This is a genomic window from Microbacterium sp. MYb64 (assembly GCF_002979495.1).
Taxonomy (GTDB): Bacteria; Actinomycetota; Actinomycetes; order Actinomycetales; family Microbacteriaceae; genus Microbacterium; species Microbacterium azadirachtae_A.
Genome location: NZ_PCOW01000029.1, coordinates 1 through 44,968 on the forward strand (window position 1 = coordinate 1; position 44,968 = coordinate 44,968).

Annotated in this window: 40 protein-coding genes and 1 tRNA gene; 25 read left to right on the forward strand and 16 right to left on the reverse strand. The window is 70.5% G+C overall.

Features of this window, described 5'->3' with window-relative positions:
* Positions 1-704, forward strand: a 704-nt coding sequence (locus tag CQ044_RS18010; RefSeq protein WP_146116828.1) for a polysaccharide deacetylase family protein, incomplete at its 5' end; no start/stop codon positions are given.
* 32 nt (positions 705-736) lie between these two features.
* Here CQ044_RS18010 and CQ044_RS18015 read toward each other — a convergent pair.
* On the reverse strand, positions 737-1,174 hold the full coding sequence (locus CQ044_RS18015; protein WP_105689747.1) for a hypothetical protein: 438 nt from the start codon (positions 1,172-1,174) through the stop codon (positions 737-739).
* 180 nt (positions 1,175-1,354) lie between these two features.
* Here CQ044_RS18015 and CQ044_RS18020 point away from each other — a divergent pair, with 180 nt between their 5' ends.
* Entirely contained in the window at positions 1,355-2,911 is a 1,557-nt protein-coding gene (locus tag CQ044_RS18020; RefSeq protein WP_105689748.1) for a Re/Si-specific NAD(P)(+) transhydrogenase subunit alpha, read from the forward strand.
* Complete coding sequence (gene pntB, locus CQ044_RS18025; protein WP_105689749.1) at positions 2,908-4,305, forward strand: Re/Si-specific NAD(P)(+) transhydrogenase subunit beta; 1,398 nt, start codon at positions 2,908-2,910, stop codon at positions 4,303-4,305. Before CQ044_RS18020 ends, pntB begins: the two co-directional genes overlap by 4 nt.
* 175 nt (positions 4,306-4,480) lie before the next feature.
* Here the strand turns inward: pntB and CQ044_RS18030 are convergent, their stop codons facing one another.
* The 4 genes from CQ044_RS18030 to CQ044_RS18045 all read right to left on the reverse strand — a co-directional run bounded on the left by CQ044_RS18030 (position 4,481) and on the right by CQ044_RS18045 (position 8,907).
* A complete protein-coding gene (locus tag CQ044_RS18030; protein WP_105689750.1) occupies positions 4,481-5,371 on the reverse strand; it encodes a hypothetical protein in 891 nt (296 codons plus the stop codon).
* Between the two features lie 156 nt (positions 5,372-5,527).
* Positions 5,528-6,352 (reverse strand): AraC family transcriptional regulator, encoded by an 825-nt coding sequence (locus CQ044_RS18035; RefSeq protein ID WP_105689751.1) that lies wholly within the window; start codon positions 6,350-6,352, stop codon positions 5,528-5,530.
* Positions 6,353-6,668: 316 nt separating this feature from the next.
* Positions 6,669-8,324 carry an acyl-CoA dehydrogenase family protein gene (locus tag CQ044_RS18040; RefSeq protein ID WP_105689752.1) on the reverse strand — a complete coding sequence of 552 codons (1,656 nt, stop codon included), beginning with the start codon at positions 8,322-8,324 and terminating at the stop codon, positions 6,669-6,671.
* A gap of 46 nt (positions 8,325-8,370) precedes the next feature.
* On the reverse strand, positions 8,371-8,907 hold the full coding sequence (locus CQ044_RS18045) for a GNAT family N-acetyltransferase (protein WP_181158381.1): 537 nt from the start codon (positions 8,905-8,907) through the stop codon (positions 8,371-8,373).
* Positions 8,908-9,095: 188 nt separating this feature from the next.
* Between CQ044_RS18045 and CQ044_RS19680 the strand changes: the two genes are divergently transcribed.
* Positions 9,096-9,266: a hypothetical protein gene (locus CQ044_RS19680; protein ID WP_181158382.1), complete on the forward strand. Its 171-nt coding sequence runs from the start codon at positions 9,096-9,098 to the stop codon at positions 9,264-9,266.
* Between the two features lie 54 nt (positions 9,267-9,320).
* On the opposite strand, the gene CQ044_RS18055 is transcribed toward CQ044_RS19680, so the two are convergent.
* Together CQ044_RS18055 and CQ044_RS18060 are read right to left on the reverse strand one after the other, a co-directional pair.
* The gene (locus CQ044_RS18055; RefSeq protein ID WP_105689755.1) at positions 9,321-10,238 is read right to left on the reverse strand and encodes a cyclase family protein; all 918 of its coding nucleotides are present in this window, start codon (positions 10,236-10,238) and stop codon (positions 9,321-9,323) included.
* Between the two features lie 150 nt (positions 10,239-10,388).
* Positions 10,389-10,706, reverse strand: coding sequence for a DUF2853 family protein (locus CQ044_RS18060; RefSeq protein ID WP_105689756.1), 318 nt, complete (start codon positions 10,704-10,706; stop codon positions 10,389-10,391).
* Positions 10,707-10,874: 168 nt separating this feature from the next.
* Here CQ044_RS18060 and CQ044_RS18065 point away from each other — a divergent pair, with 168 nt between their 5' ends.
* Both CQ044_RS18065 and CQ044_RS18070 read left to right on the forward strand, forming a co-directional pair.
* Positions 10,875-11,297, forward strand: a complete 423-nt coding sequence (locus CQ044_RS18065) for a MarR family winged helix-turn-helix transcriptional regulator (protein ID WP_105689757.1) — start codon at positions 10,875-10,877, stop codon at positions 11,295-11,297.
* 43 nt (positions 11,298-11,340) lie between these two features.
* Positions 11,341-11,985 carry a DUF998 domain-containing protein gene (locus tag CQ044_RS18070; RefSeq protein WP_105689758.1) on the forward strand — a complete coding sequence of 215 codons (645 nt, stop codon included), beginning with the start codon at positions 11,341-11,343 and terminating at the stop codon, positions 11,983-11,985.
* A gap of 21 nt (positions 11,986-12,006) precedes the next feature.
* On the opposite strand, the gene CQ044_RS18075 is transcribed toward CQ044_RS18070, so the two are convergent.
* Positions 12,007-12,600, reverse strand: a complete 594-nt coding sequence (locus tag CQ044_RS18075) for a TetR/AcrR family transcriptional regulator (RefSeq protein WP_105689759.1) — start codon at positions 12,598-12,600, stop codon at positions 12,007-12,009.
* A 69-nt stretch (positions 12,601-12,669) separates the two neighbouring features.
* Between CQ044_RS18075 and CQ044_RS18080 the strand changes: the two genes are divergently transcribed.
* Together CQ044_RS18080 and CQ044_RS18085 are read left to right on the forward strand one after the other, a co-directional pair.
* Entirely contained in the window at positions 12,670-13,773 is a 1,104-nt protein-coding gene (locus CQ044_RS18080; protein ID WP_146116830.1) for a hypothetical protein, read from the forward strand.
* A 110-nt stretch (positions 13,774-13,883) separates the two neighbouring features.
* Positions 13,884-14,432, forward strand: coding sequence for a hypothetical protein (locus tag CQ044_RS18085; protein WP_105689760.1), 549 nt, complete (start codon positions 13,884-13,886; stop codon positions 14,430-14,432).
* 45 nt (positions 14,433-14,477) lie between these two features.
* Here the strand turns inward: CQ044_RS18085 and CQ044_RS18090 are convergent.
* Positions 14,478-14,548: transfer RNA gene (locus CQ044_RS18090), tRNA-Gly, on the reverse strand.
* A 201-nt stretch (positions 14,549-14,749) separates the two neighbouring features.
* Complete coding sequence (locus CQ044_RS18095) at positions 14,750-16,165, reverse strand: FAD-binding oxidoreductase (RefSeq protein WP_105689761.1); 1,416 nt, start codon at positions 16,163-16,165, stop codon at positions 14,750-14,752.
* Positions 16,166-16,336: 171 nt separating this feature from the next.
* Between CQ044_RS18095 and CQ044_RS18100 the strand changes: the two genes are divergently transcribed.
* The 7 genes from CQ044_RS18100 to CQ044_RS18130 all read left to right on the forward strand — a co-directional run bounded on the left by CQ044_RS18100 (position 16,337) and on the right by CQ044_RS18130 (position 28,203).
* Positions 16,337-17,779, forward strand: a complete 1,443-nt coding sequence (locus tag CQ044_RS18100) for an APC family permease (protein WP_105689762.1) — start codon at positions 16,337-16,339, stop codon at positions 17,777-17,779.
* Between the two features lie 42 nt (positions 17,780-17,821).
* The gene (locus tag CQ044_RS18105; RefSeq protein ID WP_105689763.1) at positions 17,822-19,297 is read left to right on the forward strand and encodes an aldehyde dehydrogenase; all 1,476 of its coding nucleotides are present in this window, start codon (positions 17,822-17,824) and stop codon (positions 19,295-19,297) included.
* Positions 19,298-19,337: 40 nt separating this feature from the next.
* A complete protein-coding gene (locus CQ044_RS18110) occupies positions 19,338-19,817 on the forward strand; it encodes an Lrp/AsnC family transcriptional regulator (protein ID WP_052680128.1) in 480 nt (159 codons plus the stop codon).
* A gap of 242 nt (positions 19,818-20,059) precedes the next feature.
* Positions 20,060-21,577 (forward strand): NAD(P)/FAD-dependent oxidoreductase, encoded by a 1,518-nt coding sequence (locus CQ044_RS19685; protein WP_181158383.1) that lies wholly within the window; start codon positions 20,060-20,062, stop codon positions 21,575-21,577.
* A 253-nt stretch (positions 21,578-21,830) separates the two neighbouring features.
* A complete protein-coding gene (locus CQ044_RS18120; RefSeq protein ID WP_105689764.1) occupies positions 21,831-22,331 on the forward strand; it encodes a hypothetical protein in 501 nt (166 codons plus the stop codon).
* Between the two features lie 307 nt (positions 22,332-22,638).
* A complete protein-coding gene (locus CQ044_RS18125; protein WP_146116831.1) occupies positions 22,639-26,073 on the forward strand; it encodes an immune inhibitor A domain-containing protein in 3,435 nt (1,144 codons plus the stop codon).
* A gap of 192 nt (positions 26,074-26,265) precedes the next feature.
* Positions 26,266-28,203 (forward strand): potassium transporter Kup, encoded by a 1,938-nt coding sequence (locus CQ044_RS18130; protein ID WP_105689765.1) that lies wholly within the window; start codon positions 26,266-26,268, stop codon positions 28,201-28,203.
* A 67-nt stretch (positions 28,204-28,270) separates the two neighbouring features.
* Here the strand turns inward: CQ044_RS18130 and CQ044_RS18135 are convergent, their stop codons facing one another.
* On the reverse strand, positions 28,271-28,681 hold the full coding sequence (locus CQ044_RS18135; protein ID WP_105689766.1) for a RidA family protein: 411 nt from the start codon (positions 28,679-28,681) through the stop codon (positions 28,271-28,273).
* A complete protein-coding gene (locus tag CQ044_RS18140) occupies positions 28,678-29,451 on the reverse strand; it encodes an IclR family transcriptional regulator (RefSeq protein WP_105689767.1) in 774 nt (257 codons plus the stop codon). The genes CQ044_RS18135 and CQ044_RS18140 overlap by 4 nt, the downstream gene beginning before the upstream one ends.
* 120 nt (positions 29,452-29,571) lie before the next feature.
* Here CQ044_RS18140 and CQ044_RS18145 point away from each other — a divergent pair, with 120 nt between their 5' ends.
* The 3 genes from CQ044_RS18145 to CQ044_RS18155 are packed head-to-tail and all read left to right on the forward strand — an operon-like array spanning position 29,572 to position 33,154.
* Positions 29,572-30,876, forward strand: coding sequence for an amino acid deaminase (locus tag CQ044_RS18145; RefSeq protein WP_258133367.1), 1,305 nt, complete (start codon positions 29,572-29,574; stop codon positions 30,874-30,876).
* 2 nt (positions 30,877-30,878) lie between these two features.
* Positions 30,879-32,501 (forward strand): amidohydrolase family protein, encoded by a 1,623-nt coding sequence (locus tag CQ044_RS18150; RefSeq protein WP_105689769.1) that lies wholly within the window; start codon positions 30,879-30,881, stop codon positions 32,499-32,501.
* On the forward strand, positions 32,498-33,154 hold the full coding sequence (locus CQ044_RS18155; RefSeq protein ID WP_105689770.1) for a bifunctional 4-hydroxy-2-oxoglutarate aldolase/2-dehydro-3-deoxy-phosphogluconate aldolase: 657 nt from the start codon (positions 32,498-32,500) through the stop codon (positions 33,152-33,154). The genes CQ044_RS18150 and CQ044_RS18155 overlap by 4 nt, the downstream gene beginning before the upstream one ends.
* Positions 33,155-33,269: 115 nt before the next feature.
* Here the strand turns inward: CQ044_RS18155 and CQ044_RS18160 are convergent, their stop codons facing one another.
* On the reverse strand, positions 33,270-34,901 hold the full coding sequence (locus CQ044_RS18160; protein ID WP_219844994.1) for a beta-N-acetylhexosaminidase: 1,632 nt from the start codon (positions 34,899-34,901) through the stop codon (positions 33,270-33,272).
* 149 nt (positions 34,902-35,050) lie between these two features.
* Between CQ044_RS18160 and CQ044_RS18165 the strand changes: the two genes are divergently transcribed.
* From CQ044_RS18165 to CQ044_RS18185, 5 genes are all read left to right on the forward strand, one after another.
* Entirely contained in the window at positions 35,051-35,686 is a 636-nt protein-coding gene (locus tag CQ044_RS18165) for a LysE family translocator (RefSeq protein ID WP_105689772.1), read from the forward strand.
* 255 nt (positions 35,687-35,941) lie between these two features.
* Entirely contained in the window at positions 35,942-37,408 is a 1,467-nt protein-coding gene (locus CQ044_RS18170) for an APC family permease (RefSeq protein WP_258133368.1), read from the forward strand.
* Positions 37,409-37,681: 273 nt separating this feature from the next.
* Positions 37,682-38,518, forward strand: a complete 837-nt coding sequence (locus CQ044_RS18175; RefSeq protein WP_105689774.1) for a hypothetical protein — start codon at positions 37,682-37,684, stop codon at positions 38,516-38,518.
* A gap of 127 nt (positions 38,519-38,645) precedes the next feature.
* A complete protein-coding gene (locus CQ044_RS18180; RefSeq protein ID WP_105689775.1) occupies positions 38,646-38,867 on the forward strand; it encodes a hypothetical protein in 222 nt (73 codons plus the stop codon).
* A 49-nt stretch (positions 38,868-38,916) separates the two neighbouring features.
* A complete protein-coding gene (locus CQ044_RS18185; RefSeq protein WP_105689776.1) occupies positions 38,917-39,981 on the forward strand; it encodes a hypothetical protein in 1,065 nt (354 codons plus the stop codon).
* Between the two features lie 112 nt (positions 39,982-40,093).
* Here CQ044_RS18185 and CQ044_RS18190 read toward each other — a convergent pair whose 3' ends face one another.
* The 3 genes from CQ044_RS18190 to CQ044_RS18200 form a co-directional block, all read right to left on the reverse strand.
* Complete coding sequence (locus tag CQ044_RS18190) at positions 40,094-40,666, reverse strand: copper resistance CopC family protein (RefSeq protein WP_105689777.1); 573 nt, start codon at positions 40,664-40,666, stop codon at positions 40,094-40,096.
* Positions 40,663-41,385 carry a YcnI family protein gene (locus CQ044_RS18195; protein ID WP_105689778.1) on the reverse strand — a complete coding sequence of 241 codons (723 nt, stop codon included), beginning with the start codon at positions 41,383-41,385 and terminating at the stop codon, positions 40,663-40,665. The genes CQ044_RS18190 and CQ044_RS18195 overlap by 4 nt, the downstream gene beginning before the upstream one ends.
* A gap of 81 nt (positions 41,386-41,466) precedes the next feature.
* On the reverse strand, positions 41,467-42,066 hold the full coding sequence (locus CQ044_RS18200) for a hypothetical protein (protein WP_105689779.1): 600 nt from the start codon (positions 42,064-42,066) through the stop codon (positions 41,467-41,469).
* 133 nt (positions 42,067-42,199) lie between these two features.
* Between CQ044_RS18200 and tyrS the strand changes: the two genes are divergently transcribed.
* Together tyrS and CQ044_RS18210 are read left to right on the forward strand one after the other, a co-directional pair.
* Complete coding sequence (gene tyrS, locus CQ044_RS18205; RefSeq protein ID WP_045271517.1) at positions 42,200-43,501, forward strand: tyrosine--tRNA ligase; 1,302 nt, start codon at positions 42,200-42,202, stop codon at positions 43,499-43,501.
* A gap of 188 nt (positions 43,502-43,689) precedes the next feature.
* A complete protein-coding gene (locus CQ044_RS18210; RefSeq protein ID WP_105689780.1) occupies positions 43,690-44,478 on the forward strand; it encodes a DUF4184 family protein in 789 nt (262 codons plus the stop codon).
* Positions 44,479-44,968 lie beyond the last annotated feature (490 nt).

Consider the following 44,968-nt stretch of genomic DNA (forward strand, 5'->3'; position numbering starts at 1 on the left):
CCCCGAGCCCGACGCCGACTCCGACTCCTACGCCGACGCCCACACCGCCCCCGGCACCGGCCCTGGCGAAGCTCCCGGCGCCGCACGAGGCGTTCACCGGCCTGCCCGGCGAGGGGAACCTGCTCGCCTGGACCGTCGACGACGGCACCGACTCGTCCGTCGTGCGCGCGTATGCGCAGTTCGCGCACGAGACCGGAACGCGGCTGACGCTGTTCGCCACCGCCTCCTACCCCGCGTGGGCGGAGAACGTGGACGTGCTGGCGCCGCTCGTCGCCTCGGGCCAGGTGCAGATCGGCAACCACACCTGGTCGCACCCCGATCTCACGTCGCTGTCCGACCGGGGCATCGTGGATGAGCTGCAGCGCACGCACGATCGGATCGGCGAGCTGTTCGGCATCGATGCTCGCCCGTTCTACCGCCCGCCGTTCGGATTCCATGACCGCCGGGTGCGCGCCGCCGCGGCGTCGATCGGCTACACCGCGCCGGCCCTCTGGTACGGCTCGCTCGCGGATTCCGGTCTCATCCCCGCGGAGGAGATCGTCCGTCTCGGGCACGAGTGGCTGCTCCCGCAGCACGTCGTGATCGGGCACCTCAACCACCCGCCGGTGACGACCGTCTTCCCGCAGCTCACCCGGATCATCGCGGAGCGCGGGCTCGTCACCGTCACGCTCAACGACGTGTTCACGAGCGAACACCACCCCTGAGTGCACGCACGTCGGGACGGGGCCCGCGGCGCTCAGCCCTCTGCGGGCTGCCGGGTGTAGACGCCGCGCACCAGCGGCGCCGGCTCCGCGTCGGCCGGTACGGCGGTGTCCAGCTCGAGCGAGAGCCGGTCGCCGTCGGCGCGCAGCCGGGTCACGGTGCGGCCGCGATCCGAGCGGCGGTCGAGCACGAGGGCATCGCCCTCCCAGGTCGCGGTGCCTGGTGCCTCGGGCGTGAAGCCGTAGGTGTCGAACCACCAGAATCCCGCCCCGGCGACCACGGCATGCGCCACGAGCGGTGCGCCGTCGGCGCCGTCGCGCGACTCGACGTAGTCCAGGAGGATGCCGTCGGGGCCGGGCTCGACGCTTAGGGCGCCGCGGGCGGATCCCGCCGCGGTCCACGCCGTCGGGAAGAGCTCCTCCGTCCCCGTCCAGTCGCCGAGCAGTCCCCTGAGCCGTGGATCCGGTGCCATGCCTGCGAGCCTACGCGGTGCCCGTCCGGCGTTGCCAGGGTGCAAAGATCCGCGATTCTTTGCGCGTAAGATCGCGAAATGCCGACGGATCCCCGCCGCCCGGCTCAGTACTCTGAGCAGGTTGTCCGGGCGAGGTCGCCCGGAGTCCCGTCGCCGCAGACGGGCACAGAGGAGGTAGCTATGGCAGTCATCGGCATCGTACGAGAGCCGGGGGGCGAGTCGCGCGTGGCCGCGACCCCGGCGACGATCGCGTCTCTGCGGAAGCTCGGTCACGAAGTGGTCGTGGAGCGCGGAGCAGGATCCGACGCGTCGTACCCCGACGAGGCCTACGCGGCCGCGGAGGCGACGCTGGTCGAGCGCGAACAGGCGTGGGGGAGCGAGATCGTCCTGGCGATCACGCCGCCCGATCCGGAGCGGATCGCCCTGCTCGCGGACGGGGCGACGTTCATCGCGCTGCTCTCGCCGGCGCTGCGCCCCGACCTCGTGGAGTCGCTCGCACAGCGCGGTATCACCGCGCTCGCCCTCGACGCCGTGCCGCGCATCTCGCGCGCGCAGTCGATGGACGTGCTGAGCTCGATGGCGAACATCGCCGGCTATCGCGCCGTGGTCGAGGCCGCGCACGAGTTCGGCCGGTTCTTCACCGGTCAGGTGACCGCCGCCGGCAAGGTGCCCCCGGCCAAGGTCCTCGTCGCGGGCGCCGGCGTCGCCGGCCTCGCGGCGATCGGCGCCGCATCGAGCCTGGGCGCGATCGTGCGCGCCACGGATCCGCGCCCGGAGGTGGCCGACCAGGTCACCTCGATCGGCGGCGAGTACCTGCCCGTCGACGTGGCGGTGGAGAAGTCCGCCGACGGCTACGCCAAGGCCACGAGCGAGGCGTACGACCGCCGCGCCGCCGAGATCTACACCGAGCAGGCCGCCGACGTCGACATCATCATCACCACGGCCCTCATCCCGGGACGCGCCGCGCCCCGGCTCATCACGGCATCGGACGTCGCCGCGATGAAACCAGGCAGCGTGATCGTCGACATGGCGGCGGGCCAGGGCGGAAACGTGGAGGGATCCGTCGCGGGGGAGCGCACCGTCACCGCCAACGGCGTCATCATCCTCGGCTACACCGATCTCGCCTCCCGCCTGGCCGCCCAGGCCTCGCAGCTGTACGGCACGAACGTCGCCAACCTCGTCGCCCTGCTCACCCCCGGCAAGGACGGCGTGCTCGCGATCGACTTCGACGACGTGGTGCAGCGCTCGGTCACGGTCGTGCGCGACGGCGCCGTGACGTGGCCGCCTCCGCCGGTGCAGGTCGCCGCCGCTCCCGCCAAGGCGACCCCCGCCCTTCGACAGGCTCAGGGACCGGATGGTGCGGCACCCGCAAAGAAGAGCATGTCGGCCGGGCGCAAGGCCCTGCTCATCGTGCTCGGCATCGCCGCGCTCTTCGCGGTGAACGCATTCGCCCCCGCGCCGCTGCCGCAGCACTTCACCGTGCTGACGCTCTCGGTGGTGATCGGCTTCTACGTGATCGGCAAGGTGCACCACGCGCTGCACACCCCGCTCATGTCGGTGACCAACGCGATCTCCGGTGTCATCGTGGTCGGCGCGATGCTGCAGATCACGGATTCGAATCCCGTCGTCCAGGTGATCGCGGCGATCGCGGTCCTGCTCGCATCCATCAACATCTTCGGAGGGTTCGCGGTCACCCGCCGCATGCTCGCCATGTTCACGAAGGGCGGCCAGAAGTGACCGTCGGGGCTCTCTCCACTGCCGCATACATCGTCGCGGCCCTGCTGTTCATCCTCAGTCTCGCCGGTCTCAGCCGGCACGAGACCGCGCGCTCCGGCGTGGTCTTCGGCATCTCGGGCATGGCCATCGCCCTCGTGGCGACCGTGTCGCTCACCGTCGCGCACGCCTGGTCCGGCGGCGCCGTGATCGGGCTGGTCTTCCTGCTCGTCGCGGTGCTCGTGGGGGCTGGGATCGGCCTCTGGCGCGCGAAGGTCGTCGAGATGACGGGCATGCCGGAGCTCATCGCGCTGCTGCACAGCTTCGTCGGTCTCGCCGCGGTGCTGGTCGGCTGGAACGGCCACCTCGCGCACGCGGAGATCGCGCCCTCGCTCGTCGGCATCCACAATGCCGAGGTCTTCATCGGCATCTTCATCGGAGGCGTGACCTTCACCGGATCCATCGTCGCGTACCTGAAGCTGTCGGCGCGGATCTCCTCCAAGCCGCTCATGCTGCCCGGCAAGAACGTGCTGAACATCGTGGCGCTCGTCGCGTTCCTGGTGCTCACGGTGTGGTTCGTGATCGACCAGCAGCTGTGGCTGCTCATCGCGGTCACCGTGCTCGCGTTCGCGCTGGGCTGGCATCTCGTCGCCTCGATCGGCGGCGGCGACATGCCGGTCGTCGTCTCGATGCTGAACAGCTACTCGGGCTGGGCGGCGGCTGCCGCGGGCTTCCTGCTCAACAACGACCTGCTCATCGTCACCGGTGCGCTCGTCGGATCCAGCGGTGCGTACCTCTCGTACATCATGTGCAAGGCCATGAACCGCTCCTTCCTCTCCGTCATCGCCGGCGGGTTCGGGATCGTCGCCTCGACGGGCTCCGACGAGGAATACGGCGAGCACCGCGAGACCACGGCGGAGAGCGCGGCCGAGATGCTCACCGCGGCCAAGAGCGTCGTGATCACGCCCGGCTACGGCATGGCGGTCGCGCACGCGCAGTATCCGGTCGCGGATCTGGTGCGGCGTCTGCGCGAGCGCGGCGTCGACGTGCGCTTCGGCATCCATCCCGTCGCGGGGCGTCTGCCCGGCCACATGAACGTGCTGCTCGCCGAGGCGAAGGTGCCGTACGACATCGTGCTGAGCATGGACGAGATCAACGACGACCTCGCGTCGACCTCCGTCGTGCTCGTGATCGGCGCGAACGACACGGTCAACCCCGCCGCGGCGGAGGATCCGTCGAGCCCGATCGCCGGCATGCCCGTCCTGCGGGTGTGGGAGGCCGAGAACGTGATCGTGTTCAAGCGCTCGATGGCCGCCGGCTACGCGGGCGTGCAGAACCCGCTGTTCTTCCGCGAGAACGCGCAGATGCTGTTCGGCGACGCCAAGCAGCGCGTGGAGGACATCATCGCGGCGCTCTGATGATCGGTGCGGAACGCACCGCGGGCCGGCCCTGGAAACGGGGCCGGCCCGCGGCGTTCCTCGGGCACCGCTTGCGCTCACCGTGCCCGGGGTACGGCGAAGCCGGCCGCGACACTGGGGAGGTCTCGGCCGGCTCCTGATTACCGGCGGGGAATCGCCGGTGGCATCGTTCAGGTCACGCGCAGTGACCGGGGGTCAGGAGGTTGTTGCCGATGACGCCCACGTTGTTGCTGTTGTCGGCGTCACTCCAATTGCCCGTCGCCGTGAGCGTGAGCACCGGTGCGATCGTGCCGGCGGCGCTGTTGAGGGCGGAGCCGAGGAGCGGGATCTGGACGAGCGCCTGCCACAGGGCGTTGGCCGTGGGATCCGGCATCACCACTCCGCCGAGGTAGCCCCAGCCGGTCTGCGAGCAGGACGGCATGCCGGCAAGCGTGAGGGTGCGCTTCAGAGTGAAGGTGCAGTTCACCCGGAAGCGCTGGTTGAAGCCGGAGCCGACCTTCTGCGGCGTCACGGAGAAATTGAGGAAGTCGCTCACGGAAGTCGGCGCGATCCAGTTCGGACCGGATACGTACGGGCCGTAGCCCGCCAGAGCGGCGGGGATCGCCAGTTCGGCGACGATCGCCGTCGCGTAGGCCAGCGCCCAGGCGATGAACGGCGCCGAGAGCGCCACGCCACCGATCGGAGCGACGTTCCAGGCGGCGTAGAGCAGCCCGCCGAGATCGGGGAGCTCGACGGACCAGACGCCCTGCGCGGTCTCGTCGATGCTCAGCGCGCTGGGCGGATTCTCGGCGGAACAGCAGTTGTTCGCGCCCTTGCTCCCGGCCGAGGTGACGGTGAAGCCGGGCAGCCCTTTGCCGGCTCCCCAGAAGTTGATCATGCACCCGCCGACGATGCCGATGTCCCATGGTGAGGATCCGGCGCAGCTCGCGGCCGCCGTGGGCAGGGCCGCCGCCGCGGCGACGACGGGGATCGACCAGGCGGCCCCCTTGATGATGGTGCGGCGTGGGACGGTTCGCCGCGTCGAGTCCGGCGTCTTGCCGAAGGACTCACCCTGATGCTGCGTCATAGTTCTTCTCTCCCCTGGATACGGACCGCCGCCGATGCGTCGCGGCCAGGATCAAGCTCCCAGAGGGTGGCGGATCCGGTCGTGCCGGAACGTGCCGGTGGCGCACGGTGGCGAAGATCGTGTCTCATTCCGGTCGTGCGCTCCCACGCGGGCGGATCAGCACGGGTCCTCGCCGGCCCTGTCGAGCTCACGCGCCCGCCGCAGGGCGCGTTGGTCTCGGAACCCGGCGGCTCGGGCGATGCGATCACCATGCGAGATCGGGATCGAATCACTCGTGGAGTCGGCCGTCGCCAGCCGTGCTCTCCGTATGGCGGCCGACGGGGTCATACCGGTTGCGGAGAAGATGCGGACGAGTTGGCGACGGCTCAGATGCACGACCGCCGCGAGATGCTCGACATCGAACTCCGGATCGGTGTGGTGGGCGGCGATGGCGGCCAGCGCCCGCGTGAGGTCGGAAGGCGCGCGCCACGCCTCGTCGGCCGCATCCTGTACCGTGCTGCGGCTCATGACAGTGGCCACGATGTTCTCGAAGGCGCGCGCGATGAACGGCGTGCCAGGTTCCTCAGGGACGAGACCGATCCCGATGGTGGTGCTCACCATCGAGGCGAACAGCTGGGCCGACCGGGGCTCGGTGAAGAGGATCGGCACGCCGGGTCGAGGATGGTACATCGCCAGCCGCTCGTTCTCGGCGACGAACTGCATGAAGCCGAAGCCGTCCGAGGCCGTGATCCACGTCGGAGTGGTCGCATCCAGGAGCAAGAGGTCCCACGGCTTCAGTTCGGCGCGCCAGTCTCGCGTCTTGAGGACGCCCGTCCCGTCGACCACGAGGACCACGCGGAGCACGCCGTGGTGCTCGACGGGCCGGAGTCGCGCGGCGTTGAGCCAGATGCGAGCCACGGAGATCGCGGCATCGGTGAATCGATCCCCGTACAGTCGCATCGTGCCTTCGGCGAGCTGCGCGTGCCAGCCGAGATCGGCCATCCATCGCCGTGCGGCGCTATCGGTGAGCGAGACTTCTCTGTCGAGCCCCCGGCCGCGCACAGCATGTTCGCCAGTTTTGATCCCCATCTCGAGTGACTCCCCTGTCCTCGGGGGCCAGCGCACCGCAGCGCCTTCGCTCCATCCCCTTGCGGCCCCTCGAGATCATCCTCGGAGGGGGCTCCGTGCACTGATGATCCCCATCAGCGGTACACGGGAGGACGGGCTGCCCAACGCGATTCCTATCACGACGCGTGGACGGGAGAGGGTGCGGCTAGGGCATATCCCGTAGACCGGCGGCACCTGTCGAGGGCGTAGTTCAGCCCCCGCTACCGGCGTGGCGATCGACGATCGCGGATGCGGATGCGGATGCGGCTGCGGCGGGCGCGGCCCCGTAGAGGAACCCGCGCGCCCTACCCAGGCGCGACGACGTGAACGCATCGGCGACCTCCGCCGGAGCATGCCGGACGAGCAACGACGCCTGGAGCGCCACCGCGAGCGCCTCGGTGAGCCGGCGCGCGCCCGCCTGCGCCTCGGCGGACGCGGGATCGTGCTGCGCGTCGCGGAGCAGCCGCTCGGTATCGGCGACGTGCGCGTCGAGCCGCGCATCCGCGCCTTCCGCGAGGCGCACCTCGGCGAGCAGCGCGTCGGCGGTCTCGGGCTCGCGGGCGATCGCGCGCAGCACGTCGAGCGCGATGACGTTGCCGGATCCCTCCCACACCGCCATGACGGGCTGCTCGCGGTAGCGCCGGGCGAGCGGGAACGCCTCGGTGTAGCCGTTGCCGCCGAGGCACTCCAGCGCCTCGTACGCGTGGCCGGGGCCGCGCTTGCAGATCCAGTACTTCAGCACGGCTGTCGCCAGGCGGCGGAACGGCTCGTCCGCCGCGGGGGCGTCGGCCTCGTAGGCGGCCGCGACCCGCAGGGACGAGGAGATCGCGGCCTCGGTCTCCAGGGCGAGGTCGGCCAGCACCTGCGTCATCGCGGGCTGCTCGGCCAGCAGCGCGCCGAACGCCGAGCGGTGCTGGGCATGCCAGATCGCCTCGGCCGTGGCCTGCCGCATGCCCGCGGCTGTGCCGAGCATGCAGTCCAGCCGGGTCTGGCTGACCATCTCGATGATCGTGCGGACGCCGCGGCCCTCCTCGCCGACCAGCCAGGCGATCGTGGCGTCGAACTCGACCTCGCTCGAGGCGTTCGCGCGATTGCCGAGCTTGTCCTTGAGACGCTGGACGAGGAACGGGTTGCGGGATCCGTCGGGCAGCACCCGCGGCAGGAGGAAGCAGCTCAGCCCGCCGGGCGCCTGCGCGAGCACGAGGAAGCCGTCCGACATCGGCGCGGAGCAGAACCATTTGTGCCCGGTGAGGATCCAGGATCCGTCGCTGGCCGGCATCGCGGACGTGCGGTTCGCGCGCACGTCGGACCCGCCCTGCTTCTCGGTCATCGCCATGCCGAACAGGGCGGAGGTCTTGCCGGGTTCGAGCGCGGGCGAGTAGTCCCGCGAGAACAGGCGCGGGATCCACTCCTCCCGCAGCTCCGCGGGTCCGAACTGCTGCAGCGCGGGCACCACGGCGTGCGTCATCGAGACCGGGCAGGCGTGCCCCGGCTCGACCTGTGCGAAGAGCAGGAACTGCGCAGCTCTGGCGACCTGTGCGCCCGGGCGCGGATCAGCCCAGGCGGCCGTGTGCGCCCCGGCGGCGACGGCGGCCGAGAGGACGCGGTGGTACGAGGGGTGGTACTCGACCTCGTCGACGCGCCGTCCCCAGCGATCGAACGCCACGAGCTCCGGCTCATGCACGTTGGCGAGCTCGGCGTCGTGCGAGAACGCGGCGGATCCGACCAGCTCCCCGGTCGCGATGAGCTCCGGCTCGGCCCACGACGCACCATGACGTCGCACCCCCTCGACGAGGGGCAGGTCGAGGGAGAACTCGTCCAGGCCTTGGCGCGGCGGCGCCTGGTTCGTGACGGTGTGCGTCGCCATGCGGATCCCCTTCGCTCGTCTGGTCCGACCGTACGCCGTGGGCGGGTCAGTCGGTGCCGCGCTCGAGCCACTCGGAGCGGAGCAGGCCCATCCGCACGATGTCCTCGTACTGCCCGCGCACCCAGGCGTGCTCGCGCTGGCGCCCCTCGACGACGAAGCCCGCCTTCTCGTAGGACCGGATCGCGGCCGCGTTGGAGGCGATCACCTCGAGGTGCACGCGGCGGAGGTTGCCGCGCACGAAGGCGAACTCGAGGATCCGGGCCATGGCCTCGGTCCCGATGCCCTTGCCCCGTGCCGACGGGATGAGTGCGATGCCGACCTCGGCATGACGCGCGACCTCGTCGACGTCGAACAACCCGACGTTGCCGACGGCATCGCCGTCGACATCGATGACGAAGTTCATGCTGTTCGCCGGGTCCGCTTCGCGTTCGATGACACGTGCCTGCCAGGCTTCGCGCGTCCGCGCCGTCGGTCGGCCCGGGTTGCGTTCCTCCCAGGTGTCCAGATCCGACGCGATCGTGTAAAGCGCGTCGAGGTCGGCTTCGGTGCGGGCGCGGAGGGTGACGGCGGGGCGCGGGGACATGGGGGACACGCTACCCGCGCGTCCGGACATCCGTGGCTCCGCCGGGTCCGCGGCGGCGGTGCTCGCCCGGACCTTGTCAACCCCCGGAACGCGGCATAGCCTGCCGAAAGAGAGACGAATCGGACCCGTCGCGAGGGACAGGCGCCGACGAGGTGTCGCCGGTCGGATCCGTCGCGAAGGAGGACGAGATGGGCCACGACGAGGACGAGGACCAGGTCGAGGAGCAGATCCAGGACCAGGTCGAGGAGCAGGAGGCCCCTTCCGGCGGCCCGCCCGTGGACGAGGATGACGGGGGTTTGATCCCGCCGCCCGAGGTGGACCCGATACTCGGATTCGAGGGATCGATCGAGGGACTCTGACGGCGGGTGCCGCGATCGGCGGTCTCCGGCGCGGCGCTCAGGAGCAGGATCCGCCTAGACGATCGCGTGCGCCCGGACCGGGAACGTGCCGAACCCGGCCACGGCGGGTGGAGCGGCGGTGAAGCGTGCGCCGCGGGGCGGGAGGGATCCCAGCCCGGCGAGGTGCTCGACGACCGGGATGCCCGCGGCGAGCAGCGCCGAGTGAGCCGGCCGCTCGCCGCCGGACTCGGTGTCGTCGATGTTGAGCGAGTCGATCCCGACCAGCGCGACCCCGGCGTCGGCGAGGAACTGCGCGGCCTCGCCGGTGAGGAAGGGTGCGCCCCGGCCGTACTCCGAGGTGCCGAAGTGGCGATCCCAGCCCGTGTGCAGCAGCACCGCCGCGCCGCGCAGGTCGCGGTCGGCGAGGGTCGCGGATCCGATCCCGCGACGGTCGGATGACCAGGTGTCGGTGAGGTGGAAGACCTCGGCGGGCAGATCGACAAGCTTCTCGAGCGGCAGTGACGAGAGGTCGCCGCCCTCGGCATAGCGATGGAACGGCGAGTCGATGTAGGTGCCCGTATTGCCGATCATCGTGATGACGTCCATGGCGAACTCGGTGCCCGGCGCGTACTTCGCACGGGAATCCTCCCGGGTGAGGAACGGCGCGATCTCCGGCACCGGAAGGCCAGGGTAGGTGACCAGACCCGCGTGGATCGGATGCGACAGGTCGACGATCCGCCTCTCCGAGGCCACCGTCGGGGAGGCGGTGCCCCTGCTGCCGCGGTGCTGCTCGGCGACGATCCGGAGGTCGGTCAGCACGACCGACTCCACGAGAGCGAGGCCCAGATGGCGGACGAGGAGCAGGCCGATCGCGACGGTGTCCAGGTCGGGGGAGGGAAGGTCCAGGCGGAACCCGTCGCCCTGCATGCCGCCGCCGTTCGCGAAGCGGAGCTCGAAGCCGAAGTGCGCGCGGTACTCGGTGGGCTCGGTCATCCCGCCAGTATGGCGAGGATCCGGGGGCCGGCGGCGCCTCTGGCGGAATCGACCCTCTTGCGCGAGCGGCTCACGCGAGCGGTTCACGTCGGAAGGGCCGCGCCCGCCGGAGCGGATGCGGCCCTTCCTGTCGTGCAGTGGAGCGGGCGCTCAGTGGAAGAGGCCCAGCTTGCCGAACTTCTCGGCGAGCAGGTAGTACACGGTGATGCGGCTCTTGGTGCGGTCCGCCTTCATCGTCTCCTTGACCTCATCGAGTGCGGCGTCGAGCGCGGCGTCCGACTCGGTGAGGCCGAGCTTCTTCTGAAGGAAGTTGGTCTTGACGGTCTCGACCTCGTCCTTGTCGGAGAACGCGACGTAGGCCGAATCCTGGCTGCTCATCACGAGCCGGTAGGTCCTGAGGAGACCCTCGATCGCAGCTTCATCGGCATTGGGACGGTAGATCTTGACGTCAGCGGCCCAGTCAGCCATAGGTGAACTCCTTTACGTCCGGCCCGGCTCGATATGCCGCGCTCGCCAGAGATCGTAGACGCCCTGACCGAACGGCGGAAGACGCGCCGCGGAACTGGCGTCGCGATCACCCGGCGCGGGACCCGGTCCGGTCTTGACTTCAGTGACTTAAGCACTTAAGTTAGTCGCATGAGCACCCTCTCCCATCTGCTGCACGAGCTGGTGATGACGATGGACGCGCAGGGGGAGCGCCGGCTCGCGCCGTTCGGGCTGTCGATGCGCCGATTCGTGACCCTCACGATCGTCGGCGAGCACCCGGGCGTCGTCGCGCGGCAGCTCGCCGATGCCGTCGGCGTCACAGAGGCGGGGATGAGCGGCATCGTGCGCGACCTCGCCGACGCGGGGCTCGTCCGTGCCGAGGGCGTCCCCGGCGGCGGGCGCGCCAAGCCGGTCACGCTGACGCCCGCCGGGGAGCGGCGCCTGGTCGAAGCCACTGCGGCGCTCGGCGGATCGTTCGACGACGTCGTGCGTGCGGCGGGCGAGGACCCGGACGATCTGTCCACCCGCCTCGTCCGCGTGATCGCGCAGCTGAAGGTCGACCCCGCGGACTGAGCCGCGGACGCAGGCAGAACCCAGGACTCCGGAAAGGGAGACGGTGGACACTCTTCACAGTCAGCCGATCGCGCTCGCCGCGGCCGGCATCGCACTCGCCCTCTGGCTCGCGCGGATCGTCGTGTTCGCGCGGCTGCACGCGCTGCGTCCTCCGGCGCACCTCCTGCGCGACACGGTCAGCGACTACGCGAACGGGGCGACCGGGCGGCTGTTCCGGGTGATGAGCGTGATCACCGCCGGCGCCTGGACCGCGACGGCGGTCGCCGTGCTGCTCGGGCTCCCGTCGTGGGACTACCGGATCCCCTGCTTCGTGATCCTGCTCGTGGCGGCGATCACCCCGCTGCTCATGATCGCGGCGCCCATCCCGCCGCAGGGCACCCGCCTCGGGGTGCAGGGGATCGTGCACTACGTTCTCGCGATCATCAACTTCGCCGCGGCGTACAGTCCGGCGGATCGGATCGCCGCGCTCGTGCGGGGATCCGCGGCGCAGGGCGGCTCGCCGCTGCTGACGGTGATCGGCGGGATCCTCGGGGTGCTGGCCGTCGTGATCCTGGTCGCGCTCATCGCGCTGGTCGCGAGCCTGGTGCTGCCGAAGCTCCGCCGGATCGTCGGCGTCACCGAGCGCGCGTTCCTCTGGTCGGTCGTGGTGTTCTACACGCTGTTCGCGGTGGCGCTGGTGTTTGGCTAGATCGGAGGTCGGGGCGGGGCCTCAGTCCAGTGCATCGAGCGCCGTGCTGAGCCGCGAGGCCAGGGCGTCGGCGTCGAGCGCGGGATCCACCGTGAGGCGCACCATGAACCCCTGCATCACGGCCATGACCGCATCCGCCATCCCGCCGGCCGTGTCCCTCGCAGCGGTCGTGTCCTGTTCCTGCGCCCACGGCAGCAGCACGGTCTGGAGCCGGTCGTGGATCTGCGCCAGGTTCTCGTGGACGATGACGGACAGCTCGCCGTCCCGCGCGCTCTCGATCCAGATCTGCGCCAGCAGGCCGCGCTGCGCGCGCTGCCCCGCGGCGCCTGTGAGCAGATGCCGCAGCAGCACACCGGGCCTGATGACGGAGGGAGGTGTTCCGAGATCGCCGAGGAGGAGACCGAACGTGCTCTGCAGCTTCATCGTCGAGGCGAAGCGCATGAGGTCGGCCTTGCCCGAGAAGTGCGAATAGATGGATCCCGCGGAGAGGCCGGACTCGGTGATGATGTCCGCCATCGATGTTGCGGCGAATCCCTGGCGGGTGAAGCAGGCCATCGCGGCCGCCGCGATCTGCTCGCGTCGATCCTGGCGGGTCTTCTCGGTCAAACGAGGCATGTAAAAAGAATAGCTGTTCTGTTACAGTCGAAGCCTAAACGAATTGATCGTTCTCTTTGGAGGCTTCGCATGTCCACGCCGTCCCTTCGTCCGCACACCAAGTGGGGTGTCGCTGTCGCCCTGGGTGTCGTCGGTTCGCTCCTGGTTGGTCTGTTCGTGCTCGCGTTCCTGTGGCCGAGCAAGACCTCGGAGGCGCACAACCTGCCGGTCAGCATCGCCGGCCCCGCGGCGACCGTGAGCGCGCTGGAGGATGCGCTCGGCAAGGCCGCGCCCGGCACGTTCGACTTCGTCGAGGCGACGGACCGAGACGCCGCGGTGTCGCAGATCGAGAAGCGCGAGACGTATGGGGCGATCGTGCTCGCGGCTCCGCCCGCGATGCCGGAGGTGCTCACGGCTCCGGCCGGCAGCGCGGTCGCGACGCAGATGCTCACCGGCGTGGCCGCCCAGCTCAAGGCGCAGCTCGCGCAGCAGGTGGCGGCCGCCGGCGGTGACGCCTCCGCAGTGCAGATCGCCGTCACGCCGATCGTCCCGCTCGCGGACTCGGATCCGACCGGATCCGGGCTCGCCGCCGCGTCCTTCCCGCTCATGATCGGCGGGATGCTGGGCGGTGTGCTCGTCTCGCTCCTGGTGGTCGGCGCCGCCCGCCGCCTGGCCGCGCTCGCCGGCTTCGCAGTGGCGGCAGGGCTCGTCCTCACCTTCATCCTGCAGACCTGGTTCGAGTACCTGCCGGGCGAGTTCTGGATCAACGCGCTCGTGATGGGAACGTCGATCCTCGCGACCTCGTCGTTCATCGTCGGCTGCGCGTCGCTGCTCGGCCGAGGGGGCATCGGACTCGGTGCCGTGGTGACGATGCTCTTCGCCAACCCGATCTCGGCTGCGGCCGTGCCGTGGCAGTTCCTCGCCGAGCCGTGGGGTGCGATCGGCCAGTGGTTTGTCCCGGGGGCCGCCAACACGCTCATCCGCTCCGCCGCCTACTTCCCGCAGGCGGACGCGTCCCGGCAGTGGTGGATCCTCGCCGGCTGGATCGTGCTCGGCGTCGTCCTGACCCTGATCGGGCACTTCCGCGCCAGGGCCACGATGCACGTGCCGGAGGCGACGCTCGTGCACGAGGCGCCGGAGGCCGAGATGGTCCCCGGCGGACCGCAGCAGCGCGGCGGGGAGCTCGTACCGTAGGCTGACCCCGAATGCGGTGCCCTCGATGTCGTCGGGGGAGCCTGAGGCTGCGTTCCCGAGGGGTCGTCGCCGAGGACTCCCGCTCGACTTTCATGCACTGGGGGCTTGAAATGACGTCATCGCGTGTCGACAAGAGCGGGGTGTCCCGACGCACCGTCGTCAGATCCGCCGTCTGGTCCGTCCCCGTCATCACGGCGGCGGTCGCGATGCCGCTGGCCTCGGCCTCGGCTCCCGTCGATCAGCAGAACGTGCAGGTCGCGTCGAGCTGCTGGCAAGCCAACTTCGGCGGCGTCCTGCTCTCCTACCCGCAGTACACGATCACCGCGATCGGAAACCCGGTGAAGGCGGGATCCTCGTTCCTGCTCACCGGCGCGGGGATCGGCAACCTCGTCGTCGGGGTGGTCGCAGGCGCGGGCGTCCTCACCCTCCTCAGCTCGACCGAGGTGAGGTTCGTGCTCTCCCAGGACATCCCCGCGGGGCAGTCCGCAGGGCTCCAGGTCCAGGGGCTCCGCCGGGAGCAGACGTCGGACGCGTACATCCTCGCTGTCGAGAACATCATCGGCAACGCGAACAGCAACCCGGCAGACGATGCCTCGGGGCAGAACCTCTGGGGCCGCTACTCCGAGTTGCTCGGGTTCATCGTCGGCATCTGCGGGTGACGAGAAAGGGCCCCCGCCTGAGGCGAGGGCCCTTTCTCTGTCCGGAGGGGCTGACGGGAATCGAACCCGCGCTATCTGCTTGGGAAGCAGAAGTTCTGCCATTGAACTACAGCCCCGCACGTCGATGACGCCTGGCCAGCATAACAAACGCGCGTGGGTTCCCCGATCCAGTTCCGTCGACGCCCCCTCGTAGTGTCGAGGCCCCCTCGTGCGCGCGCCCACGCGAGGGGGCGCGGGTGCTGCGAGGGGGCATCGACGAAAAAGCGGCAGATGCGGTGACGTGGACGAGACGACGCGGCGGCGGATCCCCCGGCCCCTCAGGAGTCGAAGCCCATGCCCAGGGCGTCGAGCGTGCGCAGTAGGAGGTTCCGCTTGCCCTCGCGGTGATCCGCGCGGTCCATCGACCAGCGGACCGCGTTGATGCCGATCGTCGCGGCCGGTTCCGGGGGGAACGGGGTCGGCCGCTCGCGGACCATCTGCAGGGAGGTGCGCTCGGTCTTCGCGCCGTCGAGCAGGTCGAGCATGACGTTGCCGGCGAAGCGGGTCGCGGCGACGCCGAGGCCGGTGAAGCCGGCGGCGTGCGCGACGCGACCGCCGTGGCTGGTGCCGTAGAACGCGCAGAACCGCGAGCAGGAGTCGATCGCGCCGGCCCAGCGGTGCGTGAAGCGGATCCCCTCGAGGGCGGGGAAGGTCGTGAGGAAGTGCTCGGCCAGCCGGCGGAACGACTCGGGGCGGTCCTCGTAGCGCTCCCGCACCTTGCCGCCGGGGTGGTAGACCGCGTCGTAGCCGCCGAAAACGATCCGGTCGTCGGCGGTCTGCCGGTAGTAGTGGAACTGGTTGGCGATGTCGGCGAGGCCCTGACGGTCCTCCCAGCCGATCTCGGCCCGCTGCCCGGCGGTGAGCGGCTCGGTCGCGAGCACGTAGTCGTAGACCGGGACGGTCATCAGCCGGTTGCGCGTGAGGAGCGACGGGAAGACGTTGGTCGCGAGCACCGCACGGTCGGCGTGCACGGCGCCGCTCTCCGTCGTGGCGACGACACCGCGGTCGACGCGCCGCACTCCGGTCACCCGGGACCGCTCGAAGATCCGCACGCCGCGCTCGGCGACGACCCTCGTGAGCTCGAACGCGAGCTTCGCCGGGTGCACGAGGATGTTCCCGTCCCTGTCCCAGAGGCCGGCGCGGTAGGTGGGGGAGGAGATCATCGCGCGCAGGTCGGGGCCGTCCAGGAAGACGTGGCGGTCGTCGTGGCGGGCGCTCGCGAGCTGGCGGCGCTGGTACTCCTCCGTTGCGATCTTCACGACACCGGTGCGCTCGAGATCGGCGCGGATCCCGTAGCGCTCCGCGGTCGCGGCGATCTCGGCGAGGTTCTCCGCGCCCATCCGCTCGAGCGCGTCCATCTCGTCGGGCCAGCGGCTCGCCCCGTTGTCGTAGCCGTGCGTGAGGCTGGCCTCGCAGAAGCCGCCGTTGCGCCCGGACGCCGCCCAGCCGATCCGGTTCGCCTCGAGGATCGTCACCCTGGCGCCGGGGTCGCGCTCGGTCGCGAGCAGCGCGGTCCAGAGCCCGGCGTACCCGCCGCCCACGATCACCAGGTCGGTGTCGATGCGCCCGGTCAGTGCATCGTGGCGTTCGGCCGTGGCGTCGTCGAGCCAGAACACCCGCTGCTCTGCGGCGCTGAGGGCGTGGTCGACGGCGGCTGCCGGGGCCGGCATGCGTTCGAAGGCGGTCTGCGGCATCGTTGCTCCTCGCTGGCATTGACGATTCGGGATCACCGAGGGACGGACAATGCTGATTGGTGAAAAGTACAGATTGATGGTTGCGTATTCCGCAAGACTTCGCAAGGATGACTCTCGGATGGGCGAATGAGCCCGTCATCGTGCACTCAACGGAGAGAGTCGAGGAGTCCCATGAGCACGGAAGTCACGTCGCACCCGAGCGACGCGGTGGAGGAGAAGCTCCCGCGCAAGCTGCGGTGGTATGACGCGTTCGCGATGTCGATGACGATGCCGGCGGCGCTGATCGCCACGCTCGGAGCGTCGATCGCGGGTCTCGGCGGCTGGGGCGCCGCGGTGCTCTGGGCCGTCTCGATGGTCATCGCGTTCGTCGTCAACTGGATCTACATCGAGCTGTCCACGATGTTCCCGGAGTCCTCCGGCGGCATCGCGGGCTTCGCGGCCGAGGCCTGGAAGAGCCGCGCGCCCTGGCTCGCCCCCGTCGCCGGCGTCGGCTACTGGCTGCCCTGGGGATCCAACCTCGCGACCTACGGCGCCCTGACCGGCCTCATCATCCAGTCGCAGTGGTTCCCCGATCAGACCTGGGAGCTCGCGTTCGGGCCGATCCACCTCAGCTTCCCGATCGTGATCGGCCTGGTCGTGATCTTCGTGCTCTACGCGATCAACGCGATCGGCGTCCGCGTCACGATGACCTTCGTCTACATCACCGCCGCGATCCTGATGATCCCGCTGTTCGTGTTCATCGTGCTGCCTCTGTTCAGCAGCGGCTGGCACCCCGGCGAGCTCACCTGGAAGCTGAGCGGCTGGGAGGGCCTGCACACCGCGCTCGTCTGGCTCTACGTGATGGCCTGGACCACGCTCGGCGTCGAGGTCTGCACGACCTTCGCCTCGGAGTACCGCGACCCGATCAAGGACACCGCGCGGGCGATCCGCGCGGCCGCGCTGTTCTGCCTCGGCGTCTTCTTCCTCGTCCCGATCACGCTCGGCGGATTCGCCGGCGAGGCGGCGATCGGCAAGGATCCGGCGACGTTCTTCGTCGCGGCCTTCGCGAAGCTGGTCCCCTCGGACGCGGCCGCGAACATCATGGTGCTCTGCCTCATCGCCTCGCTCGTGCTCGTGATGCTGACCTCGGTGGCCGACTCCTCGCGCGTGCTGTTCAACATGGGCAAGGAGGGCGTCACTGTACGGTCCGTCGGCAAGCTCGACCGCCGCGGCATCCCGATGCGGGCGCTGAACGTCATGCTCGTGCTGAACATCGTGCTGCTCGTGGTGCTGCAGCAGCCCCTCGCCATCATCGTCACCGGCAACCTCGGCTACGTCATCACCCACGTGCTCGCGGTCTCCGGCTTCGCCCTGCTCCGCAAGGACCGCCCGAACGCGGTGCGCCCGATCCGGCTGCCGAACTTCCTGGTGCCGGTCTCGATCGCTCTCGCCGTCCTGCTCGCGGTCATCGTCGTCGTCGGCGCGACCGGGTTCTCGATCACCGGCTACGGCGGGATCCTGGAGCTGAGCATCGCGATCGGCATCCTCGCCCTCGGAGTCGTGATCTGGGCGTTCGTCCGCGCCCGCGACCGCCGCAACGGGCTCCTGCCGCAGACCGTCGACGAAGCCGTCTGACGCTCCCCTTCACCCGATCCCCTCGAGAGGAAACCCATCATCATGACCCCGTCACCCGTCGTCGCCGCAGCCGACATCCTCGTCCCGCACTCGCAGCTCTACATCGCCGGAGACTACGTGGACGCCGCCTCGGGCGAGACCACCGACGTCGTCAGCCCGGTCACCGGCGAGGTGATCGCCGCGGTCGCCGTCCCGGGCCGCGAGGATCTCGACCGTGCCGTCGCCTCCGCGCGAGAGGCCCAGCGCGCCTGGAGCCGCGTCGGGGTCTGGCAGCGCGCCGCGATCCTGCACAAGGTGGGCGACCTCATCGCCGCCAAGCGCGATGAGCTCGCCCACCTGCTCACTCTCGAGCAGGGCAAGCCGCTGACCGAGTCCTACGCCGACATCGACGAGACCGCCCAGCTGTTCCATCTGCACTCCGAGGATGCGGTGCGCCTGCACGGCGAGACCCTGCCGGCCAACGACACCCACAAGCGGATGTGGACGTTCTACCAGGGCGTCGGCACCTGGGCGATCGTGATCCCCTGGAACTTCCCTGTTCTGATGTTCGCCGAGTTCGCAGCTCCAGGGCTCGCGACGGGCAACGCGCTGGTCGTGAAGCCGCCGACGCACACGCCGCTCACGCTCCTCGCCGCCGTCGAGGTGCTCGAGGAGGCGGGCGTCCCGGCCGGCCTGGTCAGCGTCCTCCCCGGCGAGGGCGCGTTCGGTGCGGATCTCGTCTCGCACCCCGGCATCGACGCGATCGGGTTCATCGGATCCTCCGCGACCGCCGAGAGGATCGTCACGACGGCCGGGCTCAAGCGCTCCATCATCGAGGCGTCCGGCAACGGCCCCGTGGTCGTGCTCGACGACGCCGATGTCGAGGCCGCCGCGCGTGCCGCGGTGCGAGGGGCCTACTACAACGCCGGTCAGGTCTGCTGCGCCACCGGGCGGGTGCTGGTGGCCAGTTCCGTGCGCGAGCGCTTCGTCGAAGCGGCCAGGGCGGCGGCGCAGGCGGCCGTGCTGGGCGATCCGTTCCACGCCGCGACCACGCTCGGCCCGATGAACAACCACGCCGCCGCGAGCAAGGTCGACGCGCACCTCGCCGAGGCCCGCGAGCGGGGCTTCGAGTTCGTGGTCGGCGGAGGTCGCGCCTCGGGCTTCCCGACCGACCTCTACTACGACTTCACCGTCGTCGACGGCGTCGCGCCGGACGCGCTGCTGAGCGTCGCCGAGACCTTCGGGCCTGTCGTCCCGATCATCTCGGCGGACACGGACGACGAACTGCTCCGCATCGCCAACGACGATGCGCTCGGCCTGCAGGGCGCCGTCTTCACGAAGGACCTCAGCCGCGCCTACCGGTTCGTGGAGCAGATGCGCACCGGCCAGGTGATCGTGAACGACAGCAACGGGTTCTGGGACATCAACATGCCCTTCGGCGGCGTCGGCGGGAGCCGCACGGGATGGGGCCGCATCGGCGGGAAGCACACGCTGCTCGACATGAGCGACCTGCGCACCGGCGTGATCCACCTCGACTGATGCAGCGGATCCCGACCCTCCTCGCGATAGCCTCGATCCCGTGAACGAGCTTGACGGCCTGGACCACCTGGACCGCCGCATCATCGCGGCGCTCCAGGTGGACGGGCGCCGCACCTTCTCCAGCCTCGCCGACGAGTTCGGCGTGCCGGCCTCCTCAGTGCGCTACCGGCTGAAGAAGCTCGAGGACGAGGGGGTGCTGCAGGTCGTCGGGATCGCCAACCCCCTGGCGATCGGCTTCGACCGGCTGGCCCTCATCGGCGTGCAGGTGCGGCCGGGCTCGGCCCGTGCGATCTGCAAAGCGCTCGCCGCATTGCCCGAGACGAGCTACGTCGTCATCACGAGCGGGAAGTTCGACGTCATGGTCGAGGTGATCTGCCGGGACGTCGCGCACATCGTCGACGTGCTGGAGAACAAGATCGGCGCGCTCGACGACGTCGTCTCGACCGAGTCGTTCTTCGTACTCGAGGTGCACAAGCTCGCCTACGGCTGGGGAGTTCCCGAGGTCTCCAGCGCCGACTAGGCGCATCCAGGATCCGATCCGCGCGGACGGCTCCGCTGCTTCATGCGCAGCCTGCTGCTCGTGTGCCGCGGCGCTGGGTCGACGCCCCCTCGTGGCGCCGAGGCCCCCGCGTGCGCGCGCCCGTGCGAGGGGGCGCGGGTGCTGCGAGGGGGCGTCGACAACGAAGGGCGCGCCCGTCGCTCGGCGCGCCCTCGCCCTGATTCGACAACGAAGTTCCGATCCAACAACGAAGGAGTTGCACCATGGAGAACATCAGTCGTCGCGGAATCCTGCTGGGCGGCCTCGCGGCCGCGGCAGGGATCGCCACCGCCGGAATCGCCGATGCCGGCGCAGCCGCGGCTCCGCCGACCGCGCCAGGCAACGGTCACGGCAACGGAACCCCGTCGCTCGCGCACGCGACGGGGGACAAGACCAGGTGGGACGTGATCGTCGTCGGAGCCGGATCCGCGGGGATCGGCGCCGCACGACGCCTCACCGACCAGAACCCCGGGATGCGGGTGGCGATCGTCGAGGCCAGGGGCCGGATCGGCGGCCGCATGTACACGGACCGGACGTCGATGGGCATCCCCGTCGAGCGCGGCTGCGAGCTCGTGCACGGCGGTCCCTACGCGTCGACCTACCCGTGGATCCAGCAGGCCGGTTTCGACATGCGGATGTTCCGGAACAACTTCATCCGCCTCGGCAACGCGCCCGCATCGTCGCCGACGTCGCAGTGGCACCAGTGGGACTCGCCGACATCCTGGCTGTTCCCGCTCGGCATCCCTGCCTCGCTCGTGCCATACGACCCCGCCGGGCAGAACAAGCCGCTGCCTGCGGCGCAGGCGGGGGAGATGGCGGACGCCTACCTGGCGCGCATCGGAGTGACCGCGGCGAACACGCCGAGCGGTCTGAACTACCGCCTGACCGACGACAGCGAGCCGCTGTACAACACGGCCGCGTCGGAGGTCGCCGGACCGCTGCGCAAGTGCATCCGCTTCACGCTGCACCCAGAGCAGGCGCCGGCGCAGGAGATCCTGGATCCGAACGACTCGCGATACGACGACGGCGACTACAAGATCATCGGCGGCTACGACCAGCTGCTGCGCGTGATCGCCGGCACGGTGCCGGTGCTGCTGCAGACCGTCGTGCAGGAGGTCGCGTACACGGGCAACGGCGTCGAGCTGCGCACCTCGAAGGGCGTGATGTTCGGACGCAGGGTGATCTTCGCGGTGCCCGCCGGCGTCATGAAGCGCCGCGACATCGCCTTCTCGCCTGGTCTGCCGGCCAACAAGTGGGCTGCCTTCGACGCCTTCACGTACGAGGACATCTTCAAGTGCGTGCTCGAGTTCAAGGACAGGGTGTTCACGCCCAACGGCACCGACGACTGGGGCTATGCGGAGACCATGGACGGATCGCCGACCACGCTGTGGAACGCCTCGGTCGCGTACCCCGGATACAAAGGCCAGGTCGTCGTCGGCTGGGAGACCGGCGCCGCGGCGAAGGAGCTGCACACCCTGCCGCTCGAGCAGAAGTACCAGGCGGTGCTCGACGTCGTCCGCCGGTCCGCGGGCGACCAGGGCCTGAACTACCACAAGGCCGTCATGACGGACTGGGCCAACGAGCCCTATTCGTGGGGACCGTACGGGGGAGGCGGTAACGCGAACCACATGTCGGCGACCGTGAGCGGCGTCCTGTTCTGGGCGGGCATGCGCACGAGCACGGTGTCGGCGTCGTACAGCTCCGGGGTCGCTCAGGCGGACCAGCTCCTGAAGTCCCTCTGATCCGACCGCAGCCTCGACGCCCCCTCGTGGTGTCGAGGCCCCCTCGTACGCGCGTCCGTGCGAGGGGGCGCGGGTGCTGCGAGGGGGCGTCGATGGCGAAGGGCGGCGGATCTCGGTGCGGTCACGATCGCGCCGGATCCGCCGACTCGGTCCGAACCTATGCGTCAGCTCGGAATAGGGTGGAAGGCGATCATGGCTGTCGCGCCCTTCACGGACCGGCAGCCACTTCCATGCAGAGACCGGAGAGCTCACCATGAACAAGGCAACCCTGACCCGTATCGGCGGCCTCGCCGCGGCGATCGCCCTCACCGCCACCATGACCGCCTGCTCGGGCGGCCAGAGCGTCGCGGACGCGTGCAAGATCGCCAACGCGGAGATGACGAAGGCCACCTCGAGCGTCTCGAGCGACCTCAACGCGGCCGTGCAGAAGGCCACCCAGGGTGAGAAGGTCGACTTCGCCGCGATCTTCGCCCCCGTCCAGAAGGGCCTCGACGAGGCCGGCAAGAAGGTCACGAACGAGGCCGTCAAGGCGCCGCTCTCGGCCTTCGCGAGCGAGTTCAAGGGCTTCATCAAGGTCTATGAGGGTCTCGAGATCCCTGACCTCAAGAACATCGATGCGACCGACCCCGCGGCGATGGACAAGGTCCAGCAGGCCCAGGACAAGATCCAGGAGATCTCGACCAAGGCCCAGGCCGCCAGCGCCAAGCTCAGCGAGCAGGGCAAGAAGCTGCAGGACGTCTGCAACAAGGGCTGACCCCCTCGGCGCACGCCGGACGCTCAGGAGGGGCGCCGCTCGGGACATCCGGGCGGCGCCCCTCCTTAGTGTCGAGGCCCCCTCGTGCGCGCGCCCCCGCGAGGGGGCGTGGGTGCTGCGAGGGGGCGCGGACCTGCCGCGAGGGCGTCGCAGAGGCCCGCGCCGCAGGAAGTTCCTTCTTTATCAGCTGATTCTCTTCCCTTGCATAGGGGTTTCACGGTAATCCTGAATCTTGTGTGTGCCAGATCGGCGCACGACGGACGCGTCGCCTCGGAAACCGTCGAGGCGATGCCTGGAGGGAGAATCGATGTCAGAGAAGAGCGCCCGCGTACGACGACGTGCAGCGGCGACGACTTCGGTGTTCGTGCTCGCCGCCGCAGGGGTGGCGACGTTCGGGGCCGTGCCAGCGAGTGCGGCGCCACCGAGTGCAGCGCCACCGAGCGCCCAGGTGGCCGGCGCGAGTTCCGCCACCGCCTCGGAGAGCACCGCGGGCAAGAGCGGTGCCAGCGATCACTACATCAACTACGTGGCTCCTCGGGCCGAGGCGTTCACCGACGCGTCCGACGACCAGGCGGTCGCCGACCTCGGGGGCGGCGCGAGCGCGCGGAAGGCGATCAGCGACACGGCGTTCGAGCGCGCCAAGGAGAACGACCAGAAGCACGCGCAGGGCAACCCCGTCGCGGCAGAGCAGCTGGCCAAGACCGAGGCCCAGGCGGTGCAGACCGGCGAGAGCCCGAAGAACCTCAAGCACGCCGACAGCACGCAGCAGGCGAAGCTCCTGACCATCCTCGTCGAGTTCGACGGGACGGAGGACTTCTCTGGACTGCAGGTGCCGACCGGTTTCGGGGCGACGGACTGCAAGCCGGGCGACGTGCAGGGACCGACGCTGCACAACAACATCCCGGATCCCGCGGGCGCGGCCCACAAGGACAACAACACCATGTGGGTCCCTGACTTCTCGAGCGACTTCTACAACAGGATGCTCTTCTCCGATGAGGGCATCACCGAGCGGGTCCGCACCGATCTGACGGGCCTGGACGGCCAGCCCGGCTTCGACATCTCCGGTCACACGATGAAGAAGATGTACGAGGAGATGTCGCGCGGCGCCTACTCGCTCTCCGGCGAGGCGACGGCCTGGGTCAAGGTCCCGCACTCCGAGGGGTACTACGGCGCCACGGTCTGCCACCTCAACCCCGCGACGGGCACCTACGAGGCCGGACCCATGCAGGACATGCAGGGCCACCCCGACAACCCCCTCGGCCCCGGCCAGCTGCCGATCGACGCGGTGGCGGCGCTCGCGCAGCAGAACCCGGACTTCCCCTGGGCCGATTACGACATCGAGGATCAGGGCGACCGCGACGGCGACGGCAACGTCCACGAGCCCGACGGCATCATCGACCACGTCGTGCTCGTGCACGCCGGTGAGGACAAGTCCGGTGGCGGCGGCAAGGAGGGCACCTACGCGGTCTGGGCGCACTCGTCCGACGTCGCGGGCGGAGCCACGATCCCCGGCACCGACTTCAAGATCCAGAACTACATCGTCCAGCCGGAGAACTCCGGCGTCGGCGTGTTCGCCCACGAGTACGGTCACGACCTGGGTCTTCCGGATCTGTACGACACCTCGAACGCGGGCAACTCCGACATCGACTTCTGGGATCTGATGAGCTCCGGCTCGCACTCCGGTCCGATCTTCCAGTCGATGCCGACCCACATGGGCATCTGGGACAAGTGGGTGCTCGGATGGGTCGACCCGCTGGAGATCAACCCGGGCGACGGCACCAAGACCGTCAAGGTCGGCCAGGCCTCCCGTCCCGCCAAGGGCACGGAGGACGGCGTCAAGATCAACCTGCCGGACAAGCGGATCACGCTCGCCGAGCCGCACAGCGGATCCGAGATGTGGTACTCCAACGCCGATCAGGACTGGGCGGACGCGCAGTTGAAGCGCTCGATCGACAACGTGCCCGCCGGCGCGACCTTCTCGATGTGGAACGACTACGTCATCGAGGAGGATTGGGACTTCGGCTTCGTCGAGGTCTCGACCGACGGCGGATCCACCTGGACCGAGCAGAAGGTCTACGACGAGTCCGGTGCGCTCGTCTCGACGGATGACGGCTACAGCGACCCGAACGGGCGGATGAAGGACTTCGGCAACAAGAAGTACGGACTCACCGGTTCCACGGACGGCTGGCGTCACGACCACATCGATCTGTCGGCGTACGCCGGTCAGAACATCCAGGTGCGTCTGCGCCAGGCGACCGACGCGGCCTACGAGGATCGCGGCTGGTTCTCCGACGACTTCGCCCTGACGGCCGGCGGCGCCGACGTCTGGACCGATGACGTGGAGTCCGGCGACAACGGCTGGACCGCGACCGCGGGCACGTTCACCGACACCACGGGTGCGGGCTGGGTGCGCGACACCGGTACGCAGGTCAAGGCGCAGTTCTACCTGGTCGAGTGGCGCAACTTCGACGGCTTCGACGAGGGCCTGAAGTACGGCTACACCACCGTGTACAGCGACGCCGGATGGAAGGTCGAGAAGGTTCCGTACAACGCGCCCGGCGCGCTGGTCTGGTACCGCGACACCGCCTACGGCGACTCCAACCAGGTCACCTCGAACCTGACGAACCTGCCGAGCTACGGTGCGAAGGGCGGCCTGCTCCTCGTGGACAGCCACTTCGACCCGCTGCGTCGAACGGGGGCTGCGGCCGAGATGGATCCTTCCCCGCTGAAGAACATCTCCAGCCGTGCGCAGTCGTCCAACGCCGCGTTCGGTCTCACGCCCACGCTGCCGTTCAAGGACTGCCTGGTGGACGTGGACTTCAACGAGGCCTGCACCGACTTCGCGGCCCAGACGCCGGTGAAGTCCTTCACCGACGACCAGGGCTGGGTGGCCGGACTGGAGGTCCGCGACGGTCAGCTGTTCAACCGCCTGCGCGACGCCTCGGTGGTCGTGCCCTCGGTCGACGGCGCGCCGTACAGCACGCGCGTCGTCAACCCGGACGGCACTCCGGCGACCGACCTGTACGGTCATGACCTCGGGTTCACCACGCTCGGCACCGGCAACCCCGCGGACGCGGGCGTCGGCTACGGCACCGTGGTCACCGTGAAGAAGTCGCTGCAGAACAACACGGCGGCGCTCCTCACCGTCCGCGCGCCGCTCTCCGAGGACCCGGCGAAGCCGGACGCGCCGGCGATCACGTCGCCGGCGAACGGGGCGAAGCTCGACACGGCGCCGACCGAGGTGAGCGGTACCGGGGTCCCCGGTGCGGATGTGGTGGTCACGCTCGACGGCGTGCAGGGTGCGGCCAAGTCCGCCGCTCTCGCTGCCGCCAAGGCGGCGGCCCCCGCGGCCGAGGCTGCGGAGCCGACGGTCGTGGGCGACGACGGCACCTGGTCCGTCGCGCTGCCGAGCACGGTCGCCGTGGGATCGCACACGATCTCCGCGGTGCAGACCTACGGCGGCGTCAGCAGCGACGCTTCGGAGAGCACCTTCGTCGTGGCCGATGCCGTGACCCCGACCCCGACCCCGACGCCGACCACCCCCGGTGGCGACCCCGGCACGGGCGGTAACGGCAACGGGAGCAGCAAGGGCAACCTGGCCGCCACCGGTCTGAACGGCGACGCGCTGCTGACGACCGGCATCATCGGCGGGGCGCTCGTGCTGCTCGCCAGCGCCTTCCTGGTGATGTCCCGCCGGCGCCGGCGCCTTCAGGGCGACACGACGGCCGACCCGATGAGCTGATCGAGCCGGCAGCGATGCCCGGAGCGCCGGTCCCGATGTTCGCATCGGGGCCGGCGCTCCGGCGTCTGCCCGGGGCATGCGCCTCGCCGTTCGGCACCCGTGAGGATCCCGTGAGGGCCGCTTCGGCACGTCGTGTGAGGATTCCGTGAGGGGCGCCCGGTCGCGCGGGAATCCGGCCCTAGGCTTCGTCGTGTGAGCAGTCAGTCCGTCATCGGCGCGAAGAGCGCGGCACCCGCGAGGAGCCCCCTCCGGCTCGCGCTGATCGTGGGCGCCCTCGGCGTCGTCTTCGGCGACATCGGCACCAGCCCGATCTATGCGCTGCAGACCGTGTTCAACCCGGACGATCCGCACCCGATCCCGCTCACGACGGACAACCTGTACGGGATCGTCTCGCTCATCGTGTGGTCGGTGATCCTGATCGTCACGATCACCTACGTGCTGCTGGCGATGCGGATGGACAACGACGGCGAGGGCGGCATCATGGCGCTGCTGACCCTGCTGCGCCGCTGGGCGCCGAAGGGGCGCACGCGCACCGTGGCGGTCCTGTCCGGGCTCGCGGTGCTGGGCGCCGCGCTGTTCCTCGGCGACAGCATGATCACCCCGGCGATCTCGGTGCTCTCCGCTGTCGAGGGGTTGAAGACCATCAATCCGGGCCTGGAGGAGTGGGTCGTCCCCATCACCGCCACGATCCTGTTGATCCTCTTCCTCATCCAGAAGCTCGGGAGCTCGGTGGTCGGGCGGCTGTTCGGGCCGATCATGGCGATCTGGTTCGTCGTCATCGGGGTGCTCGGGATCGGCGGGATCACCCACGACCCGCAGATCCTGCTGGCGCTGCTGCCGACCTACGCGGTCGAGTTCATGGTCGGCCACTTCGACATCGCGTTCTTCGCGCTCGCCGCGGTGGTGCTGTCGGTCACCGGCGCCGAAGCGCTCTACGCCGACATGGGGCACTTCGGCCGCAAGCCGATCTCGATCGCGTGGCTGTTCCTGGTGTTCCCCGCGCTCGCGCTCACCTACCTCGGGCAGGGGGCGCTGCTGCTGGAGGACAAGGCCAACATGTCGGCGCCGTTCTTCCTGCTCGCGCCGGAGTGGGGCAGGATCGCCCTCGTGATCCTGGCCACCGCGGCCACCGTGATCGCCTCGCAGTCCGTGATCTCCGGCGCCTTCTCGGTGGCCGCTCAGGCGTCCGGACTGGGATACCTGCCGAGGCTGCGGGTGACGCACACGTCATCCGAGACGCACGGCCAGATCTACGTGCCGTGGATCAACTGGCTGCTCATGGTGTCGGTGATCACCCTGGTGTTCGTCTTCCGCAGCTCTGCGTCGCTCGCGTTCGCCTACGGGATGGCGGTCATCGGCACGATCACGATCACGACGCTCCTCTTCTTCTACCTGGCTCGGCGACGGTGGAAGACGCCGGGCTGGATCCTCGGGATCGGCGCGGTGGTCCTGCTCTCGGTCGACCTGCTCTTCCTCGCCGCCAATGCCACCAAGTTCGTGCACGGCGCCTGGCTGCCGCTCGCGATCGGTCTCGCCGCGTTCATCGTCATGACCACCTGGCAGCGCGGGCGGGCGCTCATCACCGCGCGTCGCACCGAGGCGGAGGGGTCGCTGACCGACTTCGTGAGGAATCTGCGCACGCATCCGAGGCTCATCGACCGGGTGCCGGGCACGGCCATCTTCCTCAACCCGGGCGGCACCACGACGCCGCTCGCGCTGCGCGCCAACGTCGAGCACAACCACGTACGCCACGCCAGGGTGATCATCCTGTCCGTGGACATCCAGAACGTCCCCCGCGTGCCGCAGACGAAGCGCTGCACGGTCGACGACCTGGGGGATCCGACCGACGGGATCCTCTACATCTCGGCGAGGTTCGGCTATGCCGAGAAGCCGGATCTGCCCCGCGCCCTGCGCAGCATCCCGCCGCACAAGACGCAGGGATGGCTCGACCTGGACAACGCCACGTACTTCCTGTCGAAGATCGAGCTGCGCGAGGGGCGCAGAGGCGGCATGGCGCGGTGGCGCAAGCGGCTGTTCCTGGCGGCCTCGCACATCACGACCGACGCGAGCGACCACTTCGGGCTGCCGCGCGACCGCGTGATCGTGATGGGGTCGCAGATCGAGCTCTGAGACGGATCCGGTCCCGCCGAGAACCTCGGGGGACCGGACGTCAGGAGGCGGCGTCGGAGCCGACGGCTCAGACGACGGCGAGCGCGTCGATCTCGACGAGCATCTCCTCGCGGGGCAGGCCCGTGAACACGGTGGTGCGCGAGGGGAGCACGCCGCTCGGGGTGTGCTTCGTGACGAACTCCCCGTAGGCCTCGTTCATGATCGGGAAGTCCTCGCGCTTGGTCAGGTAGACGCGCAGCATCACCACGTCGTCGAAGGTCGCTCCCGACGCCTCGACGATCGCCCGCACGTTCTCGAGCGTGCGGATGGTCTGCGCGGCGACATCGCCCGGGAAGAGGTACTCGCTCGTCGCCGGATCCACCGGGCCCTGACCGGACACCTGCACGATCGGACCCTTGCGCACCCCCTGCGAGAACACGTGCGCGGGGGCGGGGGCGTCGGTGGTGAGCACCCGGGTCTTCTGGGTCTGCTCTGTCATGGTCGTTCCTCTCGGTCGGCGGCGGGGCGCGGTGCCCAGCCCAGGTCTGCGGATGCCGCCTGCGTCGCCTCGACCAGCTGCGGCAGCAGTGCCAGCACCTCGTGCGCGGGCAGGGACATGGTCGGCACCGACACGGACGCCGCGGCGACCACGGCGCCGCTCCCGTCGCGGATGGGCGCGGCGATGCAGTTGATGAAGCTCTCGTGCTCTCCGCTGTCGCGGGCGAAGTCGTCGGCGCGCACGCGCTCGAGCTCGGCGAGGAAGTCCGCCGGGTTCGCGATCGTGCGCTCGGTGTACGGCACGTAGTCGATGCCCTCGGCGATCTCCCGTCGTGCGGACGCGGGCAGATCGGCGAGCAGCACCTTCGCCACCGCCGTGCTGTGCAGCGGGGCGCGCAGCCCGACGCGCGAATACATCCGGATGCCCGTGCGCGCCTCGAGCTTGTCGATGTAGACGACATCGCCCGATTCGTAGGCGGCCAGGTGCACGGTCTGCCCCGTGCGGTCGTTGAGCCGCTCGAGATGCGGGCGCGCCACCTCGCGCACGTCGCGCTGGGCCAGGGCGGCGCCGGCGAGGTCGAACAGCCGGCTGCCGAGCCGGTAGCGGTGCTGCGCGTCGTGCGTCACGAAGCGCTGCGCCTCCAGCGTCTGCAGCAGGCGCAGCACGGTGGACTTGTGCACGCCGAGCCGTTCGGCGCACTCGTCGAGGGTGCGCGCCCCGTCCTGCAGGGCGACGAGCAGATCCAGCGCACGGGTCACGGTCTGGTTCATCGGAGCTCCTCCAAGGTCGCGGCTGAGACGTCGGACGCGGGCATGGTTCGAGAATATCCAGTGGCGCAATCGGCTGCAACGCCAATTGCATCGAACGCAACACGGCGGCATCATGGAAGGGTGGAGACGTCTTCGAGTGGTGCCCGCCCGCTGTCCGTGCAGGACAAGTCCTTCCCGCCGTCCGCGCACGGTCGGACGAGGGAGCAGTTCCTCGCGACGGAGCCTGCGCTCTCCGACTTCGCCACGCCGCTGCTCACGCTCGACGCGGGGGCGATGGTGCACAACGTCGCGCGCATGGCCGGCTGGGCGCAGGAGGCGGGTGTGCTGCTGGCACCGCACGGCAAGACGACGATGGCTCCGGCGCTCTGGCGCCAGCTGCTCGACGACCGGCCCCTGGGCGCCGGCGCGTGGGGCCTCACCCTCGCCACGCCGTGGCAGGCGCAGGTCGCCCGCGCCCACGGCGTGCGTCGCATCCTCATCGCGAACGAGGTCGTGGATCCGATCGGGCTGCGCTGGATCGCCGATGAGCTGGCCGCGCACCAGGACGTCGAGCTCCTGAGCTGGGCGGACGGCGTCGACGTCGTCCGCGCGATGGAAGCGGCCCTGAGCGGGGGAGCGCCGCGGCCGCTCCGCGTGCTCGTCGAGCTCGGCGGAGCCGGCGGGCGCACCGGCGCCCGCGACCGCGCCACCGCGCGCGCGATCGCCGACGCCATCGCGGCCTCGCCCGTCCTCGAACTGGCCGGCGTCGGCGGTTATGAGGGCGCCCTCGCGCACGACGCCGGAGACGCCGCCATCGCCCGGGTCGACGCCTACCTCGCCGACCTCGCGGACCTGCATCGCGAGCTCGCCGACGCGGGACTCTATCCGGAGGGCCTGCGCCCCGTGGTCACCGCGGGCGGAAGCGCCTACTTCGACCGCGTCGGCGCCGTGCTGCCGCCGCTGTGCCCCGACGCGGACGTCGTGGTGCGCTCCGGCGCGTTCCAGATCCACGACGACGGCTTCTACGCGGGGATCAGCCCGATGGGCCGCACGATCGGCGATGCGCCGTTCCGCTCCGCGATGCACGTGTGGGCGCGGGTGCTGTCGCGGCCCGAACCGGGCCTCGCGCTGCTCGACTGCGGGCGGCGCGACGCCTCGTTCGACGAGGGCCTGCCGATCGCCCAGCGCATCGCAGGACGGGCGGACGAGGAGGACGTGCTCGCGGGCAGCCACGTGTCGGCGCTCAACGACCAGCACCTGTTCCTCCGGCTCGGCGACGAGGCCGTCGCCTCCGGTGCGGCGGCGCGGCTCCAGGTGGGCGACGTGGTGCGGCTCGGCCTTTCGCACCCGTGCACGGCGCTCGACAAGTGGCGCCTGATCCCCGTCGTCGCGGACGCCGATGCGCCGGATCCGGTCGTCGTCGACGCCGTGGAGACCGTGTTCTGAGCATGGCCCCCGCCTCCTCCGCTTCGACGCTCCTCCGGCACGCGACCGTCGTCGACGGCACCGGATCCCCCCGCCGCACCGCGGATGTCCTGCTGCGCGGCGACCGGGTGCAGACGATCGCCCCCGCGGGCGCCCTGGCCACGGACGAGGGCGCCGAGGTCTGGGACGCCGAGGGGCTCGTGCTCGCCCCCGGGTTCATCGACATGCACGCGCACTCCGACCTCGCGGTGCTCGCCGACCCTTCGCACCTCGCCAAGGTCGGCCAGGGGATCACGACCGAGGTCATCGGCCAGGACGGCATCGGCTACGCGCCGGTCGACGACGCGATCCTCGACGGCGTGCGCCGCCAGATCGCAGGCTGGAACGGGCACCCAGAGCTCGCGATCGGCTGGCGCGACATGGCGGGTTACCTCGACCGGCTCGCGCAGGGCACGGCGACCAACACCGCGGTGCTCGTGCCGCAGGGCAACCTGCGCCTGCTCACGGTCGGATCCGGCAGCCGCGCGGCGACGGGATCCGAGATCGCCGACATGCGCGCGATCCTCGCCGACTCGCTGTCGGCCGGGGCGGTCGGACTCTCCAGCGGCCTCACCTACGTGCCGGGGATGTACGCCGACACCGCAGAGCTCACCGCGCTCTGCGAGGTGGTCGCGGAGCACGGCGGCTTCTACGCGCCGCACACCCGGTCCTACGGCGCCGGAGCGCTCGACGCCTACGCGGAGGTCATCGGCATCGCCAGGGAGACCGGCTGCGCGCTGCACCTCGCGCACGCGACGCTCAACTTCGCGCCGAACGCCGGCGCCGCGCCGCGGTTCCTCGAGCTCATCGACCAGGCTCTCGCCGACGGCGTCGACATCACGATGGACAGCTACCCCTACCTGCCAGGCGCGACCACGCTCGTGGCCCTCCTGCCCAGCTGGATCGCCGCCGGCGGCCTCGACGCGCTGCGCGACCGGCTCGCGGCCGGCGCCGACCGGGACGCCCTGGTGCAGGCCCTCGACGTGGACGGTTGCGACGGGTTCCACGGCGAGCGCGCCGAGTGGACCCTGATCCAGATCTCCGGCGTCGGTCGGCCGGAGCTCGCAGGGCTCGTGGGTCGCACGATCGCCGAGATCGCCGCGTCGACCGGTGAGGAGCCCGTGGACGCCGTCATCCGCATCCTCCTCGTCGACGAGTTCGCGACCGGCGTGCTCATGCACATCGGGCACGAGGACAACGTGCAGGCCATCATGCGTCACCCGCGGCACACCGGCGGAAGCGACGGGATCCTCGTCGGCGACCGCCCGCACCCGCGCTCGTGGGGCACCTTCCCTCGCTATCTCGCGCGTTACGTGCGCGAGCTCGGCGTGCTGACGCTCGAGGAGGCGGTCCGCCACCTCAGCGCCACCCCGGCCAGGAGGCTGCGCCTCGCCGATCGCGGCCTCGTGCGCGAGGGGTTCGCGGCGGATCTGGTGCTGTTCGATCCCGAGCGCATCCAGGACCGCGCGACGTTCGAGCAGCCGCGCCGGACCGCGGAGGGCATGGCCGGCGTGTGGGTCAACGGCCGTCTCGCGATCCGCGACGGCGAACGCACGGAGAGCGTGTCGGGCCGGAGCCTGCGCGCGACGAAGGAGGGGACGCGATGAGCGCCGACATCGAGAACGACGCCACCACGACGGACGACGTGATGGCGCTGCTGCGCCGGGACGCGGCGCTCGCGCTGCCGCGACTCGCGCGCATCCCGGATCCGCTGCCGCTGCTCGCGGCCCTCGGCGCAGGCGGGATCCACGTGGTGGAGTTCGCGTTCACCACCCCCGATGTCACGGGACTCATCGCCGCGAGCGCCGAGGCCCCCGGCGTGCGGGTCGGCGCGGGCACCGTCACGACGGCGGCGGAGGCGCGGGACGCGATCGCCGCGGGCGCCGCGTTCCTGGTGACCCCCGCCGTGATCGCCGAGGTGGCAGAGGTCGCGGAGGCGCACGACGTGCCCGTGATCATGGGCGCGTTCACGCCGACCGAGGCGCTCACCGCTGCCAGGCTCAGGGCCGCCGCCGTGAAGATCTTCCCCGCCGAGACCGTGGGGGCCGGGTACTTCCGGCACCTCGCGGGACCGTTCCCGCAGTTGCCTCTGGTCGCCTCGGGCGGGCTGCACGAGGGCAATGCCGCCGACTACCTGCGTGCGGGCGCGATCGCGGTGACGGCCGGATCGAGCGTCGTCTCGGCCACCGATGTCGCCGCGGGCGATTGGGACGCGGTCACCGCGAAGGCGCGGTCCTTCCTCGCCGCGGCCCGCGGCTGACGCGTCGCGTTGCCGCCCAGCGCCCTTCGTCTCGTCCCTGCGCTCCTCGCTCAGGGACCGGTCCGTCACCGGATCCTGAGCGAGGAGCCGCGAGACGAAGGACGCCCCGCCGGCGCTAGCTCAAGTTCGCGGTGAGCCGGGCGATCTCCGCTGCGCGCTCTGCGCGGTCGAAGGTCTTGCCCGGAACGCCGGGGACCTGCTGCCACGGGCGGGGACCGGCGGCGGGGCGGTACTCGATCCCTGCCGCCTCCAGACGGGCGAGATGGGCCTCGAGTCGCTCGGGGAACGAGCCGACGGCGTCCGGATCCTGCCCGCTCCACAGCGCTTCCGCCAGGCCGCACAGCCGGGGGAAGAGCTGGTAGTCGCGGCGGCGGGCCGAGTCGACGTGCTCGGCCCAGAGGTTCCCCTGCCCGCCCAGGATGCGTCCGCGGTGCTCGTTCTCGAGAGCCTCGGGGATCGGATCGAAGGCGCGTACGTGCGCGACCGTGGTCACGAGCCCGGTCGGGATCGGCTCGTCGGGGGAGTCGGACTGCCGGTAGTCGAGGTACACCGTGTCCTCAGGGCACATCACCACATCGGATCCGCGTCGCGCGGCGATCACCGCGCCCGCCGTGCCGCGCCAGGAGGCGACCGTCGCGCCGGTGACCGTGCCGCCCTCGAGGATCTCGTCCCAGCCGTACAGACGGCGCCCCCTGGCGCGGACGTGCTCGTCGATGCGGGCGATGAACCAGCTCTGCAGCTCGTCCTCCGTGGCGAGCCCGCGTTCGCGCATGAGCTCCTGCGTGCGGGCGTCGGCCCGCCACTCGTCCTTGCGGCACTCGTCGCCCCCGATGCCGATGACCTCGGAGGGGAAGATCTCGATGATCTCGTCGAGCACGTCGCAGAAGAAGGCGACGGTCGACTCCTCGACGTTGAGCGCGTGCGGGTTGATGCCCCACCCGTTCCAGGGGGCGAGCGGCTCGGCGACCAGGCCGAGCTGCGGATATGCGGCGATCGCCGCCTGCACATGGCCGGGCAGCTCGATCTCGGGCACCACGGTGACCCCGCGCGCGGCTGCGTAGGCGACGATCTCGCGCAGGTCGTCCTGCGTGTAGAAGCCTCCGTGCGGCATGCCGTCCTGCGTGGATCCGGGGCCGGATCCGCGCTGCGAGGAGGGGCGCCACCCGCCGACCTCGGTCAGCAGGGGGTACTTGCGGATCTCCGCCCGCCAGCCCTGGTCGTCGGTGAGGTGCAGGTGCAGGACGTTGAGCCGGTGCATCGCGAGCTGGTCGATGACCCGCAGCACCTCGGCGGTCGGCGCGAAGTGCCGCGCGACGTCGAGCATGAGTCCGCGCCAGCGGTACCGGGGCGCATCCTCGACGTGAACGGCGGGCACGCTCACCGCGGACTCCGCGGCGATCGGCGCCCGCCGGTACGTGCGCGAGGGCAGCAGCTGCAGGAGCGTCTGCACCGCGTGGTGGGCGCCGCGGACGTCGGCCGCAGCGATCGCGATGCCGTTCTCGTCCACCGTGAGCGCGTAGGCCTCCTCGGCGAGGAGCGGGTCGACGGCGAACACGATGGCGGGGGCGTCATCGTCCGCGGCCGCATCCAGCCCGAGCGACAGTCCGAGCCCTGCGCGCAGCGTCTCCTGCAGCCGCTCCGCTGCCGCGCGCAGCGGTTCCGCGGTGCGGATCCAGACCGCTGCGGAGAGCGGGAACTCGCCCGATCCGGCCTCGACGCGGGACGGCTGGGGCAGAAGGTTCAGCACGACGACTCCTCGATTCGATTGCGCTGTACGCAACGATGTTTGCGTGACGTGGAACCAGCCTATGCCTCCGTCCGCTCCCGCGCGAGGGCGCCGAGCTCGGGAGGAAAGCATCGGCCGGCGCCGGCGGTCCGGAGCGCTACCTTCGTCCTATGACGCTCGCCCAGGCCCTGTTCTCGTTCGCGCTCGTCGTCGGCCTGCTCACGATCATCCCCGGTCTCGACACCGCGCTCGTGATCCGCGGCACGATCACGCGCGGCCGCGGCTACGCGTTCGCCGCGCTGCTCGGGATCCAGGTCGGAACGCTGATCTGGGGCGCCGCGGCGGCCACGGGGGCCGCGGCGCTGCTGGCCGCGAGCGAGGTCGGCTACCGGGTGCTCTCCTATGCAGGCGCCGCGTACCTCGTCTACCTCGGTGCGACCATGATCGTGAAGACCTTCCGCCGCGGGTGGGATCCGACCGTCGAGGCCGTCGCCCCCTCCCGCAGTGGAGCGCGGAGCGGATTCCTGCTCGGGCTCGTCACGAACATCACGAATCCGAAGGTCGGCGTCTTCTACATGGCGACGATCCCGCAGTTCGTCCCGGCCGGTCAGTCCCCGCTCCTCGTCGGACTGCTGCTCGCCGCCGTGCACTGCGTGCTGGGCACGGTCTGGCTGGGTGCGCTCATCTTCGGCGCGAACCGGCTCGCGCCGAAGCTCCGCTCCGCCCGGGTGATCCGCTGGATGGACCGGATCACCGGCGGCGTGCTCGTGCTCTTCGGGGCACGGCTCGCGCTCGACGTCCGCTAGCCCGGGCCACCGGATCCCGGTCCGGCCGCCGCCCGTCACGCACCTGCGCATCTCGAATCCGTTGCGACGATTCCGCAACGGAAACCTATGCATTGAATGTCAGTTATCGCAGGAATCCGCGTCATTTCGCGCCGTTTTGCCCCGCTGCGGAAACCGTCGCGGAAATCATCTCGTCGGGCTCTAGTCGCGGGGGGATCCGCGGTGCTAGCGTCCCTCTGTCATCCCCCACACCCGACGATGAGACAGGGGAACAGAGTGACCCAGAATCCGCTCGAGACGGACACGTCTCTGCAACGCGCGATCGACTATCAGGAGCATGCGCTCCAGGCCGGTGGCGTCTCCAAAGCGGGCTCGACGCTGATGGCCGTCGCGGGCAGCGCGCCCGCGTACTCGATCGCTGCGAGCACCGCTCTCCTGATCGGGGCCGCCGGCGTGGGCGCGCCCGCCGCGCTGCTGTGGTGCGGCATCCCGATGCTCGGCATCGCATTCGCGTTCAGCCATCTCGCGAGGGTCGACAGCCACGCCGGCGCGTCCTTCTCCTGGGTGGCCCGCGGCCTGCACCCGCTTCTCGGCTTCTTCGCGGGCTGGGCGCTGGTGATCTCGGCGACGGTGTTCATGGTCGCGGGAGCCCTGCCCGCCGGCCAGATGACCGTCGCCCTGTTCGCGCCGGACCAGGCGAACAACACCCTGCTCGTGACGCTGGTCGGATCCGTCTGGTTCCTGGTCATGGCGGCGGCCGTGATCTTCGGCGTGCACACGACAGAGCGAGCGCAGTGGATCATGTCGGTGGTCGAGGTCGGGATCCTGGTGGTGTTCGCCGCCATCGCGATCCCCCGGGCGATCTCGACGTATCACCACGGCGAGACGTTCTCGTGGGACTGGTTCGGCTTCGGGCACCTGACGACCGCCGGAGTCTTCGTCTCGGCCGCCCTGATCGCGGCGTTCTACTACTGGGGCTGGGACGTCACGGCCAACCTCGGCGAGGAGACCAAGAACGCGCACAAGACCACCGGCATGGCCGGGATCCTGGGCATCGTGATCGTGTTCATCCTGTTCGAGATCTACACGACGACGACGCTCGTGATGCTCCCGGGCAAGACCATCGAGGCCAACAGCGGCAACGTGCTGAGCGTGCTGGGCGATGCGATCATGCCCGGCATCGGCGGCAAGATCCTCATCATCGCGGTGGCGCTCTCCACGATCGCCACGCTCGAGACCACGCTCGTGCAGGTGAGCCGCACGCTGTTCGCGATGGGGCGCGACCGCACGATCCCGTTCGCGTTCGGCAGGATCAACCGCAAGTGGAAGACGCCGGTGTTCGCGACCCTGGTCGTGGTCGTCGTGTCCCTGCTCCTGTTCGTGCTCGCCAACGTCTTCGGCGACAGCGTGGGGCAGATCCTCGGCTGGGCGGTGTCGTCGATCGGCCTGCAGATCGCGTTCTACTACGCGCTCGCGGGTCTCGCCGTCGTGATCGGCTTCCGGAAGGTGATCTTCAAATCTGTGAAGAACACGATCCTGATCGGGATCTGGCCACTGGTCGGAGCCCTGTTCATGATGTACATCTTCTTCACGTCCATCCCGAACAACGAGCCGGTCGTGAACATCCTCGGGCTCGGCCTGATCGCACTCGGCGTCGTGCCGCTCGCACTCTTCTACCGCAAGGCGAGGGACACCTACTTCTCCCGGCGTCCGCTCGAGGTCCCGGAGGACTTCTCGGCGTAGGCGGATCTTCACGGTGCGGGGCGGGCGTTCGCGTCCGTCCCGCACCGTGTCGCGGCGGCCTCTGCGCCGGTCGCGTCCGCCCCTTCCTCCCCGCTCGACCGACGAGTCGGGGCTCGCCGCTCGGTCCTACCGGAATGTCGGTGGCCCGGGGGAGGATGGGGGCATGCTCACCATCCCCGTCGCCGCCGTGCACGCGCCCGCGCAGCACGTCACGACGGCGGGGTGCGGCGTCCTGCGGCGCGGCGACGGCCGGGTGCGGACGGCGGTGATGTCATGATCCTCGCCGGACTCATCCTGCTCTCGGTCGGACTCGCCGACGTGCTCCGTCGCTTCCTGCGCGGCCGAGCGCTCTGGATCGGGATCGCGGTCGCCGGCGTCCTCGTCCTCGTCCTCGCGACCCTGGGCGGCGCATACCTCTACGCGGTGGTCGGGCTCGCGCTCGCCGCGCTGTGGGTGTGGCTGCTCCCGCTCGACGGGCGGCCGCGGCTGTCGTTCTGGCCTGCGGCGCTGCTGGCGGTCCTCGTGGTCGCGCTGGTCGCCTTCCTGCCGGCCCGTGTGATGACGGGGCTCTTCGCCGGGCGCTGGCTCGCGACGCCGTTCGGGTCGATCGGGTTCGACCTGCTCGTGCTCGGTCTCGGCGTCTTCGCCGTGCTCCTCGAGACCGGCAACGTCATCGTCCGTGCGGCGCTGCTGGGGGAGCGGGCCGAGATCCCGGCGGACATCGCGCCGGAGCATGAGGGACAGGGTGCGGGCGCAAGTGCGGGTGCGGTGGCGGGGCTCGTCGCCGTGCCGCCCTCTGCGGTCGACCCCGGAGTCCCGACCGCGTCCGAGCCCACGCCGCCGGTGCCCGCGGCGGATCAGGGCTTCCGCGGCGGACGCCTTATCGGCCCGCTCGAGCGCGTGATCGTGCTCCTTCTCACCCTGTTCGCGGCCTATCCGCTGCTGGCGGCGATGCTCGCGGCCAAGGGGATCGTGCGGTTCCCCGAGATCTCCCGAGACGGCGTCAACGGCGGTCGCGCGGAGTACTTCCTCGTCGGCAGCCTGGTCAGCTGGGTCGTGGCGCTCGGCGGCGCGCTGCTGCTGTGGTGGGCGGCGCGCGCCGGTTTCTGAGCGATGCCCGTCCGTGCGGTGCGCCGCCACCGGGTTGCCGTCGGTGCGCGGCGCGGGGATCCTTGTCCTGAGGGACGCCTCTGCGACGCCGTCCCCGAAGCGCACGAACTCTCATGCAGGAGGATCCATGACTGAGCAGCCCCGGTTCACCCTGGACAGCACCCTCGGCGAGATCCTCGACGACCCCCAGGCGCGGGCCGTGCTGGACGAGCTCGTGCCCGGCGTCTCGACGCACTCCCTCGTCTTCCTCGCCCGCGGGATCACCCTGGCCGACGGCGCCGCGCGGCTCGGATCGATCGAGCCGGAGCGCCTCGTCGAGCTCGACGCGAGGCTGCGCGCACTGGGGTGAGGGGATCCGGGGCCGCGGCGGTGCCCGCGCCCTCCCTAGACTGACCGGGATGTCCGAGCACCACGTCCCGCGTTCGACGCACCATACGGTTCACTCCGTGGCGCCGGCGGATCCCGAGCCGGTCCGGCCCGAGCCCGGGCCGGTCTGGCGGCGGATCCTGCACCTGCCTCTGTTCTGGGCGCTGGTGTGCGGCGGGCTGGCGGTGCCGGGATACCTCGGCGGCGGCTTCGAGTTCCTCTCCTTCCTCCTCACGCTGGTGGGCGGCTGGCTCTGCGGATTCTCGTTCGTGAACGCGACGCTGAGGATGCCGGACCGGCGCGGGCTGATCGTGCACATCGTCGGTGCCGTGGGCGCGGGGCTGCTGCTGTGGCTTCTGATCGAAGCGGTTCCCGCACTGCTGGCGCCCAAGCCCAACCCCGCGCTCGCGTTCCTCGCGGTGCTGCAGATGGGGGCGGTGCCGGCCGCCGGCTGGGTGTGGCTCGGGCTGATCAGCCGGATCACGGCGATGATCGGCGCCCGCGACGCCGCGAAGGCGCCGCCGGCACCGCAGTGGGAGGCCGCGGAGCGCGGATCGCTCGCGCGCTTCCGGGGGGTGCCGCTCGGCACTCGAGCGCTCGTGTTCTGGTGCATCCTCACCGCGGCCGTCGTCGCGATCCTGATCCTGGTGGTCCTGATCGTGACCGGCGGGAGGATCCTGAACGTCGGCCCGAAGCTCTTCCTCCTGTTGTACGTCGTCGTGCCCGGTCTTCCCGCGTACCTGCTGATGTCGTGGCTCATGCGCCGTCGCGCGGTCGACTGCGCCGTGCGCTTCGACGCGGATCGCGTGCGGTTCGAGGTCGACGGCACCGAGCAGGGGATCCGCTATCGCGAGCTCGAGCGACTGGTCTGGCGCACGGAGGGCGACTTCGCGCGGATAGAGGCGCGCGGATCCGGCGTCGATCTGACGCTCATCGCCGGGATCGCCCGCAAGCCCGGTGGCTCGGCCGCGCTGCCGACGCTGTCGCGCCGCGTGGTGCGCCTCATGGAAGAGGCGGGCCTCACCTCCCGGACGCTGCGCGGCGGGCGCGCGCTGATCTTCGAGCGCACGCCCGCCGTCGCGGCCTCGCGCCGCTGACGGGGTCGTTCCGGGGCTGAGCCTCCCGGGGGCTACCTGGAGCCTCGGCCGGATACGCGAAACGCGGTGCTCTCGGAAGAGCACCGCGTCCCGTTTCGGCCCAGGGCCTTGTTCAGCTCTTGCGGCCGCGAGCGAGCGCCCACGCGCCCACGCCGACGCCGATCAGCACGACCGCGCCGATGCCGAGCCCGATCCACAGCCCCGTGTCGGCACCGGCGGCCGCCGCGGGCGCCTCGGTGGTCGCCGACGCGGCAGGACCGCAGACCGGCTTCGCGGACCCGGTCGCCGCGGGCGTCGCGGTGCCGTCCGGCGCGTACGCGAACGTGTAGCTGCCCGAGATCGGGTGCCCGTCGGAGGACACCACGCGCCAGAGCACCTCGTAGGTGCCGGCGCCGCCGAGCGCGACGGGCGAGGCCACGACGGGCCCGTTGAGATCGGGGCACGCGGTCTCGTAGTACTTCTTGTCGGGGCCGATCACCTGGATGATCGTCGCTCCGTCGGTGCCGAGCGGATCCGCGCTGAAGGTGAGCGCGACGGACGACAGGCTCTTCACAGTCGATCCCTTGGCCGGGTCGGTGCTCTCGAGCGTGTCATGCGCGCTGGCCGCCGTGGCGCCGGCGGTGGCGAGGACCAGTCCGACCCCGATCGCCGCCGCGAGCGCGGTGAGACGGTGGCGCAGGGTCACGCGTCGGCCTTCTTCCGGCGTCCGAGGGCGAAGCCGCCGAGCAGCGCGCCGCCCGCCGCGACCACGAGCGCGGCGATGCTGAGGCCGAGGGCGAGACCGCCCTGAGCGTCGGCGGGCGTCTGCGCCGAGGCCGCCGGTGCGGCCGTCGCGGTCGCGCCGCCGTGGTGGTCGGCCGGAGGAGCGTCGTTCACCCACACCACGGGCGCGGGTTCGAGCGTGTCATCCTTGGCGGCCTGCTCCGGCGTCGCTGCCCACTCCACGACCTTGCCGTCCGAGTAGGTCTGCGTGGCGGGGATCACGATGCGACCCGTGTCCGGCACCGGCCCGAGCGACAGGGTGAACGTCTGGAACTGGCCCGGTGCGACGCCGCCGGCGTCGGCCGTGAAGGTGACCTCCGTCGTGGCCTCGCTGATGGTGTTGCCCTCGACCTTGACCGGCTTGGGCAGCGCGGTCTTGGCGGCCGCTCCCGTCCACCCCGCGGTGGGCTGGTAGCTGACGCTCGTGAACGGGGTGTCGGCGGGCAGGTGGATCTCGAGCTTGACCGTGCTGGCGGTCGTGGACTCGTTCGGAACACGGAAGGTGACGTAGGTCCAGGATCCGGCCTCGGCCTGGTTCGGGGTGGCGGTCACGTGCGCCGAGGCGGCCAGGGGTGCGGCGAGGGCGAGCACGGCGCCGGCGGCGAGACCGACGAGGACGCGGGAAGCAGTGGTGTTTCGCATGGATTCGTTCTTTCTGAGGTCGTCTGTGTGTGCACCACGGGCGCGCGGAGGCGGCCCGACAGCGGTGCGGGTGAAGGGAGGTCAGGCCGCGAGCGGCGGACCCCTCCTCGACACGACGGTGAGGACGAAGAGAGAGCGGAGCGCCTGCGCGGCGGCGCGCGGCGCGGCCGGCACACGGTGCGCGGGCGACGGCGGTGCGGTGAGCAGCCGTGCGACGAGGTTCCAGCCGGTGAGCTCGAGCAGTGCCCGCAGCGCCTGCTCGCCGCGGCCGAGGGCCAGCACGGTGAGCACCGCGGCGATCGCGTGCGCGACCCACATCGCGGGCTGCAGGTGCAGGGCGTGCCCGGCGTCGACCGCCGTGGTGCCGAGCGCGCCGGACAGCTCCGCGCCGTGCAGGTGTCCGCCGGCAACCGCGGATCCGGATCCGGATCCCACGCCGATCAGCAGCAGCCCGTGGAACGCGATCTGGCTCAGCCCCACGGCGAGCGACAGGCGGATCCAGCTCAGCGCCCGCCCGGCCAGCGCGATGCAGACGGGCGCCGCGAACAGCAGTGCGAGCACGATCCCGATCAGCGGGGCGGGCTCGCCGTCGGCCGTGGAGTGCGAGACGGATGCCACGAACGTCGCGACCAGGGCGGCGATCAGGCCCCGGACCGTGCGACCCGCGCGCGTTCCCCACACGTTCCCCAGCCTAACGGCCCCATTTTGACCGCGAGACTCCAACTGGGCGACGAGACTGCGCTCCGCAACCGCAGTCTCGTCGCGGAGATGCAGTCTCGCGGAGAGGGAGGATCCGCGCTGGTAGCCTGGGGCGGTGTCGAACCCATCCCTGACGACCGCGGCACCGGCCATCGACCCCACGTTCGAGAACGTGTGGGATGAGCTGGTCTGGCGCGGACTCGTCCACGTGTCCACGGATCAGGAGGCGCTGCGCGCCCTTCTCGCAGGACCCGCGATCACGTATTACTGCGGCTTCGACCCGACCGCACCGAGCCTGCACCTCGGCAACCTCGTGCAGCTGCTGACGCTGCGCCGCATCCAGCTCGCCGGGCACAAGCCGCTCGGACTCGTGGGCGGATCCACGGGCCTCATCGGCGACCCCCGCCCCACGGCGGAGCGCACGCTGAACACGCGCGAGACCGTCGAGGACTGGGTCGGGCGCCTGCGCGCGCAGGTCGAGCGCTACCTCAGCTTCGAGGGCGACAACGCGGCGCGGATCGTGAACAACCTCGACTGGACCGCGCCGATGAGCGCGATCGACTTCCTGCGCGAGATCGGCAAGCACTACCGCGTCGGCACCATGTTGAAGAAGGACGCGGTCGCCGCACGTCTGAACTCCGACGCCGGCATCAGCTACACCGAGTTCAGCTACCAGATCCTGCAGGGCCTGGACTACCTCGAGCTGCACCGCCAGTACGACTGCGTGCTGCAGACCGGCGGATCCGATCAGTGGGGCAACCTCACCAGTGGCACGGATCTCATCCACCGCGTCGAGGGCGCCTCGGTGCACGCGATCGGCACCCCGCTGATCACGAACAGCGACGGCACCAAGTTCGGCAAGAGCGAGGGCAACGCGATCTGGCTCGACGCCGAGATGTGCAGCCCGTACCGGATGTACCAGTTCTGGCTGAGCACCGCCGACGCCGACGTGATCGACCGGCTCAAGGTCTTCACCTTCCTCAGCCGCGCTGAGATCGAGGAGTACGCGGCGCTCGTCGAGTCCGAGCCGTTCCGCCGTGCCGCGCAGAAGCGCCTGGCCCTCGAGGTCGTCGCCACCGTGCACGGCGAGGATGCGACCGCCGCCGTGATCGCCGCGTCCGAGGCGCTGTTCGGTCAGGGCGACCTGTCCGCGCTCGACGCCGCGACACTGCGCACCGCGCTCGAGGAGCTGCCGAACGCACAGGTCGCCGCCGGATCCACGGTCGTCGACGCGCTCGTGGCGACCGGGCTGGTCTCCAGCGCTTCCGAGGCTCGGCGCGCTGTCGGGCAGGGCGGCGTCTCGGTCGACGGCGAGCGGGTCGAGTCCGATGACGCGACCGTGCCGCTGGGCCTGCCCGGTGGGGTCTCGGTGCTGCGCCGCGGCAAGAAGACCCTCGCAGGCCTGCTCCCCGCCTGATCTGTTTGCGGATCCGATCCGCCTGATCTGTTCGCGGATCCGAACCGCCGATCTGTTCGCGGATCCGAACCGCCGACGCCCCCTCTGACTATCCGCGCCCCCTCTGGGATGCGCACGTCAGAGGGGGCGTCGATCTTTCGGAGGGGCGCCGACGGCAAGCCCGGATCCGCTCCGGGTACGGTCGGACCATGCCGTTCACGCCGAGTCACGCGATCGTGGCGCTGCCCTTCGTCCGGACCCCGCTCGTGCCTGCGGCGATCGCGATCGGCGCGATGGCGCCTGACCTGCCGCTGTTCACGCGCGGGCTGATCGTCGACTACTCGGTGACGCACGATCTGCGCTGGCTTCCGGTCACCGTGCTGCTGTCGCTCGCGCTGCTCCTCGTCTGGCGGATGGTGCTGCGGCCGGCCTGCCGGCTGCTCGCGCCGCGTTTCATCGGCGCGCGCCTTCCGCAGGAGTGGGACCGGGGACCCCGCGCCGTGCTGCAGGAGACCTTCGGAACCGTGATGCGCGTGATCCTCGTCGTGCTCGCTCTCGCACTGGGCGTCGTGACGCACGTCCTCTGGGACGCGTTCACCCACGAGGGGAGGGCCGGCATCTCCCTGATCCCCGTGCTCGACGAGCAGTGGGGGCCGCTCCTCGGATACAAGTGGCTGCAGTACGGATCGGGGATCGGCGGCGTGATCGTTCTCGCGATCGCCGGTGCTCTCTGGCTGCGCGGCCGTACGCCGGGGCCGGTGGATCCGGCGCCGCTCGCGATCCGGATGAGCTGGTGGCTGTCGCTCCCGGTGATGCTGGTCGTCGCGGTCGCACTCGGGTTCATCGCGTACGGACCGCTCACGGAGGAGTTCACCGTGCAGCATCTCGCGTACCGGACGCTTCCGCTCGCGTGCGGAGTCTGGGGTGTCCTGACCCTCGCCGTGATCCTGGTGATGCGGGGCGTTCGCGCACGACGCGCGGCACCGTCGGGCGCGTGAATCCGCGGTGAACGGCCGCGGAACGGTGCGCGACACGCCCGAGCGGGAGCCCCGATTTGCCGGCCCCCCGGGATCCACGTAAGTTATTACCTGTTCGCCCCAAGCGGTAGAGCGAAGGGCCGGAAGGCCTGACTCCCCAAGCGACGAACACCACCCACCTTCTTCTTCGGAAGTCGGTTCCTCTTCGCAGGTTCTCCCTGCGGCGGGGCCAAGCGCGTGCGCTTGAGAGGGTGACCGTCCGCCAGGAACGTCGATTTGACAAGCTGGCCGGGAGGGATAAGCTAGAGAAGTTGCCTCGGAAACGAGATAACGGATCCGGTTCTGAACCTCACGGCGTGTCGATTTGACAGCCGGAGCGAGACGGATAAGATAGAGAAGTTGCCCTGAAGGGACGGCCGAGAGGCCGGAACGCAGGAGCATCCGATCCTTGAGAACTCAACAGCGTGCACTTGTCAAATGCCAATTTATTCCTCGTCCAGCTTTCGGGCTG

Excerpts from the sequence above, each read along its gene's own strand:
- CQ044_RS18015 (WP_105689747.1), bottom strand. The coding sequence starts at position 1,174 with ATGGCACCGGATCCACGGCTCAGGGGACTGCTCGGCGACTGGACGGGG.
- CQ044_RS18020 (WP_105689748.1), top strand. The coding sequence starts at position 1,355 with ATGGCAGTCATCGGCATCGTACGAGAGCCGGGGGGCGAGTCGCGCGTG.
- CQ044_RS18030 (WP_105689750.1), bottom strand. The coding sequence starts at position 5,371 with ATGACGCAGCATCAGGGTGAGTCCTTCGGCAAGACGCCGGACTCGACG.
- CQ044_RS18035 (WP_105689751.1), bottom strand. The coding sequence starts at position 6,352 with ATGGCCGATCTCGGCTGGCACGCGCAGCTCGCCGAAGGCACGATGCGA.
- CQ044_RS18040 (WP_105689752.1), bottom strand. The coding sequence starts at position 8,324 with ATGGCGACGCACACCGTCACGAACCAGGCGCCGCCGCGCCAAGGCCTG.
- CQ044_RS18045 (WP_181158381.1), bottom strand. The coding sequence starts at position 8,907 with ATGTCCCCGCGCCCCGCCGTCACCCTCCGCGCCCGCACCGAAGCCGAC.
- CQ044_RS19680 (WP_181158382.1), top strand. The coding sequence starts at position 9,096 with ATGGGCCACGACGAGGACGAGGACCAGGTCGAGGAGCAGATCCAGGAC.
- CQ044_RS18055 (WP_105689755.1), bottom strand. The coding sequence starts at position 10,238 with ATGACCGAGCCCACCGAGTACCGCGCGCACTTCGGCTTCGAGCTCCGC.
- CQ044_RS18060 (WP_105689756.1), bottom strand. The coding sequence starts at position 10,706 with ATGGCTGACTGGGCCGCTGACGTCAAGATCTACCGTCCCAATGCCGAT.
- CQ044_RS18065 (WP_105689757.1), top strand. The coding sequence starts at position 10,875 with ATGAGCACCCTCTCCCATCTGCTGCACGAGCTGGTGATGACGATGGAC.
- CQ044_RS18075 (WP_105689759.1), bottom strand. The coding sequence starts at position 12,600 with ATGCCTCGTTTGACCGAGAAGACCCGCCAGGATCGACGCGAGCAGATC.
- CQ044_RS18080 (WP_146116830.1), top strand. The coding sequence starts at position 12,670 with ATGTCCACGCCGTCCCTTCGTCCGCACACCAAGTGGGGTGTCGCTGTC.
- CQ044_RS18085 (WP_105689760.1), top strand. The coding sequence starts at position 13,884 with ATGACGTCATCGCGTGTCGACAAGAGCGGGGTGTCCCGACGCACCGTC.
- CQ044_RS18095 (WP_105689761.1), bottom strand. The coding sequence starts at position 16,165 with ATGCCGCAGACCGCCTTCGAACGCATGCCGGCCCCGGCAGCCGCCGTC.
- CQ044_RS18100 (WP_105689762.1), top strand. The coding sequence starts at position 16,337 with ATGAGCACGGAAGTCACGTCGCACCCGAGCGACGCGGTGGAGGAGAAG.
- CQ044_RS18105 (WP_105689763.1), top strand. The coding sequence starts at position 17,822 with ATGACCCCGTCACCCGTCGTCGCCGCAGCCGACATCCTCGTCCCGCAC.
- CQ044_RS19685 (WP_181158383.1), top strand. The coding sequence starts at position 20,060 with ATGGAGAACATCAGTCGTCGCGGAATCCTGCTGGGCGGCCTCGCGGCC.
- CQ044_RS18120 (WP_105689764.1), top strand. The coding sequence starts at position 21,831 with ATGAACAAGGCAACCCTGACCCGTATCGGCGGCCTCGCCGCGGCGATC.
- CQ044_RS18125 (WP_146116831.1), top strand. The coding sequence starts at position 22,639 with ATGTCAGAGAAGAGCGCCCGCGTACGACGACGTGCAGCGGCGACGACT.
- CQ044_RS18135 (WP_105689766.1), bottom strand. The coding sequence starts at position 28,681 with ATGACAGAGCAGACCCAGAAGACCCGGGTGCTCACCACCGACGCCCCC.
- CQ044_RS18140 (WP_105689767.1), bottom strand. The coding sequence starts at position 29,451 with ATGAACCAGACCGTGACCCGTGCGCTGGATCTGCTCGTCGCCCTGCAG.
- CQ044_RS18150 (WP_105689769.1), top strand. The coding sequence starts at position 30,879 with ATGGCCCCCGCCTCCTCCGCTTCGACGCTCCTCCGGCACGCGACCGTC.
- CQ044_RS18155 (WP_105689770.1), top strand. The coding sequence starts at position 32,498 with ATGAGCGCCGACATCGAGAACGACGCCACCACGACGGACGACGTGATG.
- CQ044_RS18165 (WP_105689772.1), top strand. The coding sequence starts at position 35,051 with ATGACGCTCGCCCAGGCCCTGTTCTCGTTCGCGCTCGTCGTCGGCCTG.
- CQ044_RS18175 (WP_105689774.1), top strand. The coding sequence starts at position 37,682 with ATGATCCTCGCCGGACTCATCCTGCTCTCGGTCGGACTCGCCGACGTG.
- CQ044_RS18180 (WP_105689775.1), top strand. The coding sequence starts at position 38,646 with ATGACTGAGCAGCCCCGGTTCACCCTGGACAGCACCCTCGGCGAGATC.
- CQ044_RS18185 (WP_105689776.1), top strand. The coding sequence starts at position 38,917 with ATGTCCGAGCACCACGTCCCGCGTTCGACGCACCATACGGTTCACTCC.
- CQ044_RS18195 (WP_105689778.1), bottom strand. The coding sequence starts at position 41,385 with ATGCGAAACACCACTGCTTCCCGCGTCCTCGTCGGTCTCGCCGCCGGC.
- CQ044_RS18210 (WP_105689780.1), top strand. The coding sequence starts at position 43,690 with ATGCCGTTCACGCCGAGTCACGCGATCGTGGCGCTGCCCTTCGTCCGG.